Raw genomic sequence first — 57,671 nt, 5'->3', positions numbered from 1 at the left:
ACGCTTCGTTGATATCTACCGCTTTGGAGATATCTACCGAACCGTCAGCTTTTTCCGGGGTATAGTTCATTTCAGCCAACGCTGAGTGACCGGTGCCTGCGTTATTCCATCCGTTGGAACTTTCGTCGGCCACGCTATCCAGTCGCTCGTACATGTTAATCGACCAGTCAGGCTCCAGTTCCTGGAGGTACGTGCCTAGAGTGGCGCTCATAATTCCGCCACCGATCAGGACAACATCAACGATTTTATTTTCCGCCGCTGCCGCGTGTTTAGACAGCGCCATCAGGCCTATGCCTAGAGCACTGGAAAGTCGATTTTTCATGGTTAACTTCTCACTTTTTAGCTAAAGCAGGTGAAAAACCCACGTTCCTTGTGACCAAGGCGGCTCTATCTTCCTAATACGGGAGTATCAAAAGCGGCCTGTGTTTTCCACACTAACCTAGTGGTTATTTTTAACAAAAAATACCAATCTACGTAACTAACATAACATTATTGTCACTTACACGATAATAAATTTAATTCTTCAAATATTATGATAATGGCATAGTTATTGGAAAAAATTAACCAGCTATTCACGTAAATCCTTGCTTAAAACAGCACGAAAATTCGCAATAACTTGAATTGAAAGATTAAATAAAAATTAGGATTTGAATGATTAAATTACGATCAGCGGAAAGGATTCAGAAATTGAGGTGATTAAAAACCGCACAGAATGATTAAGCAGATGAATAGTAAACATTCGAGCCATACCGATGACTAAAAACCAGCCCCGAAGCAGGTGAAGCAACGTGGACTGGGCATTTTTTCGCACGAGCCGGTTAGCCGGGCCCATCGCTAGAGGCGGCTAACAGTGGTACCAGCAAATCACTCATTGGCGTTGGAATGTTATGGACGCAGCCGTATCGCTGCACCACGCCGTTGCGAATATCCCACTCCAGCGGTCGTCCAGCCTGACGGTCGGCGAGAATTGAAGTCCCCATGTCGGCAGGATAACTCTGGAATCCTTCAACAATCTGCTGTGGCACTTCGTCGCCAAGAATCGCTCCTGCAGCACGAGCAACCTCAAGACATTCACGCAAGTAGGCCATTGCCAGCTCGGCAATATCAGGCCGGGAGAACATTCCGGCGCGACGCCCGGTAAGTACCATCAAACCCGCAGCCGCATTCTGTAAAAGCTTTCGCCAGGCTACAGAGGTGAAATCTTGCGCGACATCGACCGTACACCGCGTATCGCGCAAAGCGGTCAGCACGATTTGGGTCGCGGGAGTTTCCGGCAAGGTCAGGCGCGGCTTGGCACGCAGCCACACCGAGGCATCGGATTCACGTTGTGCAGGGAACCAAACCACCGAAGGTAAAATCGGGCCACCCGACAAGTAAGGCGTTAACTGCGATACCTGCTCGACGCCGTTTTGCAGTACGCAAACCACGGTTTTCTCGCTGCACAACGCGTTTAGCCATGGAGCAATCGCCGCTACCTGAGTTGTTTTGACCGCGACAAATACCAGATCAAAAGTACCGGTAATCTTGGTGGGATCGTTCAGAACGGGTCCTGGGACGACCACACTGCCGCCGTCGAAGCGCAACTCCAGACGCTGGTGAGCCGTGCGGCCACAGATCACCGGAGTGCGTCCGACCTCATGCAAAGCCGCCGCTATCGTCGTACCAATTGCCCCCGGCCCAATGAGAGCAACGGTTGGATTTTCAGTCGTCATAAATATCTCCCGCCATAATCGTCTACTTACTTTCCAAAAAGCCGGAAAAATCCGGCCAACCCAGGGCACTCAAAAGCTTTTATAAATAAATCGCCCACTGTATCGGTAAGCCTTCAGCCGATAATGATGGTGCCAATGGCAATCACCGTGCACGCCAGCATCTTTCTGACGGTTAATTTCTCATTCAGGAAGAAATAGCCAATCACCGCCGCAAACAACACACTGGTTTCGCGCAATGCCGAGACGGCTCCCATCGGTGCGCTAGTCATGGCATAAATTACGATGCCGTAGGCCAGCAGTGAGACCCATCCGCCAATAGAAGAGGCGATCAATCCATTTCTGACAGTAAATAAACTTTTAGCACCGCGCAGAGCGATATAAACCGGCGGCATAAAGACGCCCCACAAGGCGCACATCCAGACGGTGTAGGCCATGGCGTCTCCTGAAAGGCGCACGCCGATGCCGTCTGTCACGCTGTAAGCGGCAATAAAACATCCGGTTCCCAAAGCATACGGCAGGCTTGGAACGGCAAAGCGCCGCCCTTTGAAAGCCAGCGAAATAATCCCGCAAGACACCAGCGCAACGCCGAACAGCGCACTGGTTCCAATTTTTTCACCGGCAAAAATGGCCGCAGCCAAGGTGATCAACAGCGGCGAAGAACCGCGTGAAATCGGATAAGTTTGCCCCAAATCGCCAGTCTTGTAGCTTCTGACCAGAAACAGGTTGTAGCCGACATGCAGCGCGGCCGAGAGCAGTCCGTACCGCCAGCTCGCTGTGGCTGGCAGCCCGACATACAGCGCTATTGGGGCACAGACAGCCGCCACCGCGATGCACATAATTGTCATCGACCAAAGCCTGTCGGCCCCGCCGCGCAGCAGGGCATTCCAGCTGGCATGCAACAGTGCGGCAAAAAGTATTAATAAAATAATATGAAAAGGCATAGCTCATCCTAAGTAAATCGAGCTTGGGAAAACAGCGAAACCTCCTCATTTGACCATGAGTAAATACTCATGCTTTATTGATAAGCTTGCTGAGCTTTGCCGCACTCTTTCAGCAACCAGTCACGGAAACTGATGATGTGTGGCTGCGACTCGATGCCTTTTGGGCAGACAAAATAGTAAGCAACGGGCGAAGGAAACGGCACGTCAAACAGCCGGAGCAGACTGCCAGAACTTATCTCGGCCTCGACGTGTCCGCTGCGGGCCAACGCTAGCCCCTGGCCTAACAGCGCCGCCTCTATTGTCATATTGGTATCTGCAAATCGAACACTTTCCTTAAGCGACGAAATACCCACGCCAACCTGTTGAAACCACGATTCCCATTTTGGTACCAAATCTGCGCCATCTCGCGTAAGTAGCGGATAGCGTAATAATTCGGCTGGTTCCTGCGGCGTCCCGAAGCGTTTTAAAAGTTCGGGGCTGGCGACCGGAAAAATTTGCTCTCGAAACATAAACTCCGAGAATAAGGCGGGATAATTCCCCGCGCCAAAACGGATCGCGACGTCCGATTCTGAACCGGAAAAATTAATCGCTTTATCGGTAGTTTCCAACGCGATTAATATTTCTGGATGCTGCTGGGAGAGGCTCGGCAAACGGGGAAGCAGCCATTTCAACGCAAAAGAATAAGTAGTGCTGACGTTAAGCCGCACTTTGCCCTTTTGCTCTCTCAAGTCGGCAAGCGTGGCTTCAAGATGACTGAAAAACTCACGCACGATGGGCGCCAGTGCAGCCCCTGCAGGTGTCAGACTCAGTGACTTGCCGCGCTGAAAAAGCTGCAAGCCCCAGATCTCTTCGAGATTTTTTAGCTGATGGCTGACGGCGCTTTGGGTGATATGCAATTCTGCAGCAGCAGAGGTGAACGTGGCGTGACGGGTTGCAACTTCAAAGGCCCGCAAGGTAGCGGTTGGCGGCAGATCTCTCATTGTCAGGTCTCTGGATGGCATTTTAAAAACTGCCGGTTATGAGTATATATTCATGATAGGCATTTTATTCCTCCCCCGAAAGATGTGGCTTTGTCAGGCGCATAAAAAAACCGGCAGTCCGCTGTAAGGCTGCCGGTTTTTCGCTACAACTTTAAAAACAGTTTATCAGGCGTGCAGCATGTCTTTCTTGATAGCGTCCACCGCACGCAATGACAGCGCCACCATGCTCAGCGTCGAGTTGACGGTACCCGCTGAAGCCATTGCCCCGCCGGAAGCGATAAACAGGTTGCGATGATCATGGGTACGCATCCAGCCATCTACCACCGAATCCTTGGGATCGTGCCCCATAATCGTCCCGCCCATGATGTGGTTGTTCGGGTTGAAGTACGGAGTGGACTCGATTTCGGTCGCGCCAAACAGTTCAGCAATCTGCTGTAAATGCTTGCGTGAACTTGGCTCGGCACGGCGCACATAGTCGCCCACATCGTAGGTTATGTGGGGGAATGGAATACCGAGGCCATCTTTTTTGGTGGTGCTAAGACGAAGGCGGTTATCCGGGTTAGCCAGAATATCGTGGTTAACATAGATATCCATGCCACAGGCGGCGCGACGGCGGATTTCTGCATCCAGTTTTTTACCGACCAAGCCCATCTGCAAGGCTTTCACACCCGCTTTGTGGTTCTGCGAGGTGTTGTTCATGCCAATCTGAATCGCAGAATGATCGCGGCGGAAATCACCATCGCGGAAGTTGGTGATTGAGCTCATCTGCACCGAGCCACCTCCGGTCCAAACAGGTTCGGCAGCCTGGAAGCTCATCAGAATTCCCGGATGGTCCATCATGTTTCGACCAACGTGACCGGAACTGTTGGCAATCCCGTCAGGATTCTGATCGTTGGCCGCCAATAGCAACAGTTTCGGCGATTCGATCCCGTTGCCCGCCAAAACAAAGGTCTTGCCGGTCACGCGAGTCGAATTTTTATCTGGATCATAGAAGTTAACCGCCACGATTTCATTCGAGGAGTTGGTTTCCATGCTGTAAACCACCGCATTGGTGATCACTTTCGCGCCCAGCTGTTCAGCTTTGGTAATCGCCAGAATCCCGTTGAACATTGCCCCAATAGGACAGATTGGCATGCAGTTATTGTTACCGCAGCACTGAGGGCGTCCATCATAAGGTCGGCTGTTACGGGCCTGAGGAACCGGCGTGTTTTCGTAACCCGCCCTGGCTACAACTTCCGTAAACAGGCGGTCGGCAGGTCCATAAGGCATCGGTTCCATTGGGAACGGCTGCTTACGCGGTGCTACATACTTCAGCGTGGTGTCATTTGGGCCGTTAACACCCATCGCCACTTCGGCACGATAGTAATAATCTTCCAGCTCGTCATAGGTCACCGCCCAGTCGCGGCCTACGCCATAGGTGGTGTGCAGCTGTAAATCATGTGGCAGAAAACGCCAGGTAGAGGCCGCCCAGTGCCAGGTAGTTCCGCCCACGCCGCGCACTACGCCCTGCCGATAGGCGGAGGCATCAGGGCCATCAACCTGGGGATACTCATTATAAGGATGCAACTGGGGATGAACCGCCCAAGGTGATGCTGGATAAGGCGTCGCATAGTCGGATTCAGATTTGTTGATAGGTGGCATATTACGCCAGTTTTCAACTACCTGCGCACGTTCCCAGCGTGGGCCTGCTTCCAGCACCAGCACCGACAATCCCGCTTCGGCCAATTCTTTGGCGACAAAACCACCGCAAATCCCAGCGCCGATAATGACGACGTCTGCACTTAATTCTTTAGACATGTTGAACCTCAAAATTCTGTATGCGCCTAAAAGCGCGATAAATCAGTACCTAATCCGATAAGTCAGGATTAGCGGCGGCGGCGTTGACTCCATGCCAACAGCAGCACAATCAGCAGCAGCACAACCACCCCGCCAGCAATGGCAGCTGGTTTGGCAATTTTGGCGATTAGCGGCGTTGCTCCACCCTGTCGAATGGTTTTCACCTGTTCTTCGGTCACGGAAAGCTGCGGATTGCCGTACTGCTTGAACAGATAATTACTTAAGGTCGCAATCTGTTTATCAGTAAGCGTCTGCACGTCGGAATACGGGCCAAATGCCGGCATCAGCACCGATTTACCGTTAACCGTGCGCTGTACGCCAAACAGAATCGCCGAAACCAGGTTGTCGGGTGAATCACCGCCCAAAGTGGTGTTGTGAACCAGAGACGGATAGAAGCCGTCTGCCGTTCCCTTACCGTCAGGCTGATGACAACTCGAGCAAGCAGCGTCAAACAACGTTTGTCCTGAAGCATCCGCAGCAAGGAATTTCGAGATCGGATGAATGCCGCGGGTTGCCGTATCGGTGTTGGTACCGGTACCAAAATCAGACGCAGCCTTGGTTTGCGTCGGGTCGCGAACCGGCGGCAATGTGCGCAGGTAAGTGATAATGGCGTTGATATCGTCCTGATGCAGATATTGCAGGCTGTTAGTCACTGCTTCGGCCATTGGCCCTGCGGCCTGCGCTTTGCCATTGACGTGGCCAGTTTGCAGATACTGCGCCAGATCCTGATCGCTCCAGCCACCCAAACCGCTGACTGGGTCGCTGGTCAGATTCGGCGCATGCCAACTGCCCAACATCGCGCCGCTGTAAAGAGCTTTACCCCCCTGCAATGCCATCAATGCGTTACGCGGGGTGTGGCATTCGCTACAGTGCTCGACGTTATCTACCAGATACTTACCGCGATTCCAGGTAGCGTCCTGAGATTCAACTGGCGTAAATGGCTTGTTATGCAGGAACAACAGATTCCAGCCAATCATCGAGAAACGCATATTAAACGGGAAGCTCAGCGCGGTTTGCTGCGGTTTAATATCAACCGGCGCAACACTCTGCATAAAGTAGGCATACAGCGCGTGAATATCAGCATCGGTCAACCCGGCGTAAGACGGATAAGGCATGGCCGGATAAAGATGGCTGCCGTCTGCGCGGAAACCGTCACGCACCGCTTGGCTGAACTGCTCTTCAGTGTAATTTCCGATACCAAATTCTTTGGATGGCGTAATGTTGGAAGAGTAAATAATGCCCATTGGCGAGTGAATCGCGTAACCACCGGCAAAAACATTTTTAGTCGCAGGATCGGTGTGGCAGGCGGCGCAGTCAGAGGCAATCGCCAGATATTTACCGCGAGAAATTAAATCAACCCCGGTTTGATTACTTGAAGGGGCGGCCAATGGCAGACTCTCTGCGGCCTGTGCTGCGCTAGCCCCCATCAGCACTGACGCGGCAATCCCCACACAATAAAGAACGCGCCTCAGCGGTGTATTACGGGTAAATGAGTTTTTAATTGGCAAGGACCTGCTCTCCATTAGCTTTCTACTATTTTCATTAAAAATGCGCGCTGAATTTTGGGCGTAAAAAGCCCTGGAATTTCCCGTGGGGAAAAACCTTTCAGACGTAAAAATGACATTCGAAATTAACCGTTTAGCCCAGCAAGCCAATTCGGTGATATTTAGCTCGTAACGGTAACGAGTTGTTTATCTTTAGAAAGTCAGTAGTCGATCAACCGGCGGCGGGTTAGCAACCCAATAATCCGGACCATTGTGCGCGTAGGTCGGAATCACCATGCCATCACGAGGTATCTGATACATTAATGCCTGTTGATAACCGTAAACCGTGGCGTGATATCCAGGCTCAATTACGCCGCTGTACCAAGCTTTAATAATGGCCATCATTGGTTCATGCAGAGGCTGCTGTTTTAGCTTTTCATCGAGAGTTTCTACATCAGGGATATTATTTTGCTGTACGTAAAGTGTTAGCTGTTTTACCCAATCCGGAAATTTTGTATTTTGCTGACTTAGCGCGTTGTAAAGACGCTCGCCTAATTGAACATCCAGACTATTGTGGCCGGTAAGTAATCGTGACAGGCGAATAAATCCGTTCAGATCTGCGGAATCATTATTTTCGCTGGCGGCTAAAGCAGGTACTGCAGTTAATCCGCCGGAAACTAATGCAAAAGTAGCAATTAATGAACTTGAACGTGAAATTAAATTTCTGCGTGAAAGCCCTTTTCCGCTGAGTTCAGATTTTTCTTCTGCATGGCTGTTATCTTTCATATGACTCCCTATAGCGAAACCCTGCTGCGTGGCGATGAAGTAGATATAATTATTTGAAAATATTTACGTTAATCAGCGCCCCTACTGAAGATAAAGGCTGAATTATCATAGGGGTATTTGTGACGGGAGTCACAGTATTTGCTTCTGTTTTGCGCAGGCATATGTAACAAAATTATGATTAAATGTTAATAATTACGCTTAAATGTATAAACAAATTGATAACATCAATTTCACACATAAAAACTAAGAATTAATCTTGTTAATAAAACGGCAAATAGATAAAAATATTCCCAATAAAAAAATATAAAAAAATGACACAAAGCAAATAACGAACCGCCTGATTCGTTATATTCGTCATTTATTAAGCCATTTCACTCAATTAAATATCAGGAAATATTATTTAGCAGCTCTAGGCCTTGCTGTTGAATATTTTTGGCAGGTGCGCGACCAATTAGCATAAAGTTGTAGCCATTTCGCCGCCAATAAACGACGTTCATTCCACGGCGAACCTCTGCGGCCTGAGCCTGATCGTTCGATTTGTCGCTGCGGGTTATGCATAACGCCAACGGACCAAATTGTTCATCTAGCCAAGAAATCTGCGCAATGTTGTATTCGTCATAGCGCAGAATACGCGCATTCTTGAGCTGAGCGCCACTAAGCTTTAGCTGCGCAGGCGACAGACCGATGCCCACTTCACGGGCAACGCGGTCCAATTCCTGCTTTTGCTCGGCAGGGGAATCGTTAATATCGGCCAGTGTTTCGGCTGAATACAGCGACATATATTGCGCGACCAGATTACGCCACCCGTCGTCAACCGTGTTTTGCGAGGGGGATAAAGCATAACGCTCCACGCCCATGCCAATCGCCACCAGGCCTATGGCTGCCGCCAGCAAACTGCGACGCGTAACCCCGTCGCGTGAAGAATGAGGTGCTTTTTTATCGCTCAATGCGTCGAAATTTTTTTGCAACGACGCCACCGGAGCCTGAGCCAGCAAGGTTTCAAAAGCCCCGCTAAAATCGAGCTGACTGTGAGCCAATGCTTCAAGTCTGGCAGATAGCGCCTCATCGTGTTGCAGGCGCTGCTCGAGCTTGATTCGCTGCTCGGCATCCAGCTCGTTATCCAGATAAGCCACCAACAGGGTGTCGTTAACGGGAGAAAATGAAAAATTATCGGTCATGATTCTCTCCCCGTTGAGAAAGTCGAGCAGAAGCCGGCGGATTTTTTGCCAACGTTTGTCGTGCGCTTGCCAGACGGCTCATGATGGTACCGATTGGCACGTCAAGCGTTCGCGCCGCCTCCTGATACGTGAAACCTTCCACGTAAACCAAAAAAATCGCGTTGCGCTGAGCTTCCGGCAGGTGATTGACGCGCTGCATCACCTGATTCGCCTGCCGTTGATTGTCGAACTCGTCAGGTAAAGCATCGAGGTCACCGATATCAACGAAACCCTGCCCGCGCCGAACTTGCTGAGCGCGGATTTCGTTGATCCAGATAGAGTGCAGAATAGAGAAAAACCAACGGTCAATTGACGTCGCGCCATCAACCTGATGCCCGCGTTCCAGAGCACGAACGCAGGTTGCCTGCACCAGATCGTCGGCCACGTCGCGCTTTTTTGACAACACCATTGCGTAGCGCCACAAACGCGCCAGACACAGACTCAACTCATTACGTAGGTCAGGAGTGGTAATTTCTCTTTGCCTCAGGTTATCAGGCGCGATTAATCAGGCTTCCGGATGCCCCTCTATGGCAGCATGCAAGTCCCGATATTCTTCACAGCTGGTGCCGCACAGGGATTTTATCGTCGCCAGCTGGGCTTTGGCTAAATCCGGTCGCCCTTTGATCATATAGGCTTCACCCAGATATTCGCGGACCAAAGTATAGCGAGCATCCAGGGCAATTGATTTCTGATAATAACCGATGCCCTCGTCGGTGCGCCCGAGTTTTCGTGTCGCGTAGCCGCGATAATTCCACGCCTCTTTGGTATTCGGCTGTTTAAGGGTATCCAAAACCGTTAATGCCTGCTGATAGCGCCCTGTTTTTGCCAGATGATAGGCATATCGGGTTTTATCCTGATCGGTAAGCATGCTGCTTTTCTCAATCATGCAGGTTTTGGTTTTGCTGTCGTAAACCTGTCCTTTCGGGCAATCAGGGGTTTTCCTGGAATCATCGCCCATCGCATGTGCCATCATTGACCAGCCAGAAAGGCCGGTAATCAGCATGAGAAGACAAAGTTTAGGGGCCGTTTTGTTGACTTTAAAACCGTGAGTCACTGTAGAGAGTTTCATGGTGCCGTCCTGTCAGTTGAAGATAACATCCGCCGTAAAACACCGTCACGCAGTACATAGTGGTGGAACAACGCGGCCAGCGCGTGAAGACCAGCCAGAATAATCAGCGCCCATGCCACATTGTTATGCAACATGCCAAAAGTACGGCGCAGGCCGGGGTCGATACCGAAAAAGTCAGGAATGGGGAATATCGAGAAGAAATAGAAAGGTTCGCCCTGGGCCCAGCGGAATAAAAATCCGAGAGTAATTTGCGCCAGCAGCAGGCCGTAAAGTGCCCAATGGGTCAGCTTTGAAACAAGCGACATCACGCGCGGCATCGCGATTGCATCAAGTTTCGCGCGGTGAGTAACACGCCAGAGCAGCCGCCAGATAATCACTATCGCCAGCAGAATACCCACGGAAATATGGATTGATTGCAACCCCTTGCGCAGCGGCGTTCCGCGTTCCAGCACTTCCCAGATATGGGCGCTGGCAAACAGAAAAATCACGCAACCGGCGCTTAACCAGTGCAGCAGAATGGTCAGATGATCGTAACGTTTTCGCGAAGGTGCCGCAGAGTTCGCAAGCTCGGTGTTATCCATAAAAGTGCCCCAGAGTTAAAATAATATTCAAAGTAATAGAGAATATTCAGTTAACAGCCGAGGACTGAGATCTATTCGGTAATATTTTTATTATTTTTTACTGTGCAGAGTATTCCATTCGTCACGACTGATTTCCCACAACTCAGAATCAAATTCTCCACCGACGTAGGCTTTCTTTTCAATGCGCACAAGTCGCATGCCGCTGGCTTCAGAAATACGCCTGGATGCCTTGTTTGGGCTAGCTTTTGGAGAGCGCAGTACCTCACGTTTCAACGTATTGAACCAAAAATCGGTTACTGCCACGCTGGCTTCCGCCATCAGCCCCTGTTTCTGCCAGGACGGCAATAGCCAGAATCCACGGTTATTATCTGGCGTATCGGTCAGGCAAATCACGCCTATCAGCTCGGAGGGATCCTCCTTGCGACGCAAGGTCCAGAACCATCCCGTTCCCTGGGCAACAGCCGCGAGCGCTACATTATTGACATAATTATGTGCCCCGTGATCGGGAAAGGGCCAGGGAACTGTATTGGCGAGATATTTTACGATTTCCCAATGCGGGAAAACACGCTGGATAACGGACGCATCTTCGGGAGTCAACGGAAGTAAAGTCAGGCGGGAGGTTTCGAGGACGGGGATAATCGCTGGCTGCATTGGAGCTCCTTTTTCAATTTAATAAAGAAATGTTTAATAAACGAAATGCGCCAGCGAAGTGAATAAATTATAAGAACATGCCGCCTGACGCCTCGATGCGCTGGCCGTTGGCCCAGCCACTTTGCTCGCTGAGCAGCATCGCAATCATCCCGCCAATATCATCGGGCAGGCCGACACGCCCCAGAGCCGTATTATTAGCAACATACTGATTAACCTGCTGGTTGTCACGCACAGTGCCGCCGCCAAAATCGGTTTCAATCGCTCCCGGCGCCAAAATATTTACCACGATACCGCGCACGCCCAGTTCTTTAGCCTGATAACGGGTGAGGACTTCCATCGCGCCTTTCATGGCAGAGTAAGCGGCATAGCCCGGCAAACAGAAACGCGTCAGACCGGAAGAAACATTCAGGATACGACCCCCGTCGGCAATCAGAGGCAACAGTTTTTGGGTCAGGAAAAACGGTGCCTTGAGGTGAATATTCATCAGCAGGTCAAACTGCTCCTCAGTGGTTTCGGCAAAAGGGGCATTAATACCAATGCCTGCATTATTTACTAAAAAATCGAAATTCCCGCGCTGCCAGACTTTTTCCAGTACCGATTTTACCTGTGCGACAAAGGCATTGAAGCCCTGACTTTCGACGACGTTGAGCTGTAGAGCTGCTGCTTTCGCGCCTTTCGCTTCAATTTCGCGGACTATAGATTCGGCTTCTTCACGCTGACTGTTATAAGTTAGAATCACGTCAATTCCCTGTTCCGCCAGCTTTAATACCGCGTTTTTACCTAATCCACGGCTACCACCGGTCACTAATGCGATTTTTTTGCTCATTTTCAGACTCCAGAGATGTACGATTGTGTGATATATAGCCTATTAGACTCTTTATTAATGATAAATAGTCTAAAATGAGTTTCACTGTCTCGTTTTTGACAACAATCCAGCTTTCTCGCGGGGAAAATGTGGATAAAATTCAATCAATGCAGGTTTTTGTCCGAGTTGCGGAGTTGAACAATTTTACTCGCGCCGCTGAAAGTTTGGGGTTGCCTAAAGGGAGCGTTTCGCGACTGGTTCAACAGTTAGAAACGAGAATGTCGGCACGCCTGCTGCATCGTTCAACGCGACGCGTTCAGCTAACCCAGGACGGGCAAGTTTTTTACGAACGTTGCAAAGAGTTGCTGGCCAACATGGATGAGCTGGAGTCAATGTTTCAGTCGAACCCAACAACGGTCAGCGGCAAACTTCGGGTCGATATGCCGCTGACCATGGCCACACATCTGGTATTGCCGCGTCTGGCAGAGTTTCTGAATCGCTATCCGGCCCTGGAAATTGAACTGAGCAGCACCGATCATCGCGTTGATGTCGTGCGCGAAGGTTTTGACTGCGTGATAAGCGTCGGCAATTTGAAAGATTCAGGGCTGATAGCCCGCCCGCTGGGACATTTGCAGGTGGTGAACTGCGCCAGCCCAGATTACCTAAAGCGCTACGGCACGCCGGAGAATCCCGAACAGCTCGCCAATCATGCCATGGTAATCTACGACCAGGCGTTACGCAGTCGCGGCAGTGAGTTCGAATATCTTGAAGGTAAAGACCTAAAAACGGTAAAAAGCGGCGGAGCTGTCACGGTTAACAGCACTGAAACCTATACTGTTGCCTGCCTGTCGGGGCTGGGGATTATTCAGGTGCCGCTTATTGGGGTTCGCGCCTATCTCGCCAACGGCCAGCTGGTCAGTATTCTCACGCCTTTTCGCGCGCCGCCAATGCCGGTCACGCTGGTCTATCCTCACCGCAGACACCTCTCTCGCCGAGTAAAAATCTTTATGGATTGGCTGAGTGAAATAATGCAAGCCTATATAGCATAAGCTTTTTCTAAAACTGATTTCGGAACGGACAGATCATTACCGCTGACGATGACTATACTAAATGTCTGGAGTCCAAAAAATTGCTAAGGAATGAGTGGATTAATGTCATTACCTACCAAAGAATCAATCAAAAAACAGGATAGCGAAAAGCCGCTAATCAATATTAAAACCGGCAATCGGGCGGTAGACGACACGTTGTCGGGCTTCTCAAGCGTGATTAGTCACGTCAGAGCCTGGCATTGGGTCTCGCATCTTATCCGCGCGATGGATCGTTTTAACGACCGACTGGGCAGCCAGTTTGGCGCGGCTATAACCTATTTTTCTTTTCTATCGCTAATCCCGATTTTGATGGTTTCTTTTGCCGCCGTCGGTTTCGTGCTGGCCTCAAATCCTGATCTGCTGGCTCAGTTGATCAATAAAATCGTTAACAGCATCAGCGACCCTAATCTGGCAAATACCTTAAAAGGCACGGTAAACACAGCCATACAGCAGAGAACCGCCGTTGGCCTGTCAGGATTGGTCATTGCTCTGTATTCAGGCATAAGCTGGATGGGAAATTTGCGTGAAGCGATTCGAGCACAGTCGCGCGACGTTTGGGAGCGTAATCCCAAGGACCAGGAAAAAATTTATACGCGCTATATTCGTGACCTGATCTCACTGGTGGGGCTAGTTTTGGCGCTGATTATTACTCTTTCGCTGACCTCGATTGCCGGTTCTGCTCAGCAATCTATCGTCGATGCGTTGGGGCTGGGCGGCATTGACTGGCTGCGTCCGGTGATGACAATTATTACACTGGTGATTTCAGTGTTCGCCAATTATCTGTTATTCCTGTGGATATTCTGGATTCTGCCGCGCCACAAGCCGCGCAGGAAAGCGCTGTTTCGCGGCACGCTCATCGCTGCCATTGGTTTCGAAGTGATCAAGTTTGTGATGACCATGATGCTGCCGCGTCTGGCAAGTTCTCCGTCGGGAGCAGCCTTCGGTTCCGTGATTGGCCTGATGGCGTTCTTCTATTTCTTCGCCCGCCTGACGCTTTTTTGCGCAGCCTGGATAGCTACCGCGCGCTATCATGACGATCCGCCGGTTGACCAACCTGACAATGCTTCCAGAGCGTAATCAATCCCATCATGCCAGACAGCGCCTGCTATCTGGCATTTAATTCCATAAAACAGTCACAAAAGTAGTGCATTACTCTTAAACAGTGCCCTTCCATTTCCAAAAGTCAGAACAACCCACTACCTAGCTCACTTTTCTTTCACTCTTTTACAGAATGTTACTCTGAAAATTATCCATTCAAGATACTTATAGCTGCCGACCCGCCACCTTTTTGGCGGAATCTCCCAATTCAGCCGAAAACGCTGTTTTCAGGCTGTCTCGCGCGGTTGAAACTCGCTATAGCAGTGCTTAAGATGCTTTTTTTAATCAAATCCATTTACATAAAAAACTAATAAGAAACACTTATGCAAGCCACCATCACCCCAGAACTCGAGGCCGACGCGGAACTCGTTAGCCAGAATTCTCGCGGCAAAGTTATCATCGCTTCCCTGATTGGTACCGCCATCGAGTTTTTTGACTTTTATATCTATGCGACAGCAGCCGTTATTGTCTTCCCGCATATTTTCTTCCCTCAGGGCGATCCGACCGCGGCCACGCTGCAGTCTCTGGCAACTTTCGCCATTGCCTTCGTCGCTCGACCAATCGGCTCGGCGCTGTTTGGCCACTTTGGCGACCGCGTGGGCCGCAAAGTTACGCTGGTTGCTTCATTGCTGACCATGGGCGTTTCGACCGTACTTATTGGCCTGCTGCCAACCTATGCCACTATTGGCGTGTTTGCTCCGTTACTGCTGGCACTGGCGCGTTTTGGTCAGGGCCTGGGCCTTGGCGGCGAATGGGGCGGTGCGGCTCTGCTGGCCACTGAAAATGCGCCACCGAAAAAACGCGCGCTCTATGGTTCTTTCCCGCAGCTGGGTGCGCCGATCGGCTTCTTCATTGCCAACGGCATGTTCCTGCTGCTCTCCTGGCTGCTGACCGAGCAACAGTTCATCGACTGGGGCTGGCGCGTGCCTTTCCTGCTTTCCGCTGTGCTGGTATTGATTGGCCTGTATGTTCGCGTTTCATTGCATGAAACGCCGGTATTCGCCAAAATCGCCAAAGCGGGCAAGCAGGTTAAAGTGCCGATTGGCCGCCTGTTCAGCAAGCACCTGAAGGCCACCCTGCTGGGGACCTTTATCATGGTGGCGACATACACGCTTTTTTACATTATGACTGTGTACTCGCTGGGCTATGGCACCGCCGCAAAACCGGCCGGTCTGGGTATTGCCCGAAACGATTTCCTGCTGATGCTGATGATTGGCGTAATCGGTTTTGGCGTGATGGTGCCCATTGCCGGTCAGTTAGCTGACAAGTTTGGACGTCGCAAGTCCATGATTTGTATAACCTTGCTAATTATTGTTTTTGCACTGACCTTCCCGTCAGTAATCAGCAGCGGTTCTATTACTTCAGTTATGATTTTCCTGCTGTGCGGTTTCAGTGTGATGGGGCTGACCTTCGGTCCAATGGGGGCGTTACTTCCGGAACTTTTCCCAACAGAAGTTCGCTATACCGGCGCTTCTTTCTCATATAATGTGTCTTCAATATTAGGCGCTTCCGTGGCCCCTTATATTGCAACCTGGCTGGCAACCCATTATGGGCTGTTTTATGTCGGCGTTTATCTGGCATCCATGGCAACGCTCACGTTGATTGCCCTGATACTGACCAAAGAGACCCGCCACCAGTCACTCTGATTATTTTGCCCGCTCCCGGCAGCGTCGGTAGCGGGTTTTATTAAAGAGTTTCACATGCGCTTAAGACCTCGCTTGCATTTCCCTCTTGTTATCGGCTTTTTGGCTGTTGCCTATTTTCCAGTTCACCACTTCTGGCATAAATATATCTGGCATGATTCACGGCACCCCAATGCCCTATGGCATATCATCAGCCAGAAATGTCTACCCGATCAGGAAAAGAATGGGCAACCTGCCCCCTGTTCTCAGGTTAATGAAAAACAAGGTTTCGTTGTGCTCAAAGATATGGAAGGCCCGTTACAGTATTTGCTGATGCCGACCGAGAGGATCACCGGCATTGAGAGCCCGGCGCTGCTTGAAGACAGAACGCCGAATTTCTTTGCTCAGGCCTGGCAGGCAAGGCACTTTATGGCGGATAAATACGGCAAGCCAATTGATGACAGCAATATTTCGCTGGCGATTAACTCACAATTTGGCCGCAGCCAGAATCAGATGCACATTCATATCTCCTGCCTGCTGCCAAAGGTGAAAACTCAGTTAAGCGATGAGGCTGGCCAAATTGGTTATCGCTGGCAGGAGCTGCCAGAAAAGCTGAAAGGCCACACTTATCTCGCTCGTAAAGTTTCACCGGCCGAGCTGAGTGAGAAAGGCGCATTCCGTTTGCTGGCTGACGGCGTACCAGAAGCCCGTCAAAAAATGGGGCATTACGGATTGGCAATGGTAAGCCTCAAGGGTGGGGATTTCTTGCTTTTAGCCAATAAACGCAGCCTGCTTGGGCTAAATGATGCCTCGACAGAAGAGATCCAGGACCACAAATGTACAGTCCTGGATCCGATTCCTCCCTATGAGAAAAATCCGCCGATAAACGTCCAATAAGCACTTTTATCGACTCAAGATGTGAAGCATGAAGGCCTATTTAGCGGCCTTCATTTTTTGCAGGATAGCGCCACACTGGTTCGATTCATTGTCGCTCGGCGAAATCAGCGCCAACAGCGCCGCCGCGGGTGCCACAATCGCCCCTAAAGCCACCGCTGCTGCGCCACGAGCAATCAATGGCCCCGGTTTTACCCCTGCATCAGGACTTTTAAAGGTCCCGCGCACGTAGAGCGGAGAACGTAGAGTCAGCACTCGCAGGCCTTTGCTTTCTGGGTCAATCGACAAATCCAGACGCTCATTGGCAAAGTTTGTGGTGCCGCTGATATTGATTACGGCATTTTCTGTATCGAATACCAGCAGGCTTGGCCGCGCCAGACCGCTCTTGATATTCACGTCGGCTGCTGCACAGTTGATCGCGACTTCATCATCGCCAAATAGTTTGGCAACCACGTAGTTACCGACATTCAGGCCCGCAATCTCCATCAAACCACGGCTGATAACGCCGTCGTTAATCAACAGTTTCATCTCACCGTTACTGGTTCCGAGCAGTGCCGCTACTGAGTTACCGGTGCCGGAAAGCTTGGCATCGCCGTTAAGCTGACCCAGGCTTTTCTTCATCGATTGCACATTAGGCACCAACTCTTTTAGCTGCAAACCACGGGCGTGCATATCAACTCGGCCCTGCATCGGCGATTTATCACCCTCGAGTCTGACAGTAGAATTCAGACTGCCGCCAGCAAATCCGAAGCGCAGCGGATCTAGCAGCAGGTCGCCGTCATTTAATTTGAGATGGGTATTCAAATCGCTTAGCGGCAGAGACTTGCCGTGCTCGATGCGCTTGGCGCTGAATTTCACATCGGCATCCATCACACGCCAACTCTTGGTATCAAATTTCTCAACCGGCAGGACTTTGTCGGAAGGCTGACGGGTCGTTTCACCACGTTTGGCTTTATCCGTATTGGAATCGGCACCGATAAGCGGCGCGAGATCGGCAAAGCGCAGCTGGTTGGAAGACAGCTCGCCGTTCAAACTAGGACGCGGCTTGCTGGCGGTGTAGGTCAGGGAACCATGGATATCGCTGTCGCCAATCTCGCCGTTAAAGCCCTGATATTGGAATTTAGCACCGTTTTTATCGTGTAACTCAGCGATAAGGTGCCCGTCAGTTTCATACGGCGGAGTCTGCGGTAACAGCACGCCAGTCAGGCCATAAAGATCGGACAGCGTTTGCCCGGAGAATTTCAGCCGTAAATCTAGCGCCCCTAAATTTAGCGGATCGGTTAACGTTCCGGCGACCACTACACGAGTTTTACCCGAGCGTACATCGGCCTGGAGTGGGAAACGCGCATCCGGGTCCTGCAAGGCCAGCATGCCGCCAATCTTGCCGTCGCCCGACAGTGGCTCCCCTTTGTATTTACCATCAACCTTCCAGCCAAACACATAGTCCGGAGTATAAGGTTTGCCCTTGTCTTTGCTGTTTTTATCGGTTTGTTTGCCGGTCACCTCAACATAGGGCAATGGCTTGCCCAACGGATCAATTACCGCACGAAAATCGGCTTTAAGAGTCGCGTCCTTGAAATCGATTTGCCCACGGTCGAACACAATGTCATTCATTTTGAACGACCAGGCGGAAGGCGGCTGATTAGTATCTTTGCTGTCGCTATTGGCGAGATTAAAGGTCCAGTTATTTTTGCCATCGGCAAGGCGGATAAGCGACGCGTCGGGTTGTTTCAACCAGATACGAGGGATTAAAACTTCTTTATCGAGCAGCGCCAAGGGAGACAGACTGGCGTCAACGCGCTGTAAATGCACCATGGGTTTATCGCCGGGAACATCTTCCGGGTTACCCAATACAATATCTTCGGCATGGAGATGCGGCCATGGCACCCAGGCGCGCCACCCGCCTTCATCTTTTTGACGCGACCAATCAACGCCTAAATCACCCTTAATGGCGAAGGGTCGGTTCAGTTCAGTCGATACTTTCTGGTTAATCATGGGTTTCAGGCGGTTCCAGTCGAATAGCGCTATAAAAATAATGATAGCGACTACCAGAATGACCAGTATTCCAGCCGTCCAACTCAGCGCTTTTCCTGTGCGTGTCATAGGTGCGTTCCTGTCAGACAATTATTTGAAAAGTTTAATTAAAGATAGTTGAGAATGTGGGTCGGTGCACGGCGACGCGGTCAGAGGAGCATTTCTGTGAGCAAAAGCCCACAAATGAATTCAAGAACTTCGAGACGTCTTGGAAAATACTAAAACGTTGTTTTATTTCTATTGACTGAAACTTCACCTACGAAGAGACTAGAACGTATCTTATTTAAACCCTACTGAATGACTGACAGGCGCGCATAATGACTATAAAAAATATTGCCGTAATCGGCGAATGCATGATCGAGCTCTCACAAAAAGGCGATTCATTAAACCGAGGTTTTGGTGGCGATACGCTTAATACTGCGGTTTATATTGCTCGTCAGGTTAATGACGAGGAGCTGAAGGTGCATTACGTTACGGCACTCGGCACTGACAGTTTTAGCAATGAGATGCTGGCCGCCTGGCAGAAAGAAGGGGTTGAAACAGATCTTGTGCAGCGTCTGGAGAATAAATTACCGGGACTGTACGTAATTGAAACCGATCCTGCCGGCGAGAGAACCTTCTATTACTGGCGCAATGATGCCGCTGCACGTTACTGGCTCAATGGCCCGGACTCCGAAGCGCTGTGCGAGAAGCTGGCAGATTTTGATTATCTTTACCTCAGCGGGATAAGCCTGGCTATCCTGAGCGACGATAATCGTGCTCGGCTCATGGCATTGCTCAACAAGTGTCGCGGACGCGGCGGTAAGGTAATTTTTGATAACAATTACCGGCCACGCCTTTGGGAAAGTAAAGAACAGGCCCAGAGGGCCTACATGGATATGCTTTCCTATACTGACATCGCGTTCCTGACCCTCGACGATGAAGACCTGCTATGGGGTAAACAGCCCTTTGAGAAGGTGATAGCTCGGACCCATGCCATTGGAGTGAGCGAAATTGTGATAAAACGCGGGGCAGAAAGCTGCATAGTTTCGGATAGCGAAGCTGAAGAGTTTGAGATCCCGGCTGTTTTGCTGGAGAAAGACAAGGTAATCGACACCACTGCGGCGGGAGATTCTTTCAGTGCGGGGTATCTGGCCAAGAGGCTGACTGGTGCAAATGCCGTTGAATCGGCACAGTGCGGGCATCTTACCGCCAGCACTGTTATTCAGTATCGCGGGGCAATTATCCCGCTAGCCGCTATGCCTTCTAAATAGCTCTGTGATTTAAATAGCTAACCCTTTAATAAACGAAAACAGGCAACCCACGCTTTTAAAAAGTGATGGCTGCCTGTTATAGGGCGCTGAAATCAGACACAAGGCATCTATATAAAACGCCTTCAAGACTTTACGCGCCAAACTTTCGCTTACTGAACCGTAGTCGAACTGCCTGAACCCGCCGAAGTTGAAGCCTGGGAGGCATCGGTACTCGGTGGAGCATCCGCTGGTGTCGCTGCCGTAGGTACTACGATCGAGTCATAGGTATCCTGAAGCGTTTTCACACTCAGCTCAGCTTCGCCTTTAGGCTGTACCAGCATCATTGAAGGGTCATGCGACAGCTGCTGTTTCAGCTCCTGATTAAAATCAGGCAGCGTAAGGGTCGACAAAAATGCCTGGCGCAGTTTTTGATACTGCTCCGGGGCGATATCTACCACGCCATTTTGCTGTGAACGCAGGCGCTGGCTCATTAATACACCGGTATCGGTACGCGCATAGATGGCGAATAGCTGACCGAGCTGGTCTTTCTTCTGAGCAACCAGCGCGTCAAACTCAGCCTGTGACAGGCCGTTATCGCGGACTTTAACCAATTCGCCAGCCAGGCGTTTTAACGCTGGCTGAATCGCCTCCTTAGGCGCCTCCATACGAACTGCGCATTGCGCATGCTGGTATTGCACACGGCAATCAAAGCCAAGCGCGGGTTGAATCGAGCCACCGTCTTTGGATTCTTTGCTGTCAGCTGGAGTTTTCAGCGCCTGCTGCAAGTGCAGGAACAGCGCCTCACGCGCCAGATCGCTGCGCCAGTAAGCATTTAGCGCTGGTGAATCTTGGATAGGTTGCCACGGCATGCTCCACATCAGTGAAAGCCGGTCCTGAGTTAATGAGGGATCAAACGTCGACATCACTTTTGGCGCAACATCAGACAAAGTTGGCATCGTTTGTGGTATTTGGCGACTGCCTTTTAACGACGCGAAGGCACTTTTTATCTGCTCGGCCATGGCGCGGCTATCTACGTTACCCACGACGTAGAGTGTCATCACGTCTGGGGTGTACCACTGGTGGTAGAACTTGCCGAGATCGGCCGCTTTCACAGTTTTGGCTGGCAACAGTTCCGGGCTGTGTCCAACCAGCGTCGAGCCGCCAATACGGTAACGCCACCAGCCATCGCCAGAGTCAGACGGCACTGAATCGATCGGGTCCTGTGGAGCCTGCCAGGCGGCATGCAGAGAATCTGGAGTGACCACCATTTTGCCGCCGGTATCAACCAACCAGTGCAACGCCGACTTAATCAAATCAGGGCGGCCGTTCGGCAAACTCAAGTTGTAGGAGGTAAAGTCGTAGGACGTGACTGCGGGTGACATCGGGCGTTGATTATCAATCGCCTGTTGCCAAAAAGACTGGAGCTGAGCAGTGGTAAAACCTTCACTGCGGATTAATGCCAGGCGCGGTAAAAAGTGCGCGAAGCCTTGCTGCTGCGGATTTTCTGCCAGCGATCCGGTACGAACGACTAATCTCAGTTCGATGCGATCGTTGGGACGCTGCGGCGTAGTAAGCAATTGCCAGTTAAAGCCGTTATCCAGTTTACCCTGTTGCCAGGCCGGATCGGGTTGTAATGCTTCGGCCTGCACGTTGCTGTAAGCCGAAGCCAACAACAACCCACCAAGGAGTAAGCGAATTCTGGTGCCCTGCATGTTAACCCCTACATAATAACTCTACCCCTCGTATAGGCATCCAAGGTGATGCAAACTACGGGGGTAAATCCAATTTTCAATAATCAAATCTTGCTCTTACCCTATTCACAGGCGGCAAGCTCGAATGCAATAAACGAAAACGGCGAGTGCAGCACTGTGTTAGACAGCATAACTTCGCATATGTCGCGGGCAACAATGAAAAAAATGCCCTCAGGGCTGGCTTTCATAACGGCCTGGCCGTTTTCGAGATTCGGGATGGAGAGTGTTTATAGGTATATTATGAAGATAATCCATCGCTTACATCAAGCAAGCGGTGGATTAAAAGAGAAATTAGCTTCAAAAGAGGCCATTTTAATAAAAATGGCCATCTTAAATAACTGAAATACGGGGAATAATTAGGCAGCCTTGTCGACAGGCAGCGCCGTTTTACCAGAAAGGGTGTCATTCAGCTGTTTTTCATCAAGCTGGTCACACCATTTCGCTACTACGATAGTCGCCACACCGTTGCCGACCAGGTTAGTCAACGCACGCGCTTCCGACATAAAGCGGTCAATACCGAGAATCAGTGCCAAACCGGCAACTGGCAGATGCCCAACCGCAGAAAGCGTTGCCGCCAGCACGATAAATCCGCTGCCCGTCACGCCAGCCGCCCCTTTTGAGGACAACAGCAGCACCACCAGCAGGGTAATCTGATGCCAGATATCCAGATGCGTGTTGGTTGCCTGCGCAATAAACACCGCCGCCATGGTCAGATAGATAGACGTTCCATCGAGGTTAAACGAGTAGCCGGTAGGAATAACCAGCCCCACCACCGATTTCTTGCAACCCAGTTTCTCCATCTTGTCGAGCATGCGCGGCAGTGCCGATTCTGATGAAGAAGTACCCAGTACGATCAGCAATTCTTCTTTGATGTAGTTAACAAACTTGAAGATATTGAAACCGGTAAATCGCGCGATCAGGCCGAGAACCACCACGACAAAAAGCACGCAAGTCAGGTAGAAGCAGAGGATCAGCTGACCTAGCTGTACCAGCGACCCAACGCCGTATTTACCGATGGTAAAGGCCATGGCCCCGAATGCACCGATAGGAGCAAGGCGCATGATCATGTTGATGACGCCAAAAATCACCTTCGAGAAGCTGTCGATGAAGTTAAACATCAGTTGGCCTTTGTCGCCCAGGCGGTGCAGGGCAAAACCAAACAGAATCGCGAACAGCAGAACTTGCAGGATATTCCCGCTGGCAAACGCGCCAATCACACTGTTAGGAATAATATCTAACAGGAATGGAATAATCCCCTGGCTCTGCGCCTGTTCGGCATAAACGGCCACCGCTTTGGCATCAAGCGCCGCCGGGTCAACATTCATTCCGGCACCAGGCTGCACGACGTTGACGATAATCAACCCGAGTATCAGCGAGATAGTGCTAACGATTTCAAAATAAAGTAAAGCAATCGCACCAGTACGGCCGACCGCTTTCATGCTTTCCATCCCTGCAATACCGGTAACCACAGTACAGAAGATTACCGGAGCAATAATCATTTTGATCAGTTTGACAAAGCCATCACCCAACGGCTTCATCTGCGCCCCCAGCTCTGGATAAAAGTGCCCCAGCAATACCCCGAGGGCTATCGCAGTCAACACCTGGAAATAAAGACTCTTAAATATTGTTGTTTTCATTTATACGGCCATCCTGTAGTGAAAGTATCCCCAAAGATTTCAAGACGCTGGAACGAAACGTCCCGAAAGACGGAGGGTACATCGCCATACATATACAGCAGTCGAGCGCATAGCGACAGCCGGAAAATAACACCGACATAACAGGATGGAAATAAATTGTTTCGTTTGGCAATCATTGTTGTTAGAAAAGGTGAACTGAAAGGATTCAGCTAAAAAATTAAATAAATATTAATATTAATTGAAGCCAGTAATCAAGCGGCTTTGCGGGGTGTTTGAGGGGTTATGAATTTGTGTTTCAACGAGGAGAAATTTTGTTGCAAAATTCCCCGCTGTTTTGGCGGCTGAAATTACATTTTATTGTCCAGAATTAACGTTATTGAACAATAAACATCCGCCTCTGGCCTGAGTTCAGCAACTTCAGCTTTTATAGGATTCTCAATTCGGACAGTATGATCAGAACATTACTGCTCTGATTCTGAAGGTTCAGCGGGTGCAGTGGCAGAATCAGTGCGATCGTGCTTTTCCTGCAAAGCTTTAAGGGCTTTATCCAGCAGCTGCTGATTGCGATTATAACTGCGGATTAGCAGGCCCAGCTCGTCGTCATTGTGGCGAGGTCGTTCGGCGAGCTGATGATAATGCACGCTGCTTTCAGGTAGGGCTTCCAGTTCACGAGCAATAGCGCGTAAAGGGTGAATAATCAAACGGTTAATACACCAGCTAATCGCAATTGACAGGATCAATGCCAGCAGTAAATACGTCGTCACCATGGTGGAAAGCGTACTGACAAAAAACTGGAACATACGATAAGGGTCGGCCTGCAAAACCAGATAAGCCAGCGGTTTTGCCGTTTCGGAAGTCGCCGCCGGAGAATAAAGCGGAACGGTGACTTTGATAGGCAGATCAAAGCTTTTCATCACCCATTCCGGTACTGAACGCCCTTCGGGGAAATGGGTGCTCAGCGTGGAAATCTGACTTGGCAGCACGACATTGGCACGATTGAGGATCCCAACCGGTCGTAGCGTATTGAGAATGTGCTGGGTTTCCTGGAAATTGGCATCAACCACCGACTGAGCTAACGGCCTGACAACAGAATGGGCAATATTTTCCAGCTGTTGGCCGTAGTCCTCCCTCCGCTGTTCAACAAAGTGAAACAGCTGGATGGCGATAAAAAAGCAGATTGTCACCAGAGCCACGCCGGACACTGCTGCCATCTGTTTAATCGTTAATGAACGCCTTACCCGCAACATATTTCTCCACTGATTATCCCCAAAAGCTCACGAAAAGCATGATAGCAGCTAGCAGGCACTGGTGCAGTAACGCTGTTTTGCGAAAATGCGCAGCAGTATAGGTGGAGTATTTCCAATAAATACAAAGATTAATCGAGGAGTCTGACGAGAAGTTCGCCGGTCAGAGACCCGACCGGCGAGAGGGAACTGTCTGAATTATCCGTGAGTAGCGGTATTTTCCTGCTCGTCCTGATCGACGGCAAAGCAGGCCACCAGCTGATCACCGTACTGCTTCAACTGTGGCTGAACCTGCGTACAAGTGCTGAAAGCACGACGACAGCGGGCGTTAAACGCGCAGCCGGCCGGCGGATTCAGTGGGCTTGGCAATTCGCCAGTAAGCTTGATGCGCTCACGGCGGTCGTCAGGATTCAGTCGCGGCGTTGCCGATAGCAGAGCCTGAGTATAAGGATGACGCGGATTACTGAATACCGCCTCTTTCGAGCCCTTTTCCACGCAACGCCCGAGATACATCACCATCACTTCATCGGCGATGTGCTCAACCACTGAAAGATCGTGCGAAATAAATACGTACGACAGCCCGAGATCCTGCTGTAGGTCCATCATCAAGTTTAATACCTGCGCACGAACGGAAACGTCCAGCGCCGACACGGGTTCATCGGCGATCACGACGTCCGGGTCCAGCATCAGGCCACGAGCGATAGCAATACGTTGACGCTGTCCACCAGAAAACATGTGCGGATAACGGTCGTAATGCTCAGTTTTCAGACCTACTTTTGCCATCATAGCCAGAGCTTTTTCGCGGCGTTCAGCACTGCTCAATTTGGTATTAATCAGCAGCGGCTCTTCCAGAATCTGCCCGACTTTCTTACGCGGATTCAATGAACCGTAAGGGTTCTGGAACACGATCTGGATTTTCTGGCGACGCAGCTTTTCAGCGGTGACGTCTGGCTTGAGCAGGTCCTGCCCCTGATAATAAAGTTCGCCGTGGGTCGGCACTTCAATCATGGTCAATAGCCGGCCCAGCGTGGATTTACCACAGCCTGATTCTCCCACTACGGCCAGAGTCTTGCCGCGTTCAAGTTCGAAAGAGACGCCGTCCAGAGCCTTTACTGTGCGTTCAGGCTTAAACATCCCGCCTTTCACCGCATAGTGTTTTTTCAGATCGATAGCCTTCAGCAGCGGCTGCTTTCCGGTGGTGTGATTAAGACTCATAGGTTGGTCTCCCGGCATCATCCAGCGGATAATGACATTTGGACTGGCGGCCCGGTTCGCCTTGCAAAGCAGGCTCCTCTTTACGGCAGCGATCGTTGGCGTAAGGGCAGCGCGGGTTCAACAAACAGCCATTTGGACGGTCATATTTGCCCGGCACCACGCCTGGCAGAGACTGCAAGCGCGCCTTGTCGGTGGAAAACTCCGGCAGCGAACGTAGCAGCGCCTGGGTATAAGGATGACGAGGCGCGCGGAAAATCTCGGCTGCAGGACCGGTCTCTACCACTTGCCCGGCGTACATGACGATAATGTGATGCGCCGCTTCGGCGACCAGCGCTAAATCATGGGTGATCAGCATCAGCGCCATATTTTCTTTCTGTTGCAGTTCCAGCAACAGCTCGATAATTTGCGCCTGAATAGTGACATCGAGAGCGGTGGTTGGCTCATCGGCAATCAACAGTTTGGGCCGACAGGCAATCGCCATAGCTATCATCACGCGCTGGCTCATCCCACCGGAAAGTTGGTGCGGATAAACATCGAGACGTGACGCCGGGTCAGGAATACCGACCAGATTAAGCAGATCGATAGTGCGCTGACGACGCGTCTTTTTGTTGCCGCCCTGATGCACCTTGATAGCTTCCATGATCTGGAAACCCACGGTGTAGCAAGGATTTAGGCTGGTCATCGGGTCCTGAAAAATCATCGCCACTTCAGAGCCGACGATTTGCCGACGCTGCTTCTCGCTGATGCCCTGTAAATTTTGACCACCAAACTCCAGGGTATCGGCCATCACCTTGCCGGGGAAATCGATTAAGCCCATCAATGCCAGCGAGCTGACGGACTTACCTGAGCCAGATTCGCCCACGATACCGACCACTTCCCCCTGTTTGACGGTATAACTGATGCGGTCCACGGCGCGAAAAGGTGTGCCCTGATCGCCAAAGTGTACCGACAGCTTATTTACGGTGAGCAGCGTTTTGCCCACTGGTACATCTTGAATTATTGTCGCTTCCATCTCTCGCCCCTTACTGCTTGAGTTTCGGGTCGAGGGCATCACGCAAGCCATCTCCCATCAGGTTAAATGCCAATACCGTCAGCAGAATGACCACGCCAGGGAAGGTCACGACCCACCAGGCGCTTTGCGCGAACTGCAACACATCGGAAAGCATTGTGCCCCACTCGGGCGTTGGCGGCTGTGCGCCCATGCCCAGGAAGCCGAGAGCCGCCATGTCGAGGATGGCGTTGGAGAAGCCGAGTGAGGCCTGCACGATCAGCGGAGCCAGACAATTGGGCAAAATGTTCACAAACATCTGACGCGTTGCACTCGCCCCGGCCACGCGGGAGGCAGTCACGTAATCGCGATTGACCTCAACCAGCACCGCAGCGCGAGTTAAACGAACATAGTGCGGCAAGGCGACAAAGGTCAGCGCCAGCGACGCATTGACAATCGAAGGGCCAAAAATTGCCACCAGCACCAGAGCCAGCAGCAGGCTCGGCAGTGCCAGCATGATATCGACTACGCGCATGATGATTGCATCGACCACGCCGCCGTAATAACCCGCGAACAGGCCAAAGATCACGCCAAAAATCAGTGAAAGAACCACCACCAGACAGCCGACCAGCAGCGAAAGACGCGCGCCGTACATCAGGCGAGTCAGGATATCGCGGCCAACGTCATCGGTGCCCAACAGGAATTTCCAGCTGCCGCCATCCATCCAGACCGGCGGTTTCAGCAGCGCATCGCGGAACTGTTCAGCCGGGCCATGAGGAGCCAGCACATTTGCGCCGATAGCCAATACCAGCATGATGATGATGTAAACCAGACCGGTAACGGCCCCTTTGTTTCGCTTGAAGTAGTGCCAAAACTCACGCATTGGCGGCATGGGCGTCGGTGCGCCCGTAACCAGTTCTCCGGCGACAGGTTCAGTAACTTGAGTCATTGTGCGCCTCTTATTTCTTGTGACGAATACGCGGGTTAACAATGCCGTACAGCACGTCCACCAACAGGTTAACCAGGATAATTAGCGTGGCGACCAGCAATACACCGCCCTGCACTACCGGATAGTCGCGGCGCTGCAAAGCCTCTATCAGCCAGCGTCCGACGCCCGGCCAGGAGAAGATGGTTTCAGTCAGGATCGCGCCGCCAAGCAGCGTACCGACCTGCAAACCAATCACTGTGACCACCGGCAGCATGGCGTTACGCAGGGCGTGCACCACGATAACTCGCATGCGACTCACACCTTTGGCGCGGGCAGTGCGGATGTAGTCCTCGCCGAGAACTTCAAGCATCGAAGAACGCGTCATACGCACAATCACCGCCAAGGGGATGGTGCCGAGCACAATCGCCGGCAGGATCATGTGCATCACCGCATCTTTGAAGTCGCCCGGCTCGCCCCAGATCAGGGTATCTATCAGCGCAAAACCGGTCAGCGGTTTACTGTCATCCAGGAAGACGGTATCGCTTATTCGCCCGGAAACGGGCGTGATATTCCAGTGAACCGAGACCAGCATGACCAGCATGATCCCCCACCAGAAAATCGGCATCGAATAGCCGGTCAGGGAAATCCCTACCGCCGTATGGTCAAATACCGATCCTCGTTTTACCGCCGCCAGCACGCCCACCGGGATACCGACAATCACCGCGAAAATCATCGCGCAGATCCCCAGTTCCAGTGTCGCCTCAAAGCGTGGAATGAATTCGTGCCATACCGGCGTATGACTGCTCAACGACATGCCCAGATCACCGTGCAGCACACCGTCCACATAATGGAAATATTGTTGATAAAGAGGCTTGTCGAGCCCCATTTCTGCCATTAGCTGAGCGTGGCGCTCAGGAGAAACACCGCGTTCACCGGCCATAATCGTTACGGGGTCGCCGGGGATCAGGTGCACGAAGGCAAAGGTCAGCAAAGTAATGCCGATAAACGTTGGGATCACTAACCCCAAACGTCGGAGTATGAACTGCAGCATATCCCGTACTCTCTGTATAAAATGCCCGGGGAACCGTAGCTCTCCGGGCTTATTGTTAGCTCACATTGCTTTAACGAACAACGACCTGATTCATTTCTACATCAATTACTTAATATCGACATTTTCAAAGTGGTGCTTGCCAAGTGGATCGACTACATAGCCGATCACATCTTTACGCACTGGCTCGTAAACGGTGGAGTTGGCAATGATCAGAGCCGGAGCCTGGTCATGCATGATCACCTGAGCCTGTTTGTAGAGCGCAATACGTTTGTCGTGATCAGATTCAGCACGGGCTGGCTGAATCACGTCTTCAAACGGCTTGTAACACCATCTTGAGTAGTTGGAACCATCTTTGGCAGCCTGGCAGCTGAACAGAGTAGCGAAGAAGTTATCCGGGTCCCCATTGTCGCCGGTCCAGCCCATCATCACAGTCTGGTGTTCGCCGTTTTTAGCACGCTTGAGGTATTCGCCCCACTCGTAGGTAACAATATTGGCTTTCACACCGATTTTCGCCCAGTCAGCCTGAATCATCTCAGCCATACGACGCGCGTTCGGGTTATAAGGACGCTGAACCGGCATCGCCCACAGGTCGGTAGTAAAACCGTTTGGCAGGCCCGCTTCTTTCAGCAGTTCTTTCGCTTTCGCCGGGTCATACGGATAATCTTTAACGTCGTTGTTATAGCCCCACATTGTTGGTGGGATCAGGTTTTTAGCCGCCTGGCCAGCGCCCTGATAAACAGCTTCGATAATTGCTTTCTTGTTCACGGCCATGGTCAGCGCCTGACGAACTTTCACGTCATCCAACGGTTTTTTCTGGGTATTAAACGACAGATAACCCACGTTCAGACCTGGTTCTGACATCAGGTTGATTGAGGTGTCTTTTCTCATTGCCGCCAAATCTGCAGGGTTTGGATAGGCCATGACCTGGCACTCATTTTTCTGCAATTTAGCGTAACGGATTGAGGCGTCAGGCGTGATGGAGAAGATCAGGCGATCCAGTTTAGGCTTCACGCCCCAATAGCCTTTGAATGCGGTGTACAGAATGCGTGAGTCTTTCTGGTACTGCATCATCTGGAACGGACCGGTACCGATTGGGTTCAGGTCGATTTTTTCTGGCGTACCGGCTTTCATTTCATCATCGGCATATTCAGATGACATGATCGACGCGAAATCCATCGCCATATCGGCCAGGAATGGTGATTCAGGATGGTTCAACACGAACTGGACAGTGTGATCGTCAACTTTAACGATTTTACTGATCAGATCGCCCATGCCCATACCGTCGAAGTATTCGTAGTTGCCGCCCGATACCTTGTGGTAAGGGTTAGAGGCATCTTTTTGACGGTTGAACGAAAACAGTACGTCGTCAGCGTTGAAATCACGCGTTGGTTTGAAATCTTTGCTCGACTGCCACTTCACGCCGGAACGAAGATGGAAAGTATAAGTTTTACCATCGGCACTGACGTCCCACTTCTCGGCCAGACCAGGAACGATTTCGGTTGTCCCGGTTTTGAATTCAACCAAACGGTTATAAATTGGTACGGAGCTAGCGTCGTAAGTCGTACCCGAAGTGAAAAGCTGCGGGTTAAAGCCTTCTGGCGAGCCTTCAGAACAATAAACTAACGTTTTTGCCTGAACGCTGGCTGCCACGGTTAGCGCAATCAAACCCATACTGAACTTCAGCAGGCCTGATTTTCCCAAGGAAATTCTCATCGCTTTTGCTCCATCTATAATGGTGATGTGGATGTGTGTTGTGTTTCAGCTCACCTCACCCTTTATTTTTTATTTACGGGTGAGAGTGTTTGTCTGGTAGCTGCAGAAGTGATTTTCAGACGTGTGACCGACGCCACCAGAGAGCTTTGGGGGGAAACATTTGCACCAAAAAAGGGTGCAAATAATTACCGGATGAATCTTCTGGTCAATCCTGTTCACATCAATTTGGCAACTCTCTCCGGCGTCGTCAATATAACGCACAGGCTTTTACAAAGACTGTGAGTAACAGCAAACAAACATAAAAAAACAGCCAATTAACATTTACAGGATTAATATTTAGTCATAAGCCATTACCTCAGGACATACAACTAATTTCCACCAAATAACCAGCACATTACGCCAAATAAAAAGTCTAAAAAATCTGCGACAAAAGGAGATTATCTGAACGGTTATTTTTTAAATTTGGGTAATTGGCAGCTGATCGTGCTGAAAGCTACCTCTAAAGAGGTGCCCGAATTGAGGTTATTTTATTCATCAAAGAAACCGTTACGCATTAGAAAAAGTAATTTGCACCGTTGAGGTGCAATAAAAGCCCGTAACGATGCAGGTTTGTTTTTTATACACCGGAATAAAATGCTCAGAACCGTAAATTTAAGAGGATGTTACCGATTATTAATACAGTGGCGCGTTTGTTGCATTATTTATCCCTTCTTAAAAATAGCTAATTTCTGCCGTCGCCTTTTCTTATTGAGCCTTAAAACGTCTCATCTCTCCCGTAGATATGTTCGCCATAACTAGCCAGGGGTTTGTTATATGGAACTAAAGTGGTTTGAAGATTTTTTGAGCGTTTCGCACTGTTACAGCTTCACTCGCGCAGCCGGGGAACGCAACATTACTCAGTCAGCGCTAAGCCGCCGTATTAAACAGCTTGAAGAATGGCTGGGGGTGCCGCTGTTTGACCGTAAAACTTATCCGATCCGACTGACGCCAGAGGGGCAGGAATTTCTCACCACTGCCTCGGAGATGGTGTTTTCACTCACTCAGCTGCGCGGGGAATTGCGCGAACGCCACATGCAAAAAAGTTCGATTTTGCATTTCGCCTCACTGAACACGCTGGCGCAAACCTTTTTTCCGGACTGGATAAACAAGGTTGATCCGACCCACCAGTGCGGCTGTATACGGCTTTCCGACCATCCCCCTTCTTTCGCTGGCAACATTGCCCTGCTGCTGGACGGCAAAACCGACTTTCTGCTGACTTACACCCATGATTCAGTGGCTCTGATGAAACAGCTTGAACGTTTTCCTTATATTGAACTTGGCAAAGAACTGGCGATTGCCGTCTGCGCGCCCGATAGCGACGGTAAACCACTGTATCCGATTGCCGAAAAAGGCATGCCGACGCCGTTTCTTAGCTATGGAAATCGCTCATTCTTTGGTCACGCACTCAGTGCCCTGTTCGCCATACGTCCTTTGCCGCTGAAACCGATTTATGAAAATCCCATGTCCAGCGGATTAAAGGCGATGACTATTTCCGGCTGCGGCGTTTCCTGGTTACCGGCCAGCCTGATCAAATCCGAACTTTCCAGCGGAGTACTGACTCGAGCCGCCGATCGTAGCTGGGATATTCAAACCAATATTCGCCTTTACCGTCTTGAAAAGTCTCGCAATATTCAGGCTGAGAATCTTTGGAACAAAGCAAGAAAACTCCATACTGCTCAAGCGGTTGCCTGATCCTTTCTTTCCGGCCTGCGGGTCGGAATCCCCTTCTTCTTGAAATCAAAATCGTAACATAGACTTTTCTGGTCCTGATCTATGCAATTTTGGAATGAGGCATCCCAAACTCTCATTGGACCTTTGCCCACGCTGAACACATTCTGAACAAACCCGCTTGATTTTGTTATCCGTCACCGCAGCCCGGTATAAGGAATCCACAGTGAAAAGTGAATCTACGCAGCAGAAAGAGTTGGTCTGGAGTTTGGTCGATGCCAAGAAAGCCCTGTTCACCGCTCTGAGTGACAGAGTCTGGGGCATGCCAGAAATTTGCTATACCGAGTACCGTTCAGTGGCCGAACATACTGCCATGCTGAAGGAACAAGGTTTTATCGTGACCGAAAACATTGCAGGAATTCCGACTGCGGTCATGGGAGAAGCCGGAAAAGGCGGGCCGATTATCGCTATTTTGGGCGAGTATGATGCATTGCCGGGCCTGAGTCAGGTCGCCGGAGTCGCTCATCAGGAACCTTTACCGGGCAATGGTCACGGTCACGGCTGCGGCCACAATCTGCTAGGTTCCGCCGCCATGTTGGCTGCTACCGCGCTAAAAGACTGGCTGGCCGAGACCGGAACGCCGGGCCGTGTCCGCTATTACGGCTGCCCGGCAGAAGAAGGCGGTGCGGCAAAATCCTTTATGGCTCGCGCCGGTGCCTTTGACGATGTCGATATCGCCATCACTTGGCACCCGGCCGCTTTTACTGAGGTCGCCCGCGCCGAATCACTGGCCAACACTCGAATGGATTTTGTGTTCCACGGCCGTGCCTCTCACGCCGCTGCGGCTCCACACTTGGGGCGCAGCGCGCTTGACGCCGTGGAGCTGATGAACGTCGGCGTTAACTATTTACGCGAGCACGTTCCTTCCGACTCCAGAATTCACTACGCGATGCTCGACTCCGGCGGCATTGCACCCAACGTGGTACAGGCCCGTGCGGCAGTGCGCTACGCCATCCGCTCCCGCGACGTCCACGCTATGTTCGACCTCAATGAGCGAGTCAAAAAGGTTGCCAATGGCGCGGCAATGATGACCGAAACCAAGGTTGATATCAGCATTATGAGCGCCGTCGCCAACCTGCTTGGCAATGAGCCGCTGGAGCAGGCTATGCAGCGCAACTTTGAACTGCTGGGGCCGCTGGAATTTGACGAGGCCGATAAAGCCTTTGCCGCAGAAATTCAGGCGACGCTCAGCCCGGAAGATCTCAGCAGCGCCTATCGTCGTATCGGGATCAAAAAACCCCAGCAAACCTCCCCTCTTTGCGAATTTATCGTGCCTCTGGAGGCCGCGGGCGAGCTGATGCTCGGCTCAACTGACGTTGGCGATATCAGCTGGAAAATACCGACCGTACAGGCTCATGTGCCCACCTATGCCATCGGCACACCTGGCCATTCCTGGCAGCTCACCGCTCAGGGAAAAATGCCTGCGGCCCATAAAGGCCTGGCCTATGTTGCGAAAATCATGGCCGCTACCGCCATCGACACACTGACCGATAAAGTCTTGCTGGCACAGGCGAAAACCGCGCATTTCGAACTCACCGCCGAAACGCCTTACGTTTGCCCGATCCCGCTTGAGGTTAATCCACCGCTGCAACCGCGCCCGTCAGGGGAGCAGGCATAATGAAAAATACTCGAAAAGCAGCCGTCATCGTTCGAAAGCGTTTATTGCCGATGCTGATTGGTTTAACGCTGGCCGGAGGCGTAATGCCGATAGTCGCGCAAGCCGCAACGCCGCCAGATTCGCTGGTAATGGCCTGGAATATCGATGCCATTAGCACCTTTGACCCGGCGCAAATCGGCGAGGTGGTGACCAATGAAATCATCCAGAATACCTGTGATTCGCTGGTAGATTTCGATCCGAAAGACGAGTCGAAAGTCATTCCATTACTGGCTAAAAGCTGGGACGTCTCTGCTGACCGTATGACCATCACCTTCCATTTACACAACGGGCTGGTGTTCCCGTCGGGCAATAAAGGCAGCGCCAAAGATCTGGCGTGGTCGTTGCAGCGAGTCGTACTGCTCGGCTTCGGCAATTCGGCCACGCTGACCGAATACGGCTTCACCAAGGACAATGTGAAAGAGCGAATCACCGCACCGGACGACGACACCCTGGTAATGAAGCTCGATAAACCTTATCCGACCAATCTGGTGTTGCAGGCCATCGCCGCCAACGATGTCGCGATCACGCTGGATAAAACGCTGGTCGAGAAAAACGCCGTCGGCGACGACATGGGTAATAAATATCTCACCACTCACACCGCCTGTATCGGCCCTTACCAATTGACCCGCTGGAATGCCGGAGAGGGTTTGGTGCTGCAAGCCAATGAAAACTATTACGGCACCAAGCCGAAATTGCAGCGCATTTTAATTCGTCACGTCGCCGAAACCGGCACCCAGCGACTGCTGCTAACCCAGGGAGACGTCGATATTGCCCGCGATCTAGCGCCGGATGACCTGCGCGATTTAGATAAAAGCGGCAAAGTGAATATTGAGAAAGTGCTGAAACCGCAGCTGTTCTTCTGGACCATGAACGCCGAAGACCCAATTTTCAAAAATCCAAAGGTGCGGCTGGCAATGCGCTACCTGATTGATTATCAAGGGCTTGCTTCCACAGTAATGCCGTATCTCGGCGTGCCGCGTGCCAGCTTTGTTCAGCTCGGGGCCTTTGGTGCGCTGGATAAACAACAGGGTCAGCCGTTCAAATTGGATTTGGCCAAGGCGAAACAGTTGCTGACCGAAGCGGGTTATCCAAATGGTTTCTCTGCCAAAATTTATATTGGCACCCTGCCACACTCGGCGCCTATTGCGCAGAACACTCAGGAAAATGCGGCGAAAATCGGCGTAAAACTGTCAATTGAGAGCATGGCCAATGCCCAATTGTTCAGCCGCGTACGCGGACGTGAATTCCAGAGCGCCATGATGGCCTGGCAAACCTCAGTGCCGGATGCCTACGGTAATGCCTCGCGGCTGGTAGCCAACCCGGACAACAGTAAAGAGGCCAAGAAAACCCAGTATCCAAGCTGGCGCGCCTCCTACTTTGATCCGGCTATGAATAAACAGGTCAACGCTGCACTGTTGGAGCCGGACGACCAAAAACGCATCGCGCTCTACCACCAGCTACAGGAAGAACAGATGCAGCAAGGCCCGTTCGCCATCATGTTCCAGATGTATAACACCGCAGGTCTGAATAAGAACGTGAAAAACTGGACCTGGAACGGGTTCCGCGTTTATTACGCCGACGCGTCGAAATAACTATCGCCGCCACTCTGGCATAACGGAGGACTACCGATGTCGCTGATTGATTCCACTGCGGGCGCGCACCCCGCAGATCCGCTGCGCGTCAGGGTGCTTGAACAGGCCACCGCGTTGCTCAAACTGCTGGTGTCGGTAGCCGTTACCCTGCTGGGGCTGGCGGCACTGACCTTCTTTATTGGTCGGTTGCTACCTATTGACCCGGTAGTTTCCGTGTTGGGAGATAACGCCAGCCAGGAAGCCTATCAAAAAATGTATCACCTGTTGGGGCTTGATAAGCCGCTGTGGGAACAATTTTTGATGTATCTGAAAAATGTCTGCATGCTGAATTTTGGCACCTCGCTGACCACTGGGCATCCGGTAAGCGAGGACATCGCCCGCGTGTTTCCTGCCACTATCGAGCTGGCCAGTCTGGCGGCAATTATCGGTACCTGTCTGGGCATTCCGGCGGGCGTATTATCGGCGATGTATCGCAATACCTGGTTCGATCACTGCATTCGGTTCATCGGTTTACTCGGCCATTCGGCACCCAATTTCTGGCTGGGGTTGATGGGGCTGGTGCTGTTTTACGCCACGCTGGGCTGGATCGGCGGGCCAGGACGCATTGATTTTATGTATGAGTTCGACGTTCATCAGGTTACCGGATTTTATCTGATTGATACCGCTATCGCCGGAAACTGGGAAGCATTTCGCAACGTTTTCAGCCACCTGATTTTACCCGCGTCGATTCTTGGCCTCAGCGGTTTGTCTTACATCAGCCGCATGACCCGCAGTTTCATGATTGAACAGCTGTCGCAGGAATACGTGATCACCGCACGAGTCAAAGGATTGTCTTGGGCACGTAGCGTGTGGGTACACGCTTTCCGCAATGTGGCGGTGCAGGTGGTGACAGTGGTGGCGCTTTCGTATGCATTTTTACTCGAAGGTGCAGTATTAACTGAAACTGTCTTCGCCTGGCCGGGCTTTGGCCGTTACCTGACCAACGCCATGCTGGCTGGGGACATGAACGCCGTAGTCGGCTGTTCGCTGCTGATCGGCGTGATTTTCGTCGTGCTAAACCTTATCTGCGACCTGCTGTATCGAATTTTCGATCCGCGCACCCGCCAGGAGCAATCATGACAGATTCTGCGAAAACCCAGGTTGACCGCTCTGCCCGTCGCTCACTACGCAGCTGGCTAGACGCGCCCATTCCTTCCACGCCCTGGCAGGCAAGGGTTCAGCAAAGCCTTGGCCAATGGCGACGCTTTCGACGCAACACTTCGGCGATGTTTGGTCTAATCGTCATCGTGATCATCGCCTTCGCGGCAATCTTTGCCCCTTGGCTGACCACCCATAATATTTATGCCCAAAATCTGCAAATTCGCCTGGCTCCACCAAGCCACGAATATTGGCTTGGCACCGACGAGCTGGGCCGCGATATCTTCAGTCGACTGATTTATGGCGCGCGTATCACGCTCTACATCACCTGCCTGAGCGCGCTGATTGTCGGGCCGATTGGCCTGCTGGTCGGCACTATCGCTGGCACCGTTGGCGGCTGGACCGATACCGTGCTGATGCGCATCGTAGATATTTTCCTCGCCTTCCCCAGCCTGATTTTGGCGTTGGGGTTCGTGGCGGCGCTGGGTCCGGGTATCGAAAACGCCATTATCGCAATTTCGCTCTCCGCATGGCCTCCCATCGCCCGTCTGGCAAGGGCAGAAGCCTTGTCGATTCGTAAAATGGACTATGTCGCGGCGGTGCGTTTGCAGGGCGCCTCGCAAATGCGCATTATTCTGCGACACATTATCCCGATGTGCCTGCCGTCAGTCGTGGTGCGCCTGACGCTGAATATGGCGGGAATTATCCTTACTGCATCGGGCCTCGGCTTTCTCGGCCTTGGCGCGCAGGCACCCAGCCCGGAATGGGGCGCGATGCTGTCATCAGGTCGCCAATTCATGATGACTAACTGGACGATTGCCGCGATCCCCGGCCTGTCGATTCTTTTCACCAGCCTGGCGTTTAACCTGTTTGGTGACGGCCTGCGCGACGTATTGGACCTGCGACATGACTGAAAAATTGCTGGAAGTCGAGAATCTGAACGTGGTGTTCAAAGGCCATCGTCAGGATCATCACGCCGTGCGCGATATTTCTTTTTCCGTCGGGCGTGAAAAGGTCGCGATTGTCGGCGAGTCCGGTTCCGGCAAGTCGTTGACCGGACGTTCGCTGTTAAAACTCACTCCGCGCGGCGCTACCGTTAGTGCAACGAAAATGCGTTTCGGTGATATCGATCTTTTAAAATCCTCGGAACGTGAAATGCGCAAGATCCGAGGAAAAAGGATTTCGATGATCATGCAGGATCCGAAATTCTCGCTGAATCCGCTGATGCGGGTGGGTTATCAAATTACCGAAGCCTATCGCATACACTTTAGCGTCAGTGAAAAGGACGCACGGGCCAAGGCGATGCAGATGCTGGAAGCGGTAAACATTCGCGATCCGCAGCGGGTTTTCGAGCTTTATCCACACGAAATTTCCGGCGGTATGGGGCAGCGCATCATGATTGCGATGATGCTAATCCCTGAACCGGATTTGATCATTGCCGACGAACCCACTTCAGCCCTCGATGTCACGGTGCGCCAGCAGGTACTTTCCGTGCTCGACGCATTGCTTGAACGCCGTAAAACCGGGCTGCTATTTATTACCCACGACCTGAGCCTGGTCTCAAGCTTTTGTGACCGTGCGCTGGTGATGTACGCCGGACGTATTCTCGAAGAAATCGCCGCCGACCAGCTGCATCTCGCTAAACATCCTTATACCCGCGCCCTGCTGGCGAGCCAGCCTGACTTGCATCATCCGGTAGATATGCTGTCGATCCCCGCTCGTGATCCCGCCTGGTTGACCGGCCCGGTGTATCGCTATGGAGAAGCCCTATGAATAGTTTGGCCGAAGAAGCTAAACCCATGTCAGGTGAAGAGGCCAAGGCCGTCCCGCTGGCAGCCGACCGAATGATTGAAACCGTAGATTTAAGCATCGCTTTCGGAAAAGGCCATCGCCGACGTTTGATTGTCGATAAAGTTTCCTTGAACATTGCGCGCGGTGAAAGCTACGGGCTGATTGGCGAATCGGGCTGCGGAAAATCGACCATTTTACGCACCCTGACCGGGCAGAATACTCAGTACGATGGCGCGATACTTTATCAAAATCGTGAACAGCATCCGGTGCGCGATAAAGCCTATTATCGGCAAATCCAGATGGTATTTCAGGACCCCTACGCCTCGCTGCATCCGCGAAAAATGGTCTATCACACGCTGCTCGAGCCGCTGGTCATCCACGGTATGGACCGCCGCGAGGAGCGCATCAGCGATGTCCTCACCTCCCTCGGTCTTAGCGACGCTTTTCGCTACCGCTACCCGCACCAGCTTTCTGGTGGTCAACGCCAGCGCGTTGCTCTCGCCCGCGCGCTGATTATCGAACCCCAGGTGCTGCTGCTGGATGAGCCAACTTCTGCGCTGGACGTTTCAGTCCAGGCCGAAATTCTTAACCTGCTGAAAACCTTGCGCCGCCAGCGCAATCTGACCTATCTGATGGTGACTCACGATTTAGCCGTGGTCACGCACTTGTGTGACCGCGTGGCGATAATGCATCAGGGAAAACTGCTGGAAGAGATGACCGCGGACGAGATCCGTCGCGGCGCGGCAACCCAGCCTTATACACAACAATTTTTGGCGGCGAGCAGCCACTAAGCTTCAGGACACATCCATGACTCACAATTTAATGCCCCGAAACGGATGGGAAGGGTTGCTGCGGCTGTGTGAAAGCAGCCAATGCGATGCGCTGCTGGTGATTCAGGGCGGCGAGACGCGTTTTACTTACGGCGATATGCAGCAGCGTTTTCTTTGTCATTCAATGCGTAAAAGCTTTCTCAGCGCGCTGATTGGCATTCAGGTGGCGCAGGGAAATTTTGATTTATCGCTGACTCTGGCCGAACTTAAAATCAATGATATCGACCCGCTGAGCGAGGTTGAACTCAGCGCCACGCTGTACGATTTACTGGTCGCTCGTTCAGGAATATTTCATCCGGCCAACTATGAAACTCCGTGGATGACGCGCATCAAACCGCCGCGTCACAGCCAGCCGCCGGGGTGCCTGTGGAGCTATAACAACTGGGATTTCAATGCGCTGGGCACTGCCTTTCGGCAAATGACCGGCTTGGATATTCATCAGGCTTTTCTCGAGCAAATCGCCCGGCCATTGGGAATGCAAGATTACCGCTACAGCAACGAACGCCGAGATGGCTGGCTGGAATCTGCCGAAAAATCGCAGCATCCCGCTTATCCGTTCCGGCTTTCAACACGCGATTTAGCCCGCTTTGGTCAGCTTTATTTGCAGCAGGGAATGTGGGGCGGCAAAGAAATTCTGCCCGCCTCCTGGGTTCGCCAAAGCCTGATGCCCTATTCCGACGCGGGCGATCGCGGCGCCTATGGCTACATGTGGTGGCTGGCTCGTCAAGGCATCGCCTTCCCCGGCTGTGAACTGCCAGAAGGCAGCTTTTATGCCTACGGCGCGGGCGGGCATTACTGCCTGGTGATGCCTGCGCTGGACGCCGTGGTGGTTCACCGCGTGAACACTGACATCGCAGGGCGCAGCGTCAATCGGTTCCAGGTCGGCAAACTCATGGACCTGTTACTTTCCTGAATTTCATAACAATTTAAGCAGGTATCAAAATGAACGTGATTGAAGCCATTGCCGACTGGAGTTGTCGTCAAGACCAGTTTAGTCCTCGCGCGAGGGAGTTGGCGCGGATTGCCATTACCGATACGCTGGCCTGTCTCTATGCCGGACAAAATGATTTTTCGAGTCTGGCCGTGCGCCGGGCGTTCGAGGACTATCTCAATCCTGATGCTGGTGCCAGCGTGATTGGCGGCGGCAAAGCTCCGGCCGCGATCGCCGCACTGCTCAACGCCACCGCGGCCCACGCCATCGATTATGACGACAATTTCCAGCCGGGCATGAGCCACGCCTCGGCGGTGCTGGTTCCCGCCCTGTTGGCCGTTGCCGATGAAACTAATGCCAGCGGCGGCCGGCTGATCGATGCCTATCTGATCGGTTTGCAAGCTCAGGCTTTTGTCGGCATGGGCGTTGGGCCTTCGCATTACACCGCAGGCTGGCACGGCACCTCGACCGTGGGCTGTATCGGCACCGCGGCGGGCGTGGCTTGGCTGATGGGCCTGGATGAGGCAGGCATCGCGCGAACGCTGAGTAACGCGGTAAGTTTTGCCTCCGGCACCAAGGGGCAATTCGGCACACCGATCAAACCATTACATGCAGGATGGGCAGCCCGTAACGCGATAGATGCGGCGCGTTTTGCCGATCAGGGCATGCGCGGGCGCATCGACATTTTGGAAGCCCCGCAGGGATTTATGGAAATGTTTGGCGGCGCGTCGGCCACGGGTTGGGACATTGCAGCCATTCTTTCCACACAAAAACACGTCATTGAAACCACGGGAGTAATGCCAAAACGCCATCCGTGCTGCGGCTCCACGCATATGATTATCGATGCGTTGGCCGATCTGCGCGAACAGCACGATTTTGCCGATGCCGAGGTAGTCAGCGTAGATACGCTGGTCGGCATCGCCAATCAACGCAATCTGGCCTATGAGCTGCCTCAGGACGAAATGCAGGCTCGTTTTTCGATGCAATACTGTGTCGATACCGTGCTGCGCAATGGCGCATTAGGGGTCCGAGATTTTACGGCGGAGCGGGTTGCCCAGTTGACCGATCCTGCCAGATTGGCCCGCATCACCATGCGTGCCTATAGCGCCGAGCAGGAGAAAGACACCCCGCCGGCTGAGCGCCTGCCGCATCGCATTACTGTCACCCTTAAAGATGGCCGCGTGCTGGAAGCAGAACGCAAACTGGCGAAAGGCAGCCTTGTGGAACCTTTCACCTCTGCCGATCGCCTGCAAAAATTTGTGGACTGCTGCGCCGCTCTGCCCAATGCCAGAGCCTTGTTTATGCAGCTTGAGATGCTGGACCAGCAAGAAGATTTGGGATTCTTGATAGACCTGTATTCTTAATGAGCAATATCGTAACGACAATGACATTACACGATGCTATGATTGAGCCAAATATCAGGAGGCTCAATCCATGCCGTCATTAAATATACAGCCTTATAAACGAGAGGCTTTAAACCTTCGCATCAAAGCAGAAGACCGGGATCTCATCGACCGGGCAGCGCAGATTAAAGGTAAAAATCGTACTGATTTCATTCTTGATGCAGCAAAATCTGCGGCGCAGCTCGCATTGTTGGATCAATCCGTCATCATGGCTAACCCAGAGGCCTACGCAGAGTTTATAGTGCAGCTCGATGCTCCTGCACAAATCAATCCAGCATTGCAGAAAACACTAGCCACTCCAGCACCTTGGGATGAATAAATATGACATTGGATGCTCCCTTACCGCTGAAGGAACAGCATAGGTTTAGTGATTTTGACTGTGGTGAAACAAGCCTGAATGAATGGTTAAACAAAAGGGCAAAGAGTAATCAAATTAGTGGGGCTTCAAGAACGTATGTCGTTTGTGACAACGGCAAAGTCGTGGCTTTTTATTCGTTGGCCTCGGGTGGGGTGACTAGCCTTTCCTGTTCTGGAAATATAAAACGCAACATGCCCAATCCGATCCCTGTGGTCTTCCTTGCACGTCTGGCTGTGGCAAACAGCCACAAAAGACGAGGAATAGGTCGGGCATTGGTTCGCGATGCCGTCATAAGAGTCGTAGCCGCTGCCGAAACTATTGGCATACGAGCCTTCGTTATCCATGCAATTGATAGTCATGCCAAAGAGTTTTACCAAAGCCTCGGTTTCGAATCTTCTCCGCTCGATCCATTGATGCTAATGGCTACTTTGACGAGTCTTCGTCTCAATCTTGTTGAGAAAATCTAAAATCTTCTCCCGGCGCTAAACGGCTGCATATCGATCTGCGGTTTTTCGCCGGTCATTAGCGCGGCTAAAAGCTCGCCGGTAGCGGGCCCGAGAGTGAATCCCTGATGGCCGTGACCAAAGGCGCACCACATTCCTGGCACATCTGGCACAGCACCGATCACTGGCTTCATGTCAGGCATACAAGGTCGTGCGCCTTTCCACGGCTCCGGGTCCACGCGATCGCCAATCGGCAGCAGGTCACGAGCAATGGCCTCGCAGTCGATTAACTGTTTCGGCGTTGACGGGCTGTCAATCAGCGCCAGCTCAGCACCGGTCGTTAAACGTAAACCGTTTTTCATCGGCGCAATCAGATAGCCGCGCTCTTCATCCAGTACCCAATGGTTTAGCTTGCGATCGGGCAAGGCAGCGTAATGCATATGGTAACCGCGTTTAACGAACATCGGCGGTGCGAAGCCAAAACGTTCGGTCAATTTGGTGGTCCACGGCCCCAGCGCAATCACTACCTCGGCAGCCGTCACTGTTTCGCCATCACGCGTGCGAACCTGCCAGCCAGCAGCGGTTTTCTCAAGGGTTAACGCATCGCCGAACAGCATCTCGCCTCCGCGCCGATTAAACAACTCGGCATAGGCTTTCACCAGATCGCCAGGACTGCGCAGCGTCCACGGATCAGTCCAGTGAACTGCTCCCACCAGCTGCCCTTTGGCAATGCCAGGTTCCAGTTCGGCCAGCTGTTGTTGATTCAATTTGCGATGATTTACCCCATGCTCCCGTTGCAGAGTGTCAGCCTCGGCAAAGGCAGCCTCAAGGTTTTTCTGGCTGCGCATCAGCATCAACCAACCCTGCTTTTCAACCAGAGACTCGGCCTGTGCGGCCTTGATTAAATCGGCGTGGGTATCAATCGACATGGCGATCATTGAGGCATAGTCTGCCGCAATTTTCTCATAAGCTGCCGGAGCCGAATGGTTAAAATAGCGTAACAAAGGGCCAGCGACGCGTGGCAGCGCCGAGGCGTGATAACGCACGTCGAGACGACGATTGGTGGCGGCAGTGCCAATCACCGACAACGCCCGAGGAAAACCGTAAGGCCGCACAGCTTCTCGCTGAATAATTCCGGCATTGCCAAATGAGGTTTCCTGCCCGGCTTCCTGTCGGTCAAACAGCGCAACCGATTTTCCTTTTGCCTGTAAATGCAGGGCGCAACTGACGCCCACCATTCCGGCGCCTAACACCAATACATCGTATTTCATGCCTTCAGACCCCATAAAACCATGCCATCAAATTCCATAAACTTGCTTGATGAGACACTGTAAAACGCCGCCTCTCACCGCCAAAAACAATGACGATTAGGCTGGAATTTTTGCTATCACCGTAATTTCCATTTTCGCGCCTTCGGCCATCATCCCTGATTCCACGGTAGTTCTGACCGGCAACGGTGCAGTAAACCAGCGGGCATAGGCTTTATTAAACTCGGCAAAATAGGCTTTGTCGGTCAAATAAACGGTGCAGGAAAATACGTCTTGCAGGCTAAGGCCATTTTCTTCCAAACGAGCTTTGACGCGACCCATCATGGTATCGGTCTGTTGAGTGACGTTCGAAGCAAAAGTGCCGTCGGCTTCAAACGCCACTTCACCGGAAAGATAGGCCAGGCCGTCAACGATGCGGATTGGCGAGAAAGGCAGATTGGTAGGAATACTCATGAAGTTGCTCCTTAAAGTAAATTAATTGCCGACCGGCAGATAAAAGTCAGGCATCTCGGCGATCGGACGTGTTGTTTTAAGACCTTCAATATTCGGCACTGGCCGACGAGTTTTAGCATCGTCTTTCAACTGCTCTTGCAGCGCATAAGCCATGCGCAACAGTTCGACATCGCCACCCCGTGGGCCGATGATTTGCAAACCAAAAGGCATTCCGTAACCGTCAACGCCCACCGGCAGGGAAATCGAAGGCAGGCCGCCAATGGTCGAAGCATAGGCCAGCGCCAACCAATGGTAATAGGTTCGTGTCGCCTGCCCGTTGATTTCTTTAGGATAAAGCTCAGTCCAGGCGCGCGGGCTGATAGTCACCGATGGTGCGAGCATAAAATCATAATCATCAAAAAAGGTCTGCCAGCGGCGATAAATCTGGGTTTGCAGATCCAGGCCACGGGCGATGTCCTGCGCGGTATAGCGCAGCCCCTCTTCAACGTTGAGTCTGACATTTTCCCCGACCTGGCTTGGATCACGCTGATAAAGCTCGCGCGTGCCGGTCAAAAACATCAGCGAGCGGATCTTTTCAAACGCCTCGTCAGTGCCGCTGCAATCAGGGGTGGCGTATTCAGCGCTTTTGAAAACATGACTGAAAAGATTAGTTTTATCAATAAAAGTCTCTGCCACGCCTTTTTCGGTTGGCGCAAAACCGAAATCAGTGGTCAGCGCCACTCTCTGGCGGGATAAATCCAGCGGTGCAATCGGGGTAAATTCTGCGGCATTGCGCATCTGTCGGCCGTGAACGGTATGCGAAAGCGGATCGCTTTTGTCTTCCCCCATCATCACGGTAAACAGTGTTGCCACGTCTTCCACAGTGCGCGCCATCGGTCCGAGGGTGGAAATTTGTAACCAGGCAGTACCACGTTTTTCGGCCGGAATAAGTCCTGCAGTCGGTCGAAAACCAACAACGCCGTTAAACGCTGCGGGATTACGCAAAGAGCCGCCGGTATCAGAACCGGTGGCAATCGGGAACATGCCGCTGGCCAGGCCCGCAGCCGAGCCACCCGACGATCCCGCTGCTGATTTAGTGTTATCAAAAGGATTGCCGGTGGTGCCGTAGACCGGGTTACGCGAGTTACCGCCCGCGCCCCACTCAGGCACGTTGGTTTTACCAATAATGTTGGCACCGGCTTCGCGCAGCACTCTGACCAGCCGCTCATCTTTTTCCGGAATGAAATTCTTGCGCGACAGGCTACCGCAGCTGGTCGGTAAACCAGCGGCGTCGATCATGTCTTTAACGCCCAACGGCAAACCGTGCAATGCACCCAACTCATCGCCACGCAATACTGCCTGTTCCTGTTGGCGCGCGGCGCGGCGGGCGGCGTCGAAATCATGGGCGACTACCGCATTAATCGCCGGATTCACCTGCTCAATACGGCGGATGCAACTCTCAGTCAGCTCGACGGGTGAAATCTTTTTTTGCCCAATCATACTGCGGGCTTCGGTAGCCGACAGATCGCAAAGTTCGGTCATGACATCTCCTTATCGAAAATCATCTTAAGCGGGATTAAAACTGCCCTGCTTTAATCTGTTTACTGGTCGGTGTGCGCAGGGTCACGCTGATAATTACCGAGCAAGCGGCGGCAGCCATCAGGAATAGAAACGCCGCGGAATAACTAAAATGCTGTACTAAAATACCGATCGCCAGAGGAGCAACAAAACCCGCAGCCTGACCACCAAAGTTAATAATTCCGATCCCTGTTCCGACCATTTTTTCTGCCAGAATTTTAGTGGGCAAGGCAATAGCCACCGCAAAGACAAAGGATTTAAAGAAATAGACACAGGCCTGAGCGGCGATCACCGCCGAAATTGACTGCGCGCTGTACATAAAATAGAGGAAAAAGGCAGTCAGCGCGGCGCTCACCATCAGCATGTATTTTTCTTTACCGTCGAAGAATTTAATCATTACCCAACCGCCGATCATCGTGGCAATGCCCGCGGTCAAATACGGTATCGGTAATAAAATTCCCACAGCCTTAAGATTCATCCCGCGCTCGGTCATCAGGTAAATCGGCATCCATGAATCAAGCCCTTTATTAATCAGGCTAAGCCCAAACCATACGGCGGCCAGTTTCCACATTAAAGGTTTTCTGAGTAGCTCTTTGAGGTCGGCACCGTTCATGCGTTGATGAGCCTGAGTAGTGCTTTCTTTGCGACGGACTGTACAGCCGTAAACCAGCACAAATAGAATGCCGAGGCCGCCAATCATCATAAATACGTGACGCCAGCCGAAATGAATTAATAACGGCGCAATTAACAGTGGGGCAAGCATGCTGCCTATATAATTGGAAGACATCAGGAAAGAAGACATTTTAGGCTTGTCTTCCAGACTGAAATTCTCGGTCACGCCTTTTATAGACGCCGACGGGAAAATCCCCTCGCCTATACCAAATAGCAAACGGATCGCCAGTAGCGAAGTCAGCGACCAGGCCGTGCCGGTGAACAAGGTAAATAGCGACCAACAGCCGATGCCGATCATCACGATCACTTTCGATCCAAAACGGTCAGCCAACCAACCGCCCGGCAGTTGCATCAGCCAGAAACCAAAATAAAATATACTTAATACCAGGCCAATTTCGGTAGGTGAAAGACTCAACTCTTTGGCGATTGCCGGGGAGCTGAAACTCAGTACTACGCGGTCGATAAATGCGATGCACCAGGCGGTGTAAAGCAGGCCAAGTACCCAATACTTATTGTCTTTTGCTGTCTTATCAATAACTGCATCTACCATGTTCATTTTCTCCGTGCGGATGAAATAAGAACCCGTTTTGATTTAACAGTCGACCCAAGCAATGCTGCATGATTTTATTATTAATTGACCTTTTTAGGCCTGATTGCATCCTATCCAGCCCTCAGCCATACTTCCAGTTCAACTTTTTGAACACTTCATTGCCGAAACGGCAAACTTTGAGGCCCCACATTCATGAGCTCACGTATTCTTCAGGACACGGCCATCCGCTATTTTCTGGAAGTTGTGCGCTGCGGGTCGATTAGTGAGGCAGCCATTAAACTAAACGTTGCCGGTTCTGCCATCAGCCGCCAAATCAGCGGACTCGAAGCCAGCCTGAATACTCAGCTGTTTGAACGACGCAAGCGCGGCATGATCCCCAGCGCCGCAGGCGAGCTGTTGGCCGCCTATGCATTCAAAAATCAGCTCGAAACCGAGCGCGTCAGCAATGAAATCATAGAATTACAGGGTATGAGGCGCGGCGAGGTGCGAATGGCCAGCACCACCGGATTTTCGATCGATTTTCTGCCGCAGGCGATTAGCGAATTCCGTGAGCGTTACACCGGCATTCATTTTCATCTTGATGTGGTCAATGCTAAAGAAGTTACCCGGCGGCTTCTCGAAGGGGAAACCGATATCGGCCTGACTTTTAGTCAAACGCCCGAGCCAAATATCAACGTGCAGTGTCGCCGAAGCGCGCCGATTTATGCAGTCATGAATCAGGCACATCCGTTGGCTGGAAAGCAGAGTTTGCGCCTCTCACAGCTTGCAGGTTACTCACTGGGCATGCCGACGCGTGAAATCATGATGCGCAGCGTGATTGATGCCTGCTGCAGTCGCCAGGGTTTACTCATTGAGCCAACTTTCACCACAACGTCGATGATCTCGCTGCTATCTTTTGCCAGTTTGAATGGCGGGATCATTTTTTCCACTGAATTATTGGTTCGACACTATCTTGAAACCTACAAACTGGTGGCAATCCCCATTTCTGATCGTGATATGAATTCTTTAAACATGGAACTGCACACCCTTGCAGGCCGAACCCTGCCTAAGGCAGTCTCCAGTTTTGTCGATCTATTGCAACAACGGCTGCAGCAATAAGCTGTTTAAGAAACGAATTTTCTCCACCGCTTCCGATTCCTCCTAATCCCTGCCACTAGCGTGGCATACCTCGGCATGACTGCTAGGCTTAATACTGTCCTGCTTTTTGTAGGGTCTTTGTTGAATAAACAACCACACAGAAAAGATAAGGAGCATGTCGTGGCATTTAAAAAAGCAATCAAGCTCTCGGAGCTGGAGAACAATCAGCTTAAACAGGTAGAAATCGACGACACCAAAATCGTGCTGGTCCGTCAGGACGACAGCGTGCATGCGTATCAGGCAAATTGCCCGCATGCAGGTGCGCCACTGGCCGAGGGCGCTGTGTGTGAAGGTAAACTGGTTTGCCCTTGGCACAAAGCCGTGTTTGATCTTAACGATGGCAGCCTGGAGCAGCCACCTGCGCTCGAAGGTTTAAAACAGTACGCGGTGAAAATCAGCGGCGGAGTGGTGATGGTCGACCCTGATGGAGTGAGTCAGCATACTCACCTGCAAGCCGGTGATGACAGCGATCAGATAGTCATTCTGGGTTCGGGTGCAGCGGGTAGTGCCGCGCTGAGCACCCTTGAAGAAAGTGGTTATCACGGCAGAATCGTGGTTATCGATCAGGAAAAAAATGCCGCATACGATCGTACCGCACTGACTAAATTTGTGCCCGACGGCAGCATGGATGTCTCTGACGTTCCCTCCTTGCTCGACGATGACGCCTTTGGCAAAAAAAACGTGCAACGTATCGTCAGCACGGTCACCAGCATTGATCGCAAAAAGAAAAAACTGCTTCTGGCCAACCAGCAGCACGTGTCTTTCAAAAAATTGCTGATTGCGACCGGTGGATCGCCTAAACGCCCTGAACTGCCCGGGGGTGCACTGAGCGGGATCCACGTTTTACGTAATTTGCAGCAGGAGAAAACGCTGCTTTGTGCCGTCGATGAGTTAAAGCAGCTGGTGATTATCGGTAACAGCTTTATCGGCATGGAAATGGCCGCGGCGCTGCGCAAACGTGATATCGCCATCAAGGTGATTGCTCCTCATCCACTGCCGTTTGAAGCACAGTTTGGCGAGAAAATTGCGCAATATTTCCGTGCGTTGCATGAACATAACGGCGTTGAATTTATCGATGGCGAGGTAGTAGGCTTTAGCGGCGATCGTCGGGTAGAAGCGGTAGAATTGAAAGACGGTTCCAGCGTAAAAACCGACGTCGTACTGTTGGCAACGGGTGTCGAACCCGTGACCTCATTTGTTCACGATTTACCGCTTAACGATGACGGCAGTTTGCAGGTCGATGAATATCTACGAGCTGCCGAAGATATCTATGCGGTTGGCGACATTGCCAGTTTCCCGCTGGACGGCAAGTCTACGCGCATTGAGCACTGGCGCGTGGCTCAACAGCAAGGGCGTACAGCGGCTAAAAACATGATTGGCGAACACGAAGCCTTTGATCGCGTTCCCTTTTTCTGGACTCAGCACTTCGGCACTCGTTTCGAGCATTTGGGCAACCCGCAGCGATGGGACAAAGTCGAGATTATCGGTTCACTTGAAGATCAGGATTTTGTCGTGCTGTATGGCCTGAAAAATCATCTGGTTGGCGTAGTCGCAACCGGTCGTGAACGCACTACCGGCAAGCTTTTACTGCAAATGCAGCATGATTTGACGTTGAAACAGGCGCACAAACTGGTGGATGAAACAGAAGAAGGCTGATCCACCGCCCCTCATCCATATCCTGAAAAGGGATTAACCTTCACGTAATCCGTGGATGTGGGGCTGCTCAGCCACTTCGTGCAGGCATCGCCCAATCAGCATATGCAGCGGCGATTGCCTGTTCGCGTGGCGCATCACTACAATCAACTCCCGGTTGAAAGTAAATTCGCCCAGCGATATCACCCGCAAATCTGCTTTTCTTTCGAGCCATAGCCCGGCGAGTGGCACCAGCGCGACGCCCAATCCGCTTTCCACCATTTTTACAATTGCATCAATCTCATCGATTTCCAGCGCGACCTTAGGTTCCAGCCGATGGGTACGCAAAAACTGACTCACCATACGGCCACCAAACGACGTGCGATCGTAACGGATAAACGGCTGTTCCCGAATTAGCGTAAAACAATCATCCCCCGCAGTTTTCGAAGGTGCAATCAACACAAACGGCTCGCGTGACAAGGTTTCGCTATGCAAATCCTTGGCCAGAGGAAATCCAGGTTTGATAACAATCGCCAAATCGATATTTCCAGCATCGACCTGCGTCAACAGATTGAAAGACACGCCCGGAACGAGCTTGGTTTCAAGTGCCGGAGCATTCTGATGCAGTTTAACCAACACTTTCGGCAGCAGCCCGGTCTGAAAAGTTGAAATTGCGCCAATCTTTATCACCCCACGAAAATCACTGAGGCTTTCCGGCTTTGACATGCTGGCAAAGATCTCGATAATTTGCTCCGCCATAGGCAGCACGCGGCTTCCGGCAGCATTTAGCACGGCGGTTCGCCCGGTGCGATCAAACAACGCCATACCGAGATAATCTTCCAGCCCTCGGATTTGGGCACTGACCGCCGATTGCGTCAGGCCGATGCGCTGGCCGGCGGCGGCGAAGGTGCCATCCTGCGCTACTGCAATAAACGTTTTTAGCTCACGTAACATCGCCGCCCCACTCATCTGTTTTATTAATGAATCACAACAATAATATTTGTTTTTAATTAAAAATTTTATCGATAAGAATGGATGAACACAACCTAACCTTACATTTCCTCCGTCATTGAAGTCTCATCGCGCTGCTTTAAGTTCGGCAAGCCAGTAAATCTCCGATGAATCTAACCGTCTCAGATTTGCCGGGAAAAAGCTGCACAGACTTGAGTTACCACGAGGATCAGGAGTAATAACATGGCATTAAGTCCGTTCCATCTTGCAATTCCAGTTTACGATTTAGCAACCTGCCGCGCTTTTTACGGCGAAACCTTTGGACTCGCTGAAGGCCGTTCAAGTGAGCATTGGGTAGATTTTGATTTTTATGGTCATCAGTTGGTGATTCACGAGCATCCAAAGACTGTGACGCAAGAATCTGCGCATACCAACCCGGTGGACGGTCATGACGTGCCGGTTCCGCATTTTGGTATCGTGTTGGGCTGGCAAGAATGGGAAGCACTGGCGGAAAGGCTGAAGTCGTTCAACATTAAATTCGTGATCGAACCTTACGTGCGTTTCAAAGGCCAGGTCGGCGAGCAGGCCACCATGTTCCTGCTTGATCCCTGCGGTAACGCGCTAGAATTCAAGGCATTTAAGGATATGAGCCAGCTGTTTGCCAAATAATCGATAGCTGTCGATAAGGCGGGGATAAACATTTATCTTCCGCCTTTTAGCTCCCTCTCAGACTAAAGCTAATAAATTTTTAGCTACGGGAAGGCTAAGCAGAGTTACTGTTATTAAAAATACCGGGTTTAAAAGTCACCCTCACGGATTGAGGCGGGATGTTTGCACAACGCATCGACCTTAATTTCCATAAAGGGAAATAGCGGCAATCCAGACAAAATGTCGTGCAATTCGGCGTTATTTTCAACATCAAAGATGCTGACATTGGCGTAACTGCCTGCGATACGCCAGATATGACGCCACTTCCCTGAAGACTGTAAATCCTGAGCATACTTTCTTTCTCGCGACTTAATCTCATCCGCCACTTCAATCGGCATGTCATGAGGCAATTTCACGATCATTTCAACTTTGAATAACATCTTGATCTCCCTTGTTAATAGACACAGAAAATTCGCCAGCATTTCTGCATATCAGAGAATGTTATAAGGGATTTTTCGGGAGATATCCTCTGCAGGATAGTTTTAATGGATTTTCAAGCAGAAATTCTGTGCATTTAAAAAACGGTTCTGAAAGACAGAATAAATTAAAACGCCAAAAAGCAAAAAACCCGCGAGCCATAAGCTTGCGGGTTTTTCTAAATGTGGTCGGCGAGAGAGGATTCGAACCTCCGACCCACTGGTCCCAAACCAGTTGCGCTACCAAGCTGCGCTACTCGCCGAATTGGGCCGCATCTTACTGCCGCTGGTTGTGGCCGTCAATCCCTTTTTAGCCCCATCTCGTCAACTGCTTATAAAACACGCTAACTGATGCTAAAACGGTGATTTTTACCGCTAAAGAGAACAATTTTACTTGTTGAAGTACTCAAAATAATAAAAAGGGAGGCATTTGCCTCCCGATAATAACTGTGACTTTTTAACGGATTTATTTAACGGTCAAAGTCACGTCAATATTGCCGCGAGTAGCGTTTGAATAAGGGCAAACCTTATGCGCTTTCTCAACTAAAGCTTCCGCTACGCTGCGTTCGATACCTGGCAGGGTAATATCCAGTGCGACTTCGATACCGAAACCACCTGGGATCTCACCAATACCGACTGCGCCTTCAATTTTTGCATCAGCAGGAATACGTACTTTTTCCAGTGAGGCAACGTGTTTCAACGCGCCGAGGAAGCAGGCCGAGTAGCCCGCAGCAAACAATTGCTCAGGGTTGGAAACTTCGCCACCTGCGCCGCCCATTTCTTTCGGCAGACCCAGTTTTACATCCAGAACGCCGTCTGATGAGGTTGCACGGCCATCACGACCACCGGTAGCTGTAGCATGTGCGGTATAAACAACTTTTTCGATAGACATAATAATTTCCTTTAAACGATGAGTTCGATTATTTGTGATTGGCTAACCAATCGATGCTTGATTTGGAATATAAAAACATTTTTGTATAAAATGCGCTATTAAATCGCGCGCTATATTTATGAGTGTAGCAGAGGCGCAAATTCTTGCACGTTCACTCACTCAAAATCTTTTAGGCTTTCTTGTGCAGATGGCCCCTCAGGGTCTGCAATTGTTGCTTGATCGCCGTCATTTCTTCAACGCTGCATTCAGAGGCACAGGCAACCGCCTCAGGAATACTCAACGCTTTCTGCTGCAATGCGCGTCCCGCATCGGTCAGGGTGATAATCACCTGACGCTCATCGACCTGCGCACGGCGGCGAGTCAAAAGACCGGCAGTTTCAAGACGCTTTAATAAAGGCGTCAGCGTTGCCGAGTCCAGAAATAACTTTTCACCGATATCCGAGACCATCAGTTCGTCCTGCTGCCACAACACCAGCATCACCAGATACTGGGGATAAGTCAGATCAAGCTCGCCTAGCAGCTTGCGATAGACTTTATTCAACGCCAGATTGGCGGAGTACAGCGCAAAGCACATCTGCTGATCGAGATGGAGCATGGATGGCGATGTGTTGTCGGAATAAGTTTTTGTGTTCATGAATACAATATAGATAGCGCGCGATATTATAGCAAGCATATTTACAATTGGTGCTTTTGGTACACGACGTGCTATAACAATTCAAGGCGTATTGATAGAGGAAAAGCGATGAGCAGCTTAGTCGATAAAGCAAGACGTTATGCCAGTAAAGCGCACGCTAGCATCGATCAGCGGCGAAAATACACTAATGACCCGTATATTGTGCATCCGCAGGCGGTGGCCGATATTGTCAGCAGCGTGCCGCATTCTGAAGAAATGCTCGCCGCAGCCTGGTTGCACGATACCGTGGAGGATACCTCAACGACTCTGGATGACATCAGCAACCATTTTGGTCCGCAAGTCGCTGAATTGGTGGGCATGTTGACCAATGTCAGCGTCAACTGCGCGGGCAATCGCATTGAAAAGAAAAATCTCGACCGCTACCACAGCGCCAAAGCTTCTGCCGATGCAAAAACCATCAAACTCGCCGACCTGATCGATAATCTCCGTTCGCTGGTCACTCACGATCCGGATTTCGCTAAAACTTACCTGATTGAAAAGCGTTTGTTGCTGGCGGTATTGAAAGAAGGCGATCCCACGCTGTGGCGACAGGCAGAACACATCATTAATGACAGCCTGCAACGCCTCCACCAGCCGCCACACAACGTCCCAAGCAGCTGGTTTCAGGGCACCGAGCAGGCATATTTAGCAGCGAAATAATGTAGGTCATCAATGGCCTTTGAACCTGTTCACGGAACCACTTGTCGTGAGCCATGCTATTCATAATAAGACCAGCGGGTAATCCTCCTTCACTGATTACAAATCATTTGAATGACAAAAACCCTTATAAATCGCCGATTAGTTGCCCTGAAATTGTACAAATGCCCCGCAGTGGGGATGCATGTTATCGTGCAATTTATCGCCTATTTTTTTAATATTCATTAAAATCATAAAGTTAAAAAATGGCACGCCGCTTGCTTAGATGAATTCAATCTTGTGTACTAGATGGAATTCAACTCATGGCCTCAGTATCGACTCCTTACACCGGTTTTCAGTTACGTGATTGGCAACACCATTATCAAAGCGCGCCGGACAGCCTGCGCAGTTCATTGGGTATCGTCCTTGGCAGCTTAAGCGCCGATGATAATGCCTGGCTTTATCGCGCCAATCCCGCCCAGCTTGAAGAGCAAATTGCCCAACTTGAAACCTTGCGCGATCAGTCGGGCGGATCTCTCGCCGCGCTGCCGCTGTTTGGCGTACCGTTTGCAGTAAAAGATAATATCGACGTCGCGGGCTGGCCGACCACCGCCGCCTGCCCGGCTTTCGAATATATTGCCGAGCGAGATGCTGCTGTAGTTGCCAACCTCAAGGCCAAAGGCGCGGTAGTGATTGGCAAAACCAATCTCGATCAGTTCGCTACTGGTCTCGTCGGCACCCGCTCCCCTCACGGCGCGGTAAAAAATACCTTTAATCCTGAATACGTTAGCGGTGGATCCAGCTCAGGCTCTGCCTCGGTACTGGCACGCGGTCTGGTCGCCTTCTCACTTGGCACCGACACCGCCGGTTCTGGTCGCGTGCCAGCCGGTTTCAATAATATCGTCGGCCTCAAACCAACCAAAGGCTGGCTGTCGAATCGCGGCGTAGTTCCTGCCTGCCGCCTGAATGACGCCGTCTCCATTTTCGCCCTCACCGTTGCCGATGCCTATCAGGTCGCCACAGCGGCCGGTGGTTACGATCCACAAGACGCCTATTCTCGGGCCAATCCGCACACGGCTCCGGCGGCAATGTCTTCCCAGCCGCGCTTCGCCATACCGGATACGCTGGAATTTTTTGGCGATCGTGAATCTGAAAAAGCCTTCCAACAGGCGCTGGATAAGCTGGTCAGCAACGGTGTCAGTCTGGTGAAAATCGACTTTACGGCATTTAAAGAGTTGGCCGAGCAGCTGTATTACGGTGCATGGGTCGCAGAGCGCACCGTGGCGGTAGGCAAAATTTTTGAAGAAACGCCAGAGGTGATGGACCCGGTAGTGCGCGGCATCGTCGCTAATGGGCTGAAATATTCCGCTGTCGATGCGTGGAAAGCAGAATATCTGCGCGCCGAGCTGTCCCGCCAAATCAATCTTGCGCTGGAAGGTTTCGATGCGCTGGTGGTGCCGACCTCGCCGACCATCCGCACCCTCAAAGAGATGGCACAGGAACCGGTGCTGTTTAACTCGCAGTTTGGCACCTATACCAATTTCACTAATCTGGCTGACCTGAGTGCGCTGGCACTGCCCGCTACCCTTCGCGATGACGGTTTGCCATCTGGCATCACCCTTATTGCCCCAGCCTGGCACGATGGAGCCCTCGCCGCTTTTGGCCGCCAGTGGCAGCGCAGCCTCTCTCTGCCTTTAGGCGCGACCGGCAAAACCCTCAATGCCGACAACGCGATGACCGGCCCTGTCGCAGCAAGCGGCGATCACGTCCGCGTTGCCGTAGTTGGCGCACATCTTACCGGCATGCCGCTGAATTTCCAGTTGACGACTCGCAACGCCGTTCGCGTCGAGCAAACCCGCACTGCCAACGATTACAAACTCTATGCCCTCGCCAACACCCAGCCGCCGAAACCGGGCCTGGTGAAGGCCGAAGGCGGTAGCAGCATTATTGTTGAACTGTGGGACATTCCACTGGCGCGCTTTGGCGAATTTGTGGCTGAAATCCCTGCTCCGCTGGGCATTGGCACCCTGCAACTGGCCGATGGTCGCAGCGTGAAAGGCTTTATCTGCGAGCCGTGGGCGATTGCCAGCGCCACTGATGTGACCTCGTTCGGCGGCTGGAGAAGCTATGTCGAGCATCTGAAATCAACCGCTGCCAAAAACGCCTGAGGAGCCACGAACATGTTCAATACTGTCCTGATTGCCAACCGGGGTGAAATTGCCTGCCGCGCCATTCGTACCTTGAAACGTCTGGGTGTGACCAGCGTAGCGGTTTATTCCAATGCCGACAGCAATGCGCCACACGTTACCGATGCCGATATTGCCGTCGCACTCGGCGGTGAAAAAGCCAGTGAAAGCTACCTGCTGATTGACAAAATTTTGGCCGCCGCCAAAGAAACCGGCGCGCAGGCGATTTATCCGGGCTACGGTTTTTTATCCGAAAGCGCCGAATTCGCCGATGCCTGTGAAGCCGCGGGGATCGCGTTTATCGGCCCGACTGCGCATCAAATCCGTGAATTCGGCCTCAAGCACCGCGCCCGTGAACTTGCAGCCATTGCCGATGTGCCGATGACGCCCGGCACAGCCCTGTTAGACAGTATTGAAGAAGCCGTCACCGCTGCGGCGAATATCGGCTATCCGATTATGTTGAAAAGCACCGCAGGCGGTGGCGGGATTGGTTTAACCCGCTGTGACGATGAAGCCGCGTTGCGTGCCGCATGGGACAGCGTAAAACGCCTCGGCGAGCAGTTTTTCCGTGACGCCGGTGTGTTCCTCGAGCGTTTCGTCGATCGCGCCCGTCACGTGGAAGTACAGATTTTTGGCGACGGCAAGGGCAACGTGGTTGCTCTCGGCGAGCGTGACTGCTCTTTGCAGCGCCGCAACCAGAAGGTGGTCGAAGAAACTCCCGCGCCGAATCTGCCTCAGGCGACTCGCGAAGCCCTGCATCGTTCAGCGGTCAAGCTGGGAGAATCAGTAAACTATCGCAGCGCCGGTACAGTGGAATACATCTACGATGCCGCGCGCGACGAGTTTTATTTCCTCGAGGTCAATACCCGCTTGCAGGTTGAGCATCCGGTGACCGAGATGGTGACCGGTCTGGACCTGATCGAATGCATGCTGCGCGTCGCCGCCGATGAGCCGCTGGACTGGCCGCGTATGCAGCAGCCGCCGAAAGGCGCATCGATTGAAGTGCGTATCTACGCTGAGGATCCGCTGAAAAACTTCCTGCCAAGTCCGGGTGTATTGACCGAAGTATTCTTCCCGGAAGATGTTCGCGTCGATGGTTGGGTTTCTACCGGCAGTGAAGTCTCGGCGTTTTATGACCCGATGATCGCCAAGCTGATTGTTTACGGCGACAACCGTGAGCAGGCGTTGGAAAAAATGTCTCAGGCACTGGCGGCCACGCGTTTGCACGGCATTGCCAGCAATATCGATTATCTGCGTCAGGTAGTGGCGACTCCGCTGTTCCATCAGGGCGAAATGTGGACTCGCATGCTCGACAGCTTCGTGTACAAACCACAGGCTGTAGAAGTGATCTCCCCCGGTACCTACAGCAGCATTCAGGATTACCCGGGCCGCCTCGGCTACTGGGATATTGGCGTGCCGCCTTCGGGTCCGATGGACGATTTTGCCTTCCGCCTCGCCAACCGCATCGTAGGTA

Annotated in this window: 51 protein-coding genes, 1 tRNA gene and 1 pseudogene (2 of these 53 cut by a window edge); 22 read left to right on the top strand and 31 right to left on the bottom strand. The window is 51.7% G+C overall.

From position 1 onward, the window contains the following. The 13 genes from AB3G37_RS00810 to AB3G37_RS00750 all read right to left on the bottom strand — a co-directional run. On the bottom strand, window positions 1-322 hold the start of the coding sequence (locus AB3G37_RS00810) for a malate:quinone oxidoreductase (protein WP_009635622.1). Its footprint begins 1,322 nt before the window's first position; 322 of the gene's 1,644 nt are visible here — the first part of the coding sequence; the start codon lies at window positions 320-322; its stop codon lies beyond the left edge, outside the window. Between the two features lie 496 nt (window positions 323-818). Then, the gene (locus AB3G37_RS00805) at window positions 819-1,712 is read right to left on the bottom strand and encodes an oxidoreductase (RefSeq protein WP_369789415.1); all 894 of its coding nucleotides are present in this window, start codon (window positions 1,710-1,712) and stop codon (window positions 819-821) included. Between the two features lie 113 nt (window positions 1,713-1,825). Beyond that, window positions 1,826-2,653 carry a DMT family transporter gene (locus AB3G37_RS00800; RefSeq protein ID WP_009635620.1) on the bottom strand — a complete coding sequence of 276 codons (828 nt, stop codon included), beginning with the start codon at window positions 2,651-2,653 and terminating at the stop codon, window positions 1,826-1,828. A gap of 74 nt (window positions 2,654-2,727) precedes the next feature. Beyond that, window positions 2,728-3,633: a transcriptional regulator GcvA gene (gcvA, locus tag AB3G37_RS00795; RefSeq protein WP_369790863.1), complete on the bottom strand. Its 906-nt coding sequence runs from the start codon at window positions 3,631-3,633 to the stop codon at window positions 2,728-2,730. Between the two features lie 165 nt (window positions 3,634-3,798). Then, on the bottom strand, window positions 3,799-5,430 hold the full coding sequence (locus AB3G37_RS00790) for a GMC family oxidoreductase (protein ID WP_369789414.1): 1,632 nt from the start codon (window positions 5,428-5,430) through the stop codon (window positions 3,799-3,801). Between the two features lie 68 nt (window positions 5,431-5,498). Further along, window positions 5,499-6,896, bottom strand: coding sequence for a c-type cytochrome (locus AB3G37_RS00785; RefSeq protein ID WP_369790862.1), 1,398 nt, complete (start codon window positions 6,894-6,896; stop codon window positions 5,499-5,501). A gap of 270 nt (window positions 6,897-7,166) precedes the next feature. Beyond that, window positions 7,167-7,739 carry a sorbitol dehydrogenase family protein gene (locus tag AB3G37_RS00780; RefSeq protein WP_369789413.1) on the bottom strand — a complete coding sequence of 191 codons (573 nt, stop codon included), beginning with the start codon at window positions 7,737-7,739 and terminating at the stop codon, window positions 7,167-7,169. Window positions 7,740-8,125: 386 nt separating this feature from the next. Next, window positions 8,126-8,917: an anti-sigma factor gene (locus AB3G37_RS00775; RefSeq protein ID WP_369789412.1), complete on the bottom strand. Its 792-nt coding sequence runs from the start codon at window positions 8,915-8,917 to the stop codon at window positions 8,126-8,128. After that, window positions 8,907-9,365, bottom strand: a complete 459-nt coding sequence (locus AB3G37_RS00770) for an RNA polymerase sigma factor (RefSeq protein WP_369789411.1) — start codon at window positions 9,363-9,365, stop codon at window positions 8,907-8,909. The genes AB3G37_RS00775 and AB3G37_RS00770 overlap by 11 nt, the downstream gene beginning before the upstream one ends. 96 nt (window positions 9,366-9,461) lie before the next feature. Next, window positions 9,462-9,959, bottom strand: coding sequence for a tetratricopeptide repeat protein (locus AB3G37_RS00765; RefSeq protein ID WP_369790861.1), 498 nt, complete (start codon window positions 9,957-9,959; stop codon window positions 9,462-9,464). Window positions 9,960-10,021: 62 nt separating this feature from the next. Next, window positions 10,022-10,606: a cytochrome b gene (locus tag AB3G37_RS00760; RefSeq protein ID WP_009635611.1), complete on the bottom strand. Its 585-nt coding sequence runs from the start codon at window positions 10,604-10,606 to the stop codon at window positions 10,022-10,024. 90 nt (window positions 10,607-10,696) lie between these two features. Beyond that, entirely contained in the window at window positions 10,697-11,257 is a 561-nt protein-coding gene (locus AB3G37_RS00755) for a GNAT family N-acetyltransferase (RefSeq protein ID WP_369789410.1), read from the bottom strand. 67 nt (window positions 11,258-11,324) lie between these two features. Then, window positions 11,325-12,083 (bottom strand): SDR family NAD(P)-dependent oxidoreductase, encoded by a 759-nt coding sequence (locus AB3G37_RS00750; RefSeq protein ID WP_369789409.1) that lies wholly within the window; start codon window positions 12,081-12,083, stop codon window positions 11,325-11,327. A 128-nt stretch (window positions 12,084-12,211) separates the two neighbouring features. Between AB3G37_RS00750 and AB3G37_RS00745 the strand changes: the two genes are divergently transcribed. The 4 genes from AB3G37_RS00745 to AB3G37_RS00730 all read left to right on the top strand — a co-directional run bounded on the left by AB3G37_RS00745 (window position 12,212) and on the right by AB3G37_RS00730 (window position 16,767). Further along, entirely contained in the window at window positions 12,212-13,111 is a 900-nt protein-coding gene (locus AB3G37_RS00745; protein ID WP_009635608.1) for a LysR family transcriptional regulator, read from the top strand. 102 nt (window positions 13,112-13,213) lie between these two features. Next, a complete protein-coding gene (gene yhjD / locus AB3G37_RS00740; protein WP_009635607.1) occupies window positions 13,214-14,227 on the top strand; it encodes an inner membrane protein YhjD in 1,014 nt (337 codons plus the stop codon). A 344-nt stretch (window positions 14,228-14,571) separates the two neighbouring features. Further along, window positions 14,572-15,894: an MFS transporter gene (locus AB3G37_RS00735; RefSeq protein ID WP_009635606.1), complete on the top strand. Its 1,323-nt coding sequence runs from the start codon at window positions 14,572-14,574 to the stop codon at window positions 15,892-15,894. Between the two features lie 54 nt (window positions 15,895-15,948). After that, window positions 15,949-16,767, top strand: coding sequence for a CDP-diacylglycerol diphosphatase (locus tag AB3G37_RS00730; RefSeq protein WP_369789408.1), 819 nt, complete (start codon window positions 15,949-15,951; stop codon window positions 16,765-16,767). A 36-nt stretch (window positions 16,768-16,803) separates the two neighbouring features. On the opposite strand, the gene AB3G37_RS00725 is transcribed toward AB3G37_RS00730, so the two are convergent. Next, window positions 16,804-18,867, bottom strand: coding sequence for an AsmA family protein (locus AB3G37_RS00725; RefSeq protein ID WP_369789407.1), 2,064 nt, complete (start codon window positions 18,865-18,867; stop codon window positions 16,804-16,806). A 248-nt stretch (window positions 18,868-19,115) separates the two neighbouring features. Here AB3G37_RS00725 and AB3G37_RS00720 point away from each other — a divergent pair, with 248 nt between their 5' ends. Next, window positions 19,116-20,051, top strand: a complete 936-nt coding sequence (locus AB3G37_RS00720) for a sugar kinase (RefSeq protein WP_009635603.1) — start codon at window positions 19,116-19,118, stop codon at window positions 20,049-20,051. Window positions 20,052-20,200: 149 nt separating this feature from the next. Here AB3G37_RS00720 and AB3G37_RS00715 read toward each other — a convergent pair whose 3' ends face one another. The 8 genes and pseudogenes from AB3G37_RS00715 to dppA form a co-directional block, all read right to left on the bottom strand. Further along, a complete protein-coding gene (locus tag AB3G37_RS00715; protein ID WP_369789406.1) occupies window positions 20,201-21,742 on the bottom strand; it encodes a M16 family metallopeptidase in 1,542 nt (513 codons plus the stop codon). 395 nt (window positions 21,743-22,137) lie between these two features. Continuing rightward, window positions 22,138-23,418, bottom strand: a complete 1,281-nt coding sequence (locus AB3G37_RS00710) for a dicarboxylate/amino acid:cation symporter (protein ID WP_009635601.1) — start codon at window positions 23,416-23,418, stop codon at window positions 22,138-22,140. A 527-nt stretch (window positions 23,419-23,945) separates the two neighbouring features. Beyond that, a pseudogene (locus AB3G37_RS00705) lies at window positions 23,946-24,662 on the bottom strand (HAMP domain-containing protein); the annotation flags it as partial. Between the two features lie 198 nt (window positions 24,663-24,860). Beyond that, the gene (gene dppF, locus AB3G37_RS00700) at window positions 24,861-25,877 is read right to left on the bottom strand and encodes a dipeptide ABC transporter ATP-binding subunit DppF (protein ID WP_369789405.1); all 1,017 of its coding nucleotides are present in this window, start codon (window positions 25,875-25,877) and stop codon (window positions 24,861-24,863) included. Continuing rightward, the gene (gene dppD, locus AB3G37_RS00695) at window positions 25,867-26,889 is read right to left on the bottom strand and encodes a dipeptide ABC transporter ATP-binding protein (RefSeq protein ID WP_009635598.1); all 1,023 of its coding nucleotides are present in this window, start codon (window positions 26,887-26,889) and stop codon (window positions 25,867-25,869) included. The genes dppF and dppD overlap by 11 nt, the downstream gene beginning before the upstream one ends. A 10-nt stretch (window positions 26,890-26,899) precedes the next feature. Next, window positions 26,900-27,814, bottom strand: coding sequence for a dipeptide ABC transporter permease DppC (gene dppC, locus AB3G37_RS00690; protein ID WP_369789404.1), 915 nt, complete (start codon window positions 27,812-27,814; stop codon window positions 26,900-26,902). 10 nt (window positions 27,815-27,824) lie between these two features. Next, window positions 27,825-28,844 (bottom strand): dipeptide ABC transporter permease DppB, encoded by a 1,020-nt coding sequence (gene dppB / locus AB3G37_RS00685; protein ID WP_009635595.1) that lies wholly within the window; start codon window positions 28,842-28,844, stop codon window positions 27,825-27,827. Between the two features lie 105 nt (window positions 28,845-28,949). Then, a complete protein-coding gene (gene dppA, locus AB3G37_RS00680; protein ID WP_009635594.1) occupies window positions 28,950-30,557 on the bottom strand; it encodes a dipeptide ABC transporter periplasmic-binding protein DppA in 1,608 nt (535 codons plus the stop codon). A gap of 813 nt (window positions 30,558-31,370) precedes the next feature. Between dppA and AB3G37_RS00675 the strand changes: the two genes are divergently transcribed. The 11 genes from AB3G37_RS00675 to AB3G37_RS00625 all read left to right on the top strand — a co-directional run bounded on the left by AB3G37_RS00675 (window position 31,371) and on the right by AB3G37_RS00625 (window position 42,490). Continuing rightward, window positions 31,371-32,288 carry a LysR family transcriptional regulator gene (locus AB3G37_RS00675; protein WP_009635593.1) on the top strand — a complete coding sequence of 306 codons (918 nt, stop codon included), beginning with the start codon at window positions 31,371-31,373 and terminating at the stop codon, window positions 32,286-32,288. Window positions 32,289-32,490: 202 nt separating this feature from the next. Continuing rightward, on the top strand, window positions 32,491-33,942 hold the full coding sequence (locus tag AB3G37_RS00670; protein ID WP_369789403.1) for a M20 family metallopeptidase: 1,452 nt from the start codon (window positions 32,491-32,493) through the stop codon (window positions 33,940-33,942). Further along, window positions 33,942-35,573: an ABC transporter substrate-binding protein gene (locus tag AB3G37_RS00665; protein ID WP_369789402.1), complete on the top strand. Its 1,632-nt coding sequence runs from the start codon at window positions 33,942-33,944 to the stop codon at window positions 35,571-35,573. Before AB3G37_RS00670 ends, AB3G37_RS00665 begins: the two co-directional genes overlap by 1 nt. Before the next feature lie 36 nt (window positions 35,574-35,609). Then, window positions 35,610-36,692, top strand: a complete 1,083-nt coding sequence (locus tag AB3G37_RS00660; protein ID WP_369789401.1) for an ABC transporter permease — start codon at window positions 35,610-35,612, stop codon at window positions 36,690-36,692. Window positions 36,693-36,838: 146 nt separating this feature from the next. Further along, window positions 36,839-37,624, top strand: coding sequence for an ABC transporter permease (locus tag AB3G37_RS00655; protein ID WP_237712980.1), 786 nt, complete (start codon window positions 36,839-36,841; stop codon window positions 37,622-37,624). After that, window positions 37,617-38,483 carry an ABC transporter ATP-binding protein gene (locus AB3G37_RS00650; protein WP_369789400.1) on the top strand — a complete coding sequence of 289 codons (867 nt, stop codon included), beginning with the start codon at window positions 37,617-37,619 and terminating at the stop codon, window positions 38,481-38,483. Before AB3G37_RS00655 ends, AB3G37_RS00650 begins: the two co-directional genes overlap by 8 nt. Window positions 38,484-38,554: 71 nt before the next feature. Beyond that, on the top strand, window positions 38,555-39,292 hold the full coding sequence (locus AB3G37_RS00645; RefSeq protein WP_037377659.1) for an ABC transporter ATP-binding protein: 738 nt from the start codon (window positions 38,555-38,557) through the stop codon (window positions 39,290-39,292). Between the two features lie 16 nt (window positions 39,293-39,308). Then, complete coding sequence (locus tag AB3G37_RS00640) at window positions 39,309-40,244, top strand: serine hydrolase domain-containing protein (protein WP_369789399.1); 936 nt, start codon at window positions 39,309-39,311, stop codon at window positions 40,242-40,244. A 29-nt stretch (window positions 40,245-40,273) separates the two neighbouring features. Then, entirely contained in the window at window positions 40,274-41,626 is a 1,353-nt protein-coding gene (locus tag AB3G37_RS00635) for an MmgE/PrpD family protein (protein ID WP_369789398.1), read from the top strand. Between the two features lie 70 nt (window positions 41,627-41,696). Beyond that, window positions 41,697-41,984: a DUF1778 domain-containing protein gene (locus AB3G37_RS00630; protein ID WP_009635584.1), complete on the top strand. Its 288-nt coding sequence runs from the start codon at window positions 41,697-41,699 to the stop codon at window positions 41,982-41,984. Window positions 41,985-41,986: 2 nt separating this feature from the next. After that, window positions 41,987-42,490 (top strand): GNAT family N-acetyltransferase, encoded by a 504-nt coding sequence (locus tag AB3G37_RS00625; RefSeq protein ID WP_369789397.1) that lies wholly within the window; start codon window positions 41,987-41,989, stop codon window positions 42,488-42,490. Here AB3G37_RS00625 and AB3G37_RS00620 read toward each other — a convergent pair. From AB3G37_RS00620 to AB3G37_RS00605, 4 genes are all read right to left on the bottom strand, one after another. Then, window positions 42,487-43,737 (bottom strand): NAD(P)/FAD-dependent oxidoreductase, encoded by a 1,251-nt coding sequence (locus AB3G37_RS00620; RefSeq protein WP_369789396.1) that lies wholly within the window; start codon window positions 43,735-43,737, stop codon window positions 42,487-42,489. The two genes, AB3G37_RS00625 and AB3G37_RS00620, sit on opposite strands and share 4 nt — an antisense overlap. A 96-nt stretch (window positions 43,738-43,833) precedes the next feature. Continuing rightward, window positions 43,834-44,187, bottom strand: coding sequence for a RidA family protein (locus AB3G37_RS00615; protein ID WP_009635581.1), 354 nt, complete (start codon window positions 44,185-44,187; stop codon window positions 43,834-43,836). 21 nt (window positions 44,188-44,208) lie between these two features. Then, window positions 44,209-45,708 carry an amidase gene (locus AB3G37_RS00610; protein ID WP_369789395.1) on the bottom strand — a complete coding sequence of 500 codons (1,500 nt, stop codon included), beginning with the start codon at window positions 45,706-45,708 and terminating at the stop codon, window positions 44,209-44,211. A gap of 34 nt (window positions 45,709-45,742) precedes the next feature. Beyond that, the gene (locus AB3G37_RS00605; protein WP_369789394.1) at window positions 45,743-46,972 is read right to left on the bottom strand and encodes an MFS transporter; all 1,230 of its coding nucleotides are present in this window, start codon (window positions 46,970-46,972) and stop codon (window positions 45,743-45,745) included. A 186-nt stretch (window positions 46,973-47,158) separates the two neighbouring features. Here AB3G37_RS00605 and AB3G37_RS00600 point away from each other — a divergent pair, with 186 nt between their 5' ends. Further along, on the top strand, window positions 47,159-48,064 hold the full coding sequence (locus AB3G37_RS00600; protein WP_009635578.1) for a LysR family transcriptional regulator: 906 nt from the start codon (window positions 47,159-47,161) through the stop codon (window positions 48,062-48,064). 159 nt (window positions 48,065-48,223) lie between these two features. Further along, window positions 48,224-49,759 (top strand): FAD-dependent oxidoreductase, encoded by a 1,536-nt coding sequence (locus AB3G37_RS00595; RefSeq protein WP_369789393.1) that lies wholly within the window; start codon window positions 48,224-48,226, stop codon window positions 49,757-49,759. 33 nt (window positions 49,760-49,792) lie between these two features. Here the strand turns inward: AB3G37_RS00595 and AB3G37_RS00590 are convergent, their stop codons facing one another. Then, window positions 49,793-50,689, bottom strand: coding sequence for a LysR family transcriptional regulator (locus AB3G37_RS00590; protein ID WP_369789392.1), 897 nt, complete (start codon window positions 50,687-50,689; stop codon window positions 49,793-49,795). 240 nt (window positions 50,690-50,929) lie between these two features. On the opposite strand from AB3G37_RS00590, the gene AB3G37_RS00585 reads away from it, so the two are divergent. Next, window positions 50,930-51,355: a VOC family protein gene (locus AB3G37_RS00585; protein ID WP_009635575.1), complete on the top strand. Its 426-nt coding sequence runs from the start codon at window positions 50,930-50,932 to the stop codon at window positions 51,353-51,355. Window positions 51,356-51,483: 128 nt separating this feature from the next. Here the strand turns inward: AB3G37_RS00585 and catC are convergent, their stop codons facing one another. The 4 genes from catC to AB3G37_RS00565 all read right to left on the bottom strand — a co-directional run bounded on the left by catC (window position 51,484) and on the right by AB3G37_RS00565 (window position 53,336). Further along, the gene (gene catC, locus AB3G37_RS00580) at window positions 51,484-51,774 is read right to left on the bottom strand and encodes a muconolactone Delta-isomerase (RefSeq protein ID WP_369789391.1); all 291 of its coding nucleotides are present in this window, start codon (window positions 51,772-51,774) and stop codon (window positions 51,484-51,486) included. 222 nt (window positions 51,775-51,996) lie between these two features. Continuing rightward, window positions 51,997-52,073 (bottom strand) — tRNA-Pro (locus AB3G37_RS00575). Between the two features lie 203 nt (window positions 52,074-52,276). Then, window positions 52,277-52,702 carry an organic hydroperoxide resistance protein gene (locus tag AB3G37_RS00570; RefSeq protein ID WP_369789390.1) on the bottom strand — a complete coding sequence of 142 codons (426 nt, stop codon included), beginning with the start codon at window positions 52,700-52,702 and terminating at the stop codon, window positions 52,277-52,279. Window positions 52,703-52,871: 169 nt separating this feature from the next. Continuing rightward, window positions 52,872-53,336, bottom strand: a complete 465-nt coding sequence (locus tag AB3G37_RS00565) for a MarR family winged helix-turn-helix transcriptional regulator (protein WP_369789389.1) — start codon at window positions 53,334-53,336, stop codon at window positions 52,872-52,874. Between the two features lie 108 nt (window positions 53,337-53,444). On the opposite strand from AB3G37_RS00565, the gene AB3G37_RS00560 reads away from it, so the two are divergent. The 3 genes from AB3G37_RS00560 to uca all read left to right on the top strand — a co-directional run. After that, window positions 53,445-54,035: an HD domain-containing protein gene (locus AB3G37_RS00560; protein WP_369789388.1), complete on the top strand. Its 591-nt coding sequence runs from the start codon at window positions 53,445-53,447 to the stop codon at window positions 54,033-54,035. 299 nt (window positions 54,036-54,334) lie between these two features. Further along, window positions 54,335-56,179 carry an allophanate hydrolase gene (gene atzF / locus AB3G37_RS00555; protein WP_369789387.1) on the top strand — a complete coding sequence of 615 codons (1,845 nt, stop codon included), beginning with the start codon at window positions 54,335-54,337 and terminating at the stop codon, window positions 56,177-56,179. Window positions 56,180-56,191: 12 nt separating this feature from the next. Continuing rightward, window positions 56,192-57,671, top strand: partial view of an urea carboxylase gene (gene uca, locus AB3G37_RS00550; protein ID WP_369789386.1) — the start only. The gene runs 2,210 nt beyond the window's last position; the window shows 1,480 of its 3,690 coding nt (coding positions 1-1,480); the start codon lies at window positions 56,192-56,194; its stop codon lies off the right edge, out of view.

This window comes from Rouxiella sp. WC2420 (genome assembly GCF_041200025.1).
Lineage (GTDB): Bacteria > Pseudomonadota > Gammaproteobacteria > Enterobacterales > Enterobacteriaceae > Rouxiella.
This window is presented reverse-complemented; position numbering and strand designations above follow the sequence as displayed.

Excerpts from the sequence above, each read along its gene's own strand:
- AB3G37_RS00805 (WP_369789415.1), bottom strand. The coding sequence starts at position 1,712 with ATGACGACTGAAAATCCAACCGTTGCTCTCATTGGGCCGGGGGCAATT.
- AB3G37_RS00800 (WP_009635620.1), bottom strand. The coding sequence starts at position 2,653 with ATGCCTTTTCATATTATTTTATTAATACTTTTTGCCGCACTGTTGCAT.
- gcvA (WP_369790863.1), bottom strand. The coding sequence starts at position 3,633 with ATGAGAGATCTGCCGCCAACCGCTACCTTGCGGGCCTTTGAAGTTGCA.
- AB3G37_RS00790 (WP_369789414.1), bottom strand. The coding sequence starts at position 5,430 with ATGTCTAAAGAATTAAGTGCAGACGTCGTCATTATCGGCGCTGGGATT.
- AB3G37_RS00785 (WP_369790862.1), bottom strand. The coding sequence starts at position 6,896 with ATGGGGGCTAGCGCAGCACAGGCCGCAGAGAGTCTGCCATTGGCCGCC.
- AB3G37_RS00780 (WP_369789413.1), bottom strand. The coding sequence starts at position 7,739 with ATGAAAGATAACAGCCATGCAGAAGAAAAATCTGAACTCAGCGGAAAA.
- AB3G37_RS00775 (WP_369789412.1), bottom strand. The coding sequence starts at position 8,917 with ATGACCGATAATTTTTCATTTTCTCCCGTTAACGACACCCTGTTGGTG.
- AB3G37_RS00770 (WP_369789411.1), bottom strand. The coding sequence starts at position 9,365 with ATGGTGTTGTCAAAAAAGCGCGACGTGGCCGACGATCTGGTGCAGGCA.
- AB3G37_RS00765 (WP_369790861.1), bottom strand. The coding sequence starts at position 9,959 with ATGCTGATTACCGGCCTTTCTGGCTGGTCAATGATGGCACATGCGATG.
- AB3G37_RS00760 (WP_009635611.1), bottom strand. The coding sequence starts at position 10,606 with ATGGATAACACCGAGCTTGCGAACTCTGCGGCACCTTCGCGAAAACGT.
- AB3G37_RS00755 (WP_369789410.1), bottom strand. The coding sequence starts at position 11,257 with ATGCAGCCAGCGATTATCCCCGTCCTCGAAACCTCCCGCCTGACTTTA.
- AB3G37_RS00750 (WP_369789409.1), bottom strand. The coding sequence starts at position 12,083 with ATGAGCAAAAAAATCGCATTAGTGACCGGTGGTAGCCGTGGATTAGGT.
- yhjD (WP_009635607.1), top strand. The coding sequence starts at position 13,214 with ATGTCATTACCTACCAAAGAATCAATCAAAAAACAGGATAGCGAAAAG.
- AB3G37_RS00735 (WP_009635606.1), top strand. The coding sequence starts at position 14,572 with ATGCAAGCCACCATCACCCCAGAACTCGAGGCCGACGCGGAACTCGTT.
- AB3G37_RS00730 (WP_369789408.1), top strand. The coding sequence starts at position 15,949 with ATGCGCTTAAGACCTCGCTTGCATTTCCCTCTTGTTATCGGCTTTTTG.
- AB3G37_RS00725 (WP_369789407.1), bottom strand. The coding sequence starts at position 18,867 with ATGACACGCACAGGAAAAGCGCTGAGTTGGACGGCTGGAATACTGGTC.
- AB3G37_RS00720 (WP_009635603.1), top strand. The coding sequence starts at position 19,116 with ATGACTATAAAAAATATTGCCGTAATCGGCGAATGCATGATCGAGCTC.
- AB3G37_RS00715 (WP_369789406.1), bottom strand. The coding sequence starts at position 21,742 with ATGCAGGGCACCAGAATTCGCTTACTCCTTGGTGGGTTGTTGTTGGCT.
- AB3G37_RS00710 (WP_009635601.1), bottom strand. The coding sequence starts at position 23,418 with ATGAAAACAACAATATTTAAGAGTCTTTATTTCCAGGTGTTGACTGCG.
- dppF (WP_369789405.1), bottom strand. The coding sequence starts at position 25,877 with ATGAGTCTTAATCACACCACCGGAAAGCAGCCGCTGCTGAAGGCTATC.
- dppD (WP_009635598.1), bottom strand. The coding sequence starts at position 26,889 with ATGGAAGCGACAATAATTCAAGATGTACCAGTGGGCAAAACGCTGCTC.
- dppC (WP_369789404.1), bottom strand. The coding sequence starts at position 27,814 with ATGACTCAAGTTACTGAACCTGTCGCCGGAGAACTGGTTACGGGCGCA.
- dppB (WP_009635595.1), bottom strand. The coding sequence starts at position 28,844 with ATGCTGCAGTTCATACTCCGACGTTTGGGGTTAGTGATCCCAACGTTT.
- dppA (WP_009635594.1), bottom strand. The coding sequence starts at position 30,557 with ATGAGAATTTCCTTGGGAAAATCAGGCCTGCTGAAGTTCAGTATGGGT.
- AB3G37_RS00675 (WP_009635593.1), top strand. The coding sequence starts at position 31,371 with ATGGAACTAAAGTGGTTTGAAGATTTTTTGAGCGTTTCGCACTGTTAC.
- AB3G37_RS00665 (WP_369789402.1), top strand. The coding sequence starts at position 33,942 with ATGAAAAATACTCGAAAAGCAGCCGTCATCGTTCGAAAGCGTTTATTG.
- AB3G37_RS00660 (WP_369789401.1), top strand. The coding sequence starts at position 35,610 with ATGTCGCTGATTGATTCCACTGCGGGCGCGCACCCCGCAGATCCGCTG.
- AB3G37_RS00655 (WP_237712980.1), top strand. The coding sequence starts at position 36,839 with ATGTTTGGTCTAATCGTCATCGTGATCATCGCCTTCGCGGCAATCTTT.
- AB3G37_RS00650 (WP_369789400.1), top strand. The coding sequence starts at position 37,617 with ATGACTGAAAAATTGCTGGAAGTCGAGAATCTGAACGTGGTGTTCAAA.
- AB3G37_RS00645 (WP_037377659.1), top strand. The coding sequence starts at position 38,555 with ATGATTGAAACCGTAGATTTAAGCATCGCTTTCGGAAAAGGCCATCGC.
- AB3G37_RS00640 (WP_369789399.1), top strand. The coding sequence starts at position 39,309 with ATGACTCACAATTTAATGCCCCGAAACGGATGGGAAGGGTTGCTGCGG.
- AB3G37_RS00635 (WP_369789398.1), top strand. The coding sequence starts at position 40,274 with ATGAACGTGATTGAAGCCATTGCCGACTGGAGTTGTCGTCAAGACCAG.
- AB3G37_RS00630 (WP_009635584.1), top strand. The coding sequence starts at position 41,697 with ATGCCGTCATTAAATATACAGCCTTATAAACGAGAGGCTTTAAACCTT.
- AB3G37_RS00625 (WP_369789397.1), top strand. The coding sequence starts at position 41,987 with ATGACATTGGATGCTCCCTTACCGCTGAAGGAACAGCATAGGTTTAGT.
- AB3G37_RS00620 (WP_369789396.1), bottom strand. The coding sequence starts at position 43,737 with ATGAAATACGATGTATTGGTGTTAGGCGCCGGAATGGTGGGCGTCAGT.
- AB3G37_RS00615 (WP_009635581.1), bottom strand. The coding sequence starts at position 44,187 with ATGAGTATTCCTACCAATCTGCCTTTCTCGCCAATCCGCATCGTTGAC.
- AB3G37_RS00610 (WP_369789395.1), bottom strand. The coding sequence starts at position 45,708 with ATGACCGAACTTTGCGATCTGTCGGCTACCGAAGCCCGCAGTATGATT.
- AB3G37_RS00605 (WP_369789394.1), bottom strand. The coding sequence starts at position 46,972 with ATGAACATGGTAGATGCAGTTATTGATAAGACAGCAAAAGACAATAAG.
- AB3G37_RS00600 (WP_009635578.1), top strand. The coding sequence starts at position 47,159 with ATGAGCTCACGTATTCTTCAGGACACGGCCATCCGCTATTTTCTGGAA.
- AB3G37_RS00590 (WP_369789392.1), bottom strand. The coding sequence starts at position 50,689 with ATGTTACGTGAGCTAAAAACGTTTATTGCAGTAGCGCAGGATGGCACC.
- AB3G37_RS00585 (WP_009635575.1), top strand. The coding sequence starts at position 50,930 with ATGGCATTAAGTCCGTTCCATCTTGCAATTCCAGTTTACGATTTAGCA.
- catC (WP_369789391.1), bottom strand. The coding sequence starts at position 51,774 with ATGTTATTCAAAGTTGAAATGATCGTGAAATTGCCTCATGACATGCCG.
- AB3G37_RS00570 (WP_369789390.1), bottom strand. The coding sequence starts at position 52,702 with ATGTCTATCGAAAAAGTTGTTTATACCGCACATGCTACAGCTACCGGT.
- AB3G37_RS00565 (WP_369789389.1), bottom strand. The coding sequence starts at position 53,336 with ATGAACACAAAAACTTATTCCGACAACACATCGCCATCCATGCTCCAT.
- AB3G37_RS00560 (WP_369789388.1), top strand. The coding sequence starts at position 53,445 with ATGAGCAGCTTAGTCGATAAAGCAAGACGTTATGCCAGTAAAGCGCAC.
- atzF (WP_369789387.1), top strand. The coding sequence starts at position 54,335 with ATGGCCTCAGTATCGACTCCTTACACCGGTTTTCAGTTACGTGATTGG.